Consider the following 57,671-nt stretch of genomic DNA (forward strand, 5'->3'; position numbering starts at 1 on the left):
GCCTTTGATGGCCAGAAAGAGAATGTGCTCGCCCGTGCAGAAACGGCTACCGACTGCCGTCGCGGAGTGTGTTCAGCCGACCAGCTCCGTGGTCCAGTTCAGCTCCTGGATCCGGGTGTCGAGCCGCCGGAACTCGCGGGCCAGCTCATCGGCGGCGCGCCGCACCGCCGCGACGTCGACCGACGGGACGGTGCGGATCTCGGCCGCCCGCATCCGCGGCTGCAGCTGGCTGGCGCCGTCGGCCAGCGCGGAGTGCAGCTGCTGGCGGATCCGCAGCACGTCGCGGCGGGCCAGCGCGTCGGTGAGGGTGCGGCCGTCGCCGAACGGGGTGGCGAGGTTGGTGGCGTTGATGCGCCGGATCAGCGCCTCCAGCTCGTCGGCGAGCCGGCCGAACTCCGCGAGCAGCTCCTCGGGGTCCTCGGCCGGGGCGCCGCCCTCCTGGTAGCGGGCGTTGGCCAGGACGCGCTTGCGCAGCTCGCCCAGGCGCGCGTTGAGGTCGGCCCGGCGGTTCAGCGCCTCCGCCAGTCGCATGCGTGCACCTCCTGCGTGCGGGTCCCTCGGCCGGAACCCGCTGGAGAACACCGAAACCCTAGCCGACCGGCCGGGCGGCGGCATCCGGTTTACGAGGCCCGCGCCCTCAGGCGCACAGCAGCCGCTCGACCCGCCGCGCCGCGAACAGCAGCCCGGCCAGCGCCATGGCCACCAGGTAGGCGGTGTTGAGCAGCAGCCCGGGCCCAGGCGAGCCCAGGGCCAGGCCGCGCACCAGCTCCACCGCGTGGTACAGCGGGGTGAGCTGGATGAGGATCTCGACCCCGAGCGGGTACGCCTGCACCGGCGCGAAGGTGCCGGAGAACAGGAAGAGGGCGAACTGCCCGGTGTTCAGCAGGTCGAAGTCCTGCCAGCCGCGCATCAGGGTGCTCAGCGCCATGCCCACGGCGCCGAAGGCGAAGCCGACCAGCACGGTGGCCGGGAAGGCCGCCAGCGCCCAGCCCAGGCTGACCAGGTCCATCGCGACCATCACGCCGATGAAGACAGCGGTGTAGAAGGAGCCGCGCACGACGGCCCAGCTCAGCTCGCCCAGCGCCACCTCCAGCGGCCCCACCGGGGTGGCCAGGATCGCCTCGAAGGTCTTGGAGTACTTCATCTTGAAGAAGAAGTTGAAGGTGGTCTCGGCGAGCACACCGGTCATCGCCGACACCGCCAGCATGGCCGGCGCCACGAAGACGGCGTAGGACAGCACCCGGCCGTCCTCCAGCCGCAGCTCGCCGATGAGCGCCCCCACGCCCACCCCGATGGACAGCAGGTACAGCAGCGGCTCGAAGAAGCCCGAGACCAGCACGATCCAGTACGACGGCCCCGAGCGCAGCGAGGCGACGTTGCGGCCCATGACCGCGCCCACCCGGGCCCCTGAGACGGCGGGCAGCCGGGCGGCCAGCAGAGTGGTGAGCATGGTCGTCCCCGATCATTTCCGGAGGCGGCGGCCGAAGGCCGCCACCGCCCACGCGCTGCCGAGCAGCGCCCACAGCACCAGGTAGCCCAGGTGCGCCAGGGCCGGCCAGCCGGGGGCGGTGCCCAGGGTGGCGGCCCGGCACAGCTCCACGCCGTGCCACAGCGGCGACAGGTACGCCAGCGGCCGCACCACGTCGGGCAGCTGCTCCACCGGGAAGAAGACCCCGGCGAAGAGGGTGGACGGCACCACTACGAAGCGGAACAGCAGCGCGAAGTAGCTGTCGTGGTCGATGGTGGCGGCGAAGGCGGTGGTCGGCGCGCACACCGCGAGCCCGAGCAGCCCGCACACCAGCGGGGTGGCCAGCGCCCACGGGGAGTGCAGCGCGCCGAACAGCGCGGCGACGCCGAGGAAGACCACGGAGGCGATCAGGACCCGCAGCAGCATGTAGGCCAGCCAGCCGCCGACCATGTCGCGGACCCGCACCGGGGTGGCCTGCATCGCCTGGTAGCCGCGGATCCACTTGAAGTCGCCGAGCACGCCGTAGGTGGACTCCCCGACCGACATCTGGAAGGCGACGGAGGCCAGCACCCCGGGCACGATCCAGGCGAGGTAGTCGACCCCGCCCAGCTCGCCGACGTAGCCGCCGACGCCGATGCCGAAGCTGAGCAGGAAGAGCACCGGCATCACGAAGGACGAGAAGACCGACGCCTGCCAGAGCCGGCGGTAGAGGTGCAGCTGGCGTTCGAGCACCGCCAGGGTGGGGTGGACCTGCCGGCGCTCGGCGGCGGGCGTCTGGGTGGCTGCCATGGCTAGTCGACCAGCGTCCGACCGGTGAGGTGCAGGAACACGTCCTCCAGCGAGGAGCGGCGCACCAGGGTGGTCGACGGCGCCAGGCCCCGGGCGTGGATCGCGGCGACGGCGGCGTCGCCGTCGGCGGCGTAGACCAGCACCCGGTCGGGCAGCGCCTCGACCCGGTCGCCGATCCCGGCCAGCTTCTCGGCGTACTCGGCCGGTTCGGCGTCGCCGAAGCGCGCCTCGACCACCTCGGGGCTGGAGTAGGTCTCGATCAGCGAGCGGGGCGAGCCCTCGGCGGCGATCCGGCCGCCGTCCATGACCACCAGGCGGTCGCACAGCTGCTCCGCCTCGTCCATGTAGTGGGTGGTCAGCACCAGGGTGGCGCCGCGCTGCTTGAGCCGGAACAGCCGCTCCCACAGCAGGTGGCGGGCCTGGGGGTCCAGGCCGGTGGTGGGCTCGTCCAGCAGTACGAGATCGGGCTCGTTCACCATCGCGCGGGCGATGGTCAGCCGCCGCTTCATCCCGCCGGACAGCGGCTCGACCTTGCTGTCGGCGCGGTCGGCCAGCTGCACGAACTCCAGCAGCTCGTCGGCCCGCCGCCGCGCCTCCCGCCGGGACAGCCCGAAGTAGCGCGCGTAGGTGGTGAGGTTCTCGCGCACGGTGAGGTCGACGTCGAGATTGTCCTGCTGCGGGCAGACCCCCAGCCGGGCCCGGATCCTCGCGCCGTCGCGGACGGGGTCCATGCCGAGGATGCTCAGCTCGCCCGCGGTGGGGCTGGACACGCAGCCGATCATCCGCATGGTGGATGATTTTCCGGCGCCGTTGGGGCCGAGGAAGCCGAATGCCTCGCCCGGCGCCACCTCGACGTCGATCCCGTCGACGGCGGTGAAGTCGCCGAAGCGCTTGACCAGGCCGCGGGCGCGGATCAGCGGCTCGGCGGCCGGAGAGGCGGAGAGCGGTGTGGGCACCAGCAGACACTAGCGCCGGGGCCCGACACCGGGGCAAGCGGTTTAGCGCCCGGACGCGCCGGGGCCCGGCGGGCCGCCGTCGGCGGCGCCACCGGGCCCCGGCGCGTCCTCGGGCGCCGGCTAGCCGACGGTCCAGGTGTCGCCGCTGGCCAGCAGGGCGCCCAGGTCGCCGGGGCCCTCGGCGGCGGCCGCGCGCTCCAGCTGCGCGGCCATCAGCTCGTCGTAGCTGGGCCGGGGCACCTTGCGGAACACGCCGACCGGCACGTGCGCGAAGGCCGGCTGGTCCAGCCGCGACAGCGCGAAGGCGTAGGAGGGGTCGGGCACCGCGACGTCGTGCACCAGCAGCTCGTCCTCGCCGACCTCGTCCACGTCGACCACCTCGGCGGTGCCGTAGCGGTTCAGCCGCACGCCCTTGCCGCCGCCGAAGCGGACCGGCTCGCCGTGCTGCAGCCGGATCAGCCCGCCGCTGCCCGGGGTGCCGCGGTCGGCCTCCTTCAGCGGCGCGAACGCGTCGTCGTTGAAGATCGGGCAGTTCTGGTAGATCTCGATGAAGGCCGAGCCCTGGTGGTCGGCGGCCTCCCGCAGCACGCTCTGCAGGTGCTTGCGGTCGGAGTCCACCGAGCGGGCGACGAAGCTCGCCTCGGCGCCCAGGGCCAGCGACACCGGGTTGAACGGGGTGTCCAGCGAGCCCATCGGGGTCGACTTGGTCACCTTGCCCAGCTCGGAGGTGGGGGAGTACTGGCCCTTGGTCAGCCCGTAGATCCGGTTGTTGAACAGCAGGATCTTGATGTTGACATTGCGGCGCAGCGCGTGGATCAGGTGGTTGCCGCCGATCGACAGGCCGTCGCCGTCGCCCGTGACGACCCAGACCGACAGGTCGGGGCGGCTGGCGGCCAGCCCGGTGGCGATCGCCGGGGCGCGGCCGTGGATGGAGTGCATCCCGTAGGTGTCGACGTAGTACGGGAAGCGCGAGGAGCAGCCGATCCCGGAGACCATCACCACGTTCTCCCGCTTCACGCCCAGCTCGGGCAGGAAGCTCTGGAACGCGGCCAGGATCGCGTAGTCACCGCAGCCCGGGCACCAGCGCACCTCCTGGTCGGTCTTGAAGTCCTTCATCTTCAGCGGCTCGTCGGCCCGCGGCACCAGCCGCAGCCCGGCCGGCGGCACCGCGCCGCCGACCGCCCCGTTCACCGTCTCGGTCACTTCTCGATCACATCCTCGGTCCGCCGGCCGTTCAGCACGTCCTGCAGCACGCCCGCCAGCTCCTCCGCCTTGAACGGCAGGCCGCGGACCTTGTTGTAGCCGATCACGTCCACCAGGAAGCGCGCCCGCAGCAGCTGGGAGAGCTGCCCCAGGTTGATCTCGGGCACCACCACGCGCTCGTAGCGGGCCAGCACCTCGCCGATGTTGGCCGGGAAGGGGTTGAGGTGGCGCAGGTGGGCCTGGGCGATCCGCCCGCCGGCCCGCCGCACCCGGCGCACGCCCGCGCCGATCGACCCGTAGGTGCCGCCCCAGCCGAGCACCAGCACCTCGGCGTCGCCGGTGGGGTCGTCGACCCGCAGCGGCTCGATGTCGCGGGCCACGCCGTCGACCTTGGCCTGGCGGGTGCGCACCATCAGGTCGTGGTTGGACGGGCTGTAGGAGATGTTGCCGGTGCCGTCGCTCTTCTCGATGCCGCCGACGCGGTGCTCCAGCCCCGGGGTGCCCGGCACCGCCCACGGCCGCGCCAGGGTCTCGGGGTCGCGCAGGTAGGGCAGGAAGGCGCCGTCGGGGCCGTTGGGCTCGGTGGCGAACTCCACCCGCAGGTCGGGCAGGGCGGCCACGTCGGGCAGCCGCCACGGCTCGGAGCCGTTGGCGATGTAGCCGTCGGAGAGCACGATCACCGGGGTGCGGTACGTGGTGGCGATCCGCACCGCCTCGATCGCGATGTCGAAGCAGTCGGCCGGCGACTGCGGCGCCAGCACCGGCACCGGCGACTCGCCGTTGCGGCCGTACAGGGCCTGCAGCAGGTCGGCCTGCTCGGTCTTGGTCGGCATGCCGGTGCTCGGCCCGGCCCGCTGGATGTTGATCGCCACCAGCGGCAGCTCCATCATCACGCCCAGGCCGATCGTCTCGGCCTTCAGCGCCATGCCCGGGCCCGAGGTGGTGGTGACGCCCAGCGAGCCGCCGAAGGCGGCGCCCAGGGCCGCGCCCACTCCGGCGATCTCGTCCTCGGCCTGGAAGGTGCGCACCCCGAAGCCCTTGTGCCGCGACAGTTCGTGCAGCACGTCGGAGGCGGGGGTGATGGGGTAGGAGCCGAGGAAGAGCGGCAGCCCCGACAGCCGCGAACCCGCGATCAGGCCGTAGGAGAGCGCCAGGTTGCCGGTGATGTTGCGGTAGGTGCCCGGGCGCAGGGTGGCCGGCTTGATCTCGTAGGAGACGGCGAAGTCCTCGGTGGTCTCGCCGAAGTTCCAGCCCGCCTGGAAGGCCGCCGTGTTCGCCGCCATGATCGCGGGCTTGCTGGCGAACTTGGCGCGCAGGAACGCGAGCGTGCCCTCGGTCGGCCGGTTGTACAGCCACGACAGCAGGCCGAGCGCGAACATGTTCTTCGCGCGCTCCGCGTCCTTCTTGGAGACGTCGAACTCTTCGAGCGCCTTGACCGTCATCGAGGTGAGCGGCACCGCGTGCACCCGGTACTCGGCCAGCGAGCCGTCCTCGAGCGGGTTCACCGGGTAGCCGACCTTGGTGAGGTTGCGCTTGGTGAACTCGTCGGTGTTGACGATGATGTCGGCGCCGCGCGGCACGTCCTCGAGGTTGGCCTTCAGCGCCGCCGGGTTCATCGCCACCAGGACGTTCGGGGCGTCGCCCGGCGTCATGATGTCGTGGTCGGCGAAGTGGAGCTGGAAGCTGGAGACCCCGGGGAGGGTGCCGGCCGGGGCGCGGATCTCGGCCGGGAAGTTGGGGAGCGTGGACAGGTCGTTGCCGAAGGACGCGGTCTCCTGGGTGAACCGGTCTCCGGTCAACTGCATGCCGTCACCCGAGTCGCCCGCGAACCGGATGATGACGCGATCGAGCTGCTGGACCTGCTTGGTCACAGGATCGCCGACCTCCTCGACACGGCCGTGCGCCCGCCGGGGCGGCGGCCGAGGGATTTACTGGGGAACTGGGTTTCGGACAGGACGGTCAACATCGACGTGGTCCGGGGGTCGTGCCGTCGCCCCGCTCGTGGGGCGCGGCGGCTGCGGTGGGCGGCTGGTCTCCGGAGTCCGACCCGTTCGGCCCCTGACGCGGCACACCCCGCTCCGCAGCTGCCAGGGTACGTGCTGTACCTGCCCGCATGGGCTGGAGTGGCCGAATCCGGGGGCCTGGCCGCGTGGACCGGCGGGGCCGGCGCCCGCGGCACGGCCGCTACGGGCGCGCCGGGAGGGAGCGACGACACAGCGCGCTGGCGACCCGGCCGAGGTCGACATGGCGCCGCTCGACCAGGATCACGAGATCTGGCGATCCGTTCGTCACAATTAGACTGTACTTGTTACCGGGCCCGGCTCCGCGCCCGGGGCTGTCCACTCCGTCACATCGGATCACCCGGCCCCGCGGGCCCTGCGCGGTCGGGCTCGCGGCTCGCGGCGGCCGGTGCGTGCGGCCGCGTCGCGGATCGACCTCTTGTCTTGCTCGGCTCGTCGCCGACCCGCCCCCGGGCCCGCACTTCGCGGTGGGCGGTGCGTGCGGCCGCCGTGCGGGTCGCCCTCTCGGCTCGCCCGGCACGTCGGGCGCGGACCGGCGGTCGGTGGGTTCTGGGCGGTCCGCACACGGCGAATCCGGGGCCTCGGCCGCGTGGACCGGCCGGCCCGGCGCCCGCGGCACGGCCGCCAGGGGCGCTCCGGGAGGAGCGACGATTCGTCGTGTGGGGGCCGGCCGGTGGGTTCCCGGCGGCCGGGCGCACCTTGCGGCGGACCTCGTGCGGGGAGCACGTCGGCCTGGGCCCACCCGGGCGCACCGAACGCAAGCCCGAGAACCCCGCCTGTGGACGATCCGCGCCCGAACCACCCCGCGGTCCACAGATCCGGGCCGCCCCCTGGCCCAGCCTCTTGACAGCTGCCAGGCTCGGCCCGCGGCCTTACCTTTCCAGGGGTGGTTTGCCCCCTGGTCGGGTGGGGCGGGGGTGGGGTGGGGAACCGCGTCCGCCGCCGCGGTGTTCGGTTGTGGGCGCGGTGTCCGGCCATCGCTGGGCGCGGCGGTCCGGGCGGGGAGGGCGGCGCGGTGTGCTCCGACCCCCGGGGCCGGCGGGGCGGGCGCCGCTCCGGCTCACACGGACCGCGGGGAACGCTTGCGCCGTGGTCAGCCGTTTGTACCGGTGGAGCGCGATGATCCGAGCGGAAGGGGGTGAGCCGTGACCCACGGTAACGGAATGCGCACCGCGGTGCTGCTCGCCGCCCTCGGCGCCGGGCTCGCCCTCGCGGGCGTCTGGAGCGCCGGCCTGCTCGGGCTCGGCTTCGCCCTGGTCGTCGCCGGTGTGCTCGCCGCCGTCGCCTTCTACTTCAGCGACCGCATCGCCCTGCGCACCATGTCGGCCCGCCCTGTCAGCGAGGTCGAGCAGCCGAGGCTTTACCGGATCGTGCGCGAGCTGTCCACCCGCGCCCGGCTGCCGATGCCCCGGGTCTACGTCTCGCCGATGGCCGCCTCCAACGCCTTCGCCACCGGCCGCAACCCGCGCCTGTCCGCCGTGTGCTGCACGCTCGGGCTGCTGAACATCCTGGACGAACGGCAGCTGCGGGCCGTCGTCGCACACGAGCTGGCCCACATCCGGCACCGCGACACCCTGATCTCGTCGGTCACCGCCGCGCTGGCCTCGCTCATCACCGGCCTGGCCAGCCTCGCCTGGCTCCTCCCGCTGGGCGCCGAGGACGATGACGACGACTTCGGCCTGCTCCAGGGCCTGATGTTCATGGTGCTCGGCCCGGTGGCCGCCACCCTCATCCAGCTGGCGGTCACCCGCAACCGCGAGTACCGCGCCGACGCCGCCGCCGCCGAGCTGACCGGAGACCCCGAGGGCCTCGCCAGCGCCCTGCGCGCCATCGAACTCGGCCGGCACGAGCTGCCGATGGAGCCCAGCGGCCGGATGATGAGCACCGCCCACCTCATGATCGTCAACCCGTTCCGCGGCGGCGGCATGTGCTCCCTGTTCTCCACCCACCCGGCCACCCGCGCCCGCGTCCGCCGCCTGGAGCGCATGAGCGACCCGGACGACTGAGCGGCCGCCACCGGTTCCACGGCCGAGCCGACGGCGTTCGGGGCCCGACGAATCGGCCGGGGTAGAGTCCGCGGAATGGCACTGCTATCCGACGCGATCGGCGGCTGGACGGGCACGAACGGCTTCCGGCTGCTGCCCGGCGACCCGTTCGCGGAGTTCCCCGCCACCCTGACGGTGACCTCCGCCGCCGCCGGCCATCTGGCCGCGGTGGCCTACTCCTGGACGCATCCCGACGACGGCCCCCAGGAGGGCCTGCTCGTCATCGGCGCCGGCGAGGGCGAGGGCGCACTGGTCGCCATGTGGGGCGACTCCTGGCACCAGCGGCCGTCGCCCATGACGCTGTCGGGTAGCCGGCAGGACCCGGGAGCCGTCGTCCTGGAGGGCGACTACGGCGGCGGCTGGCTGTGGCGGATCAGCGTCGCGGCCGGCGCGGACGGCCTGCGCCTGCGGATGGACAATGTCATCCCCGCCGACCAGGCGACGGACGAGGTGTCCGCCGGCCCGTACGCGGCGATGCTCATGACCGCGCACCGCGCCTGATCCCCGGCCGCGATCGGGCCGGACCCGCGGGCCCGTCCACTGGTCCGCCGCCGTCCGACGCGGCCACCCGCGCGCCGCGGTGAACGGCCGCGCGGGCACGGCGACGGAGCTTCGGCACGCACGTCTCGCGCGGACGGCTCCGAACCGCCGGACGGTGCCGGATCGCCCGTCCGGGCGCGGATCGCGGACGCGGCCGACGGAGTGCGGGATCGGCCGAGTGCCGGTGGGCGGATTGGGGACCGAGGGCCGGGCCGCCCGGCCGGGCGCGAACCGCCGGGCAGGCGTCGGAACCGCCCTCCGCAGGCCCGAGCGAACGGGGCCGGCGAGCCTGCGAGCCGGGCGCCCGTCCTAGCGGAAGTTGACGAACTGGAGGGCGACGTCGAGGTCCTGGCCCTTGACCAGCGCGATGACCGCCTGGAGGTCGTCCTTCTTCTTCGAGCTGACCCGCAGCTCGTCGCCCTGCACCTGCGCCTTGACGCCCTTGGGGCCCTCGTCGCGGATCAGCTTGGAGATCTTCTTCGCCTGGTCCTGCGCGATGCCCTCCTTCAGGGCGACCGCCAGCCGGTACTCCTTGCCGGACAGCCTCGGCTCGCCGGGGTCCAGCACCTTCATCGAGATCCCGCGCTTGACCAGCTTCTCCTTGAAGACGTCCAGCACGGCGGCGGCGCGCTCCTCGCTGTTGGCGCGGATCTCCACCGCCTGGTCGCCCGACCAGGCGATCGAGGCGCCCACCCCGCGGAAGTCGAAGCGGTGCCCGATCTCCTTAGCGGCCTGGTTCAGCGCGTTGTCGACCTCTTGCCGGTCGATCTTGGACACGATGTCGAACGAAGCATCCATCGAGAAATGACACTCCCACAAGCGACGGCCACAGCCCGCGCCCCGTCGGGCCCGGTGGTCGAGTCTAAGCCGCCTGATCCCGCCCACGCCGGACGCCCGCGTACCCGGCCGGTAATCGGTTCGACCACCCGGGGATGTCCGCTATCCTTCTTCGTGGCGTCACCACAGGCGCCACAAGGCAGGTTGCCCGAGCGGCCAAAGGGAGCGGTCTGTAAAACCGTCGGCTCAGCCTACGTAGGTTCGAACCCTACACCTGCCACCCAGCACAAACGCCCCCTGACCTGGAATTCAGGCCAAGGGGCGTTCGCATGTCCGGTCCGGCTACGTCCGACCGGAACCGGCCTTGTCCGCCGGCGTGCGGGCATTGAGCGCAAGCCATTCCGAGGGGCAGCCGCCGGCATTCGCACGCCGCACGGCGGCGGGGACGGCCGGAAGCCCGTGCGCCCATCGGCGTGTCGGGCGGCGTGGACGGTACCGGCGGATCTCCGCGCCGCCGGACGCGGGCCTTGGCGAATCGCAGGAAGCGGCAATGCCCGCGGTACCGCGTGTTCCTGTCCGGCCCCGCCACCGGAAGGAACGCGGTAGACCGGCCGGTGGCCCCGAACGGCGTACCGGGCCGCTGCCCTGCGATAACGCGGCTTCGGCGGCACGTTTCTGCGGGGCGCCGGCGTGTGGCGCATGTGGCCGGTGTGCACGGATGTGACGACGGTCACCCATATCCGTCCGTGGCCGCCTCTGGTGCGCGGTCCCCTGGCGTGTCACCCGTTGACGCCAGGGCGTGCTGATTCGCGCACGCATCGCCGTCGCCCGGTGGTCATTCGTCGGTCGCGTGCTGATCAGCGGACGATTCCCGTCGCGTCGCACGGAAGGTTCGCGGCGCGGGAACAAGGTTCATTTCCGGACAACGGTGCATGCGCCGGGTGTGTCGGATAAATGGCGGATCGAATTGGTGCCATGTATGCCGATGTCTGTTCTGGGCGCTTTGGTGGTTCAAAACTGCTTGTGCAGTATTGCTGTTGTTTGATGCCTATCGGTGAAGTGAAAAACGCTGGGCGGTTCCCCGTTTGCGATTGACATATGCCTCCGGTTGGAAAGAATGCTGCTGCAAGGTCTTGCGGGGGCGGTCGCTGCTCGCGTCCGCCTCGTTTCCGTGTCATTGGAGTTGTATGTTCAAGAAGCTTGGTGCCATCGGCGCGCTGGCGCTCGGCCTGTCGGCCGCCGCGCTGTCGCCGGCCCACGCCGCCGGAGGTGACGGCGACATCAACCAGGACATCGATGTGGTGACGATCCAGATCTGCAGCACCGACATCGCCATCCTGGGCATCGTCATCCCGATCGCCTCGCCGGAGACCGTCGGCCACTGCGGTAACGCGGAATCGGCCCAGGTCAACGACTAGCTCCACATTCTCGTCAACAGAAATAAGGGGAAAATCAAATGCTGCGTAAGCTCGGTATCTCCGGTCTGGTCGCCGCCGCCGCCCTCGGTGGCGCGCTGGTCGCCTCTCCCGCGCACGCCGGCGGCGGCGACGAGGGCTTCAACCAGAACACGTCCCTCATTCCGGTGAACCTCTGCCAGAACGACATCGCCGCGGTCATCGGCGTCATCATCCCGATCGCCTCGCCCGAGACCCTGGGCGAGTGCAACAACGCGTCGGTCTTCCAGGTCAACGACTGACCTTTCCTTTTCACTGCACTCTAGGAGACTCAGATGCTGCGTAAACTCGGCATTTCCGGCCTGGTGGCCGCGGCGGCCCTCGGTAGCGCGCTGGTCGCGTCTCCGGCGCAGGCTGACGGCTTCAACCAGAACACGTCGCTGATTCCGATCAACGCCTGCCAGAACGACATCGCCGCGGTCATCGGCGTCATCGTTCCGATCGCCTCGCCCGAGACCCTGGGTGAGTGCAACAACGCCTCCGCCGTCCAGGTGAACGTGGATGACCACCACCACGGTCACCACCACCACGGCGACCACCAGCACGGCGAGAACGGCGACTACTAAGTCGCCGGCGACCGACCTGTCGATCTGAAGACCGGTCCGAGCGTCGCACCGCGTACATGAGGGACCTCCGGTCGGCCCGTTCACCGCGCGAACGGGCTGCCGGAGGTCTCTTCGCGTTCCCCCGCCCCCGCTCTCACCGCCCGCTTCCCACCGGCCGCCTCCCGCCGGCGCGGTACTCGTCCGGGCTCCGTCCGGTGCGCGCGACGCGCCCCCTTGTCGGGTGGCGGCCGGCTGCCTAGCGTGACTCCTCAGTGGCCGACGGTGAGGAGAACGGTATGCAGCGAGCACACGCCCGAAGCACCGCCCTGGCGGCCGCCGCCGCCCTGGTCCTGGCCGGCTGCGGAACCGGCGGGCCGGACACCACCGGAGCCCCGCCCAGCGCCCGGCCGGGCCCTTCCGGGGCGGCGCCGCTCTCCGCCGCGCCGGACTCCTCGGCCGCCGCACCCTCGGACTCCCCGTCGCCCTCCGCCTCGCCCTCCGCCGACGTGACCGGCGACACGCAGGTGTGGAACCTGTGGCGGGACGAGAGCGGCCGCCCCCAGCAGGCGCCCGCCGGACTGGTGCTCTCGGAGTTCAGCACCCTCAACGAGCTGGCCTGGCACGGCTGGCAGGCCGACACCGCGTCGGGGACCGGGATGCTCTCGGGCACCTGGTGCCTGCCCGAGTGCACCGAGGACCCCTTCCCGGTGGAGATCGTGCTCGGCGATCCCGCGCCGGTCGAGGGGACGGACTACTTCACCACCTACGAGATCACCTGGCAGGGCGCCCCGCCCCCCGGTATGGAGGACGGCTTCGACGACGGCGCGCATCCCGGCGAACTCCTGCTGCCGCAGTAGCCGCCACCAGGCCCGGCGGCCGCCGGGCCGCCCGCCGCGGACCACGCCGCCGCGAACCGGTGGACCCGCTCCGCCGGCGTCCACCACAATGGAGGCGGGGAGGGGAGTGACCTGAGTCGACTAGGGGGCCGCGCGTGACCGAGATCTCGCCGCCGCCGCCCACCCTCCCGGCAGGCGTACGGCTGGCGCCGTGGCCCGGCGACCAGCGGTGGGGCCCGGCCGCGGGCGCCGGAACGGCACCGCCGGGTGCGCACCGCCGCGAGCAGCCCGATCCGCTGCCCGACACCGGGCTCGGCGAGGACGTCGGCCCGCTCGACGCCTACAGCTACCTCAGCGTCCCCGATCCGCGGTCGCGGGCCGCCTATCTCGCGATCATGCGGGTCTTCACCTCCGCGCTGCTCACCGACCTGTCCGCCCCCGAAGTGGCCGACCGGCTCGCCTCCGGCCCGGTGCCCGTGGTCGTCGACGCCGACGACGTGGCCGACCGGCTGGCGGCGCTGGTGCGCTGGGGCGCGCTCAGCCTCAGCTCCCGCACCGTCCGCGTCGGCAGCATCGGTGAGTACCAGCGCTCCCGCTCGCGCTACCAGCTCACCCCGCTCGGCGAGCGGGTGCAGCGGCAGGCCGACGCCCTGCTCGCCGACGCCGGCTCCGCCCACGAGGTGAGCCTGGAGCTCCTGGCGGTGCTCACCCGCGAGCTGGCCGACCTCGCCGTCCTCGCCGCCCGCGCCGACCGCGCCCCGCACGACGCGCTGCGCCGCACCGCCGCCGTGTTCACCGCCTTCGACGCCTTCGCCGACTCCGCGCGCGGCTTCTACGCCTACCTCGGCCATGTGCTGTTCCGCCCCGATCTCGGCGCCCCGGGGCACAGCGCGCTGCGGAACCTGCTGCTCGACTACGTCGAGGCCATCACCGAGGACGTCGCGCACCACGCGCCGCGCGTGCAGGCCGCCCTGGACGAGCTGTGGCCGAGGCTGCCCGCACTGCTGGAGGCGATCGACTCGGCCGGCCCGCCCGGCCTGTCCGGGGGCGCCGACACGCCGGTGCGGCGCGGCCGGGGGCGCGCCCGCGCCGACTGGGACGAGCTGCGCGGCTGGTTCACCGACACCACCGGCCGCGGCAGCGAGGTGGACCGGCTCAAGGACGCCACCCTGCGCGCCCTGCAGGCGCTGCTCGCCAATGCCAAGCGCCTGGTGCGCACCTCCACCGGCGAGCGCTCCCGGCGGGGCGAGCTGCTGCGGCTCGCCAAGTGGTTCGACGACGCCGATTCCGGAACCGCGCACGACCTCTTCGTCGCCGCGTTCGGCCTGTACGGCGCCCGGCATCTCGGGGTGGCCGGCGAGCCCGACATCGCCGAGCCGGGCGCGGTCAGCTGGTGGGACGCGCCAGGGGTCGATGTGCCCGCCTCGCTGCGCGAGCGCGGTTCGCGGGCCGCCCGCGGCCGCACCGCGGCCGTGGACGACCACACCCGGCAGAAGGAGCGGCTGCGCAGCCTCGCCGAGGCCGAGGCCGAGCACCGCAGGCTCGCCGCCGCCGAACTGCGCGCCGCCCTGCCCGGGCCCACCCGGGGCAGCGTGCGGGTGGAGGTCTCGGCCGCGGCCCGCGCCCTGCTGCTCGACCTGCTGACCGGGGCGATCGGGGTGGCCGGGCACGACTTCACCGCCGCCTCCGCGGGCGAGCTGGACCTCGACATCGCGCTCCACCTCACCCGCGCCCCCGACGCCGCCGTCACCCTCAGCGGACCCGACGGCGAACTGGCCCTGTCCGGCCTCAGCCTCTGCGCCACCTCCTACCACCAGCGCCCCGCCACGACTCCAGGGCTGCTGGAGGACCTGACGTAGCCGCGGCGGCGCGGCCCGGTGCCCGGCCGCGGCGCGCCCACGACCACTCGGCGACGACGCCGGCGCACGGGACGCTTCCGTGCGGCCCGTCCACCAGCGAAAGGCGACATGGCGACCAAGGACGACATCGCGCTCGCGAGCGAGCGGCGGACCGCCGTGCGGCTGCTGCTGGACCGTCCGCTGGTCACGCCGCGCAGCCACCCGGAGGAGTTCCCGCTGCTGCGCAAGCACGCGGAATGGCTCATCCAGCACTTCGACGAACTCCTCGGCTACCGGTTGGTCGTGGAGGCGGGCTTCGCCCGGCTCACCAAGGCGGGACTCGGCCGCGGCACCGGGCACGCGCTCACCCGCGCCAGCGGCGCGCCGTTCACCCCGCGCGCCTACGCCTACCTGGCGCTCGCACTCTCCGTGCTGGTCACCGCTCCCGAGCAGCTGCTGCTCTCGGAACTCGCGCACCGGATCCGGGCGGCCGCCGAGGAGGCGGGGATCGACCTCGGCGAGCCCGACCGCAGCGCGCAGCGCCGCGCCATGGTGGCCGCGCTCCGGCAGCTGGTGGCCTGGGAGGCGCTGACCGAGGACGAGGGCTCGCTGGCCGCCTACGCCGACAGCGAGAGCGCGGAGGTGCTCATCACGGTGGACCGCGAGATCGCCAGGCGGCTGGTCGCCGCCCCGCTCGCGCGGGCCGCCTCGGCTGACGAGCTCATCGAGCGGGCCGCCGCCGCGGGCGAGGCCGGGCCGCGCCACTCGGTGCGGCGTCGGCTGCTGGAGACGCCAGTGGTCTACCTCGACGAACTCTCCGAGGCCGAACGGGCCTGGTGGCGCCGCGAGCAGCGCAGGGAGACCCGCCACCTGCTGGAGACCTACGGGCTCGACGCCGAGGTGCGCACGGAGGGCGTGGCGCTGATCGACCCCAACGACCAGCTCACCGATGTGGAGTTCCCCGGAGTGGGCACGGTGGCGCAGGCGGCCCTGCTGCTGGTGGACCGCCTGGTGCGGGCGCTCGCCCCCGACGGCGGCGAAGCGGCCGGGGCGGGCACCGCCGAGCCGGCGGCGCCCCGCACCCGGGTGGCCGTGCCCGACGACCTGATCGCCGACACCCTCGACGAACTGGTGGCCGAGTACGGCCGCGGCTGGTCGCGCGCGTACGTGGCCGATCCCGAGCTGCTGCGCGACCAGGCGCTCACCCTGCTGGCCCGCATGCGGCTCGTCCGCCGGGAGGGCGACGGCTGGGCGCTGCTCGCCGCGGCCGCCCGCTACGCCGACCGGGACGCGGTGTGACGCGGGGCACGGCATGATGCCGGACGGTGCGGAATCGGCACGAATGGGTGCGTCTCGCGGGACACTGGACGGGCCGTGCCCTGCCGCGCGGGCCGCATCCGCCCCGGCGGGCACCGCCCTGACGCCGGTCGCGCCTCCGGGGCCGACCCGCCCGGACACCACGGACCAGGGCCGCACCGAACCGGACGGTACGCCGCAGCGGCCGTACCGAACGCGAGAGGAGCCGTGTTGAGCGCCGCCACGGACGGAGCCGAGCCCGCTCCCGAGCCGGCCGCCGCGCGGGGCGCGGCCGCCGGCGGGGCGGCGCCGGCGCACCGCAGCCCGCACCGCTACCGGCTGTCGCGGGCCGGCATCCACAACGTGTGGCAGTACGACGACCAGGAGTTCCAGTTCGCCGACGGCCGGCTGCTGCTGCGGGGCAAGAACGGCGCGGGCAAGTCCAAGGCGCTGGAGATGCTGCTGCCCTTCCTGCTGGACGGCGACGCCCGCCGCATCGACGCCACCGGCACCAGCAGGACCTCGCTGCGCTGGCTGATGCTCGACGGCCGCACCTCGCCCAATGTGCTCGGCTACCTGTGGGTGGAGTTCGGCCGCACCGACGAGGAGGGGCGGCGGCACTGGCGCACCCTCGGCGCGGCGATCAAGGCGTCGTCGTCCAGCGGTGAGACCCGCGCCCACTTCTTCGTCACCGAGCGGCGGGTGGGCCAGGACCTCATCCTGGTGGAGCAGCGCAGACCGCTCTCGCTGGACCGGCTGCGGACGACTGTGGGCCAGGAGAACTGCTACGACACCGCCGTCGCCTTCCGGGCGCGGGTGATGCGCGAGCTGTTCGGGCTGGACGACCCCGACCGCTACCGCAATCTGGCCCACCTGCTCTACCGGCTGCGCCGCCCCACGATCGGCGACCGGATCGAGTCGGGCGACCTGGTGGCGGTGCTCACCGAGGCGCTGCCCCCGATCGACGACGAGGTCATCGACAAGGTGGCCCGCAACCTCGACGACCTGGAAGCGGTCCGCGAGAACCTGGCCCGGCTGGAGACCACCGACGCGGCGCTCGGCTCCTTCCTCACCGCCTACCGCGGCTACCTGCGCGGCAGCCTGCGGCGCCGGGTGGGGCTCGTGCGGGAGCAGCTGCGCGGCCTGACGGCGCTGCGCCGGGTGGCCGGCGACGCCGAGCGCGAGGTGGCCCGGTGCGCCGAACTCGAACACGACGCGGCGGAGGCCGTGGCCCAGCTGCGCCGCACCCGCGACACCGCCGAGGCCGACCTCGCCACCCTGCGCGCCAGCGCGGGCTACCGCGAGGCCGAGGAGCTGCGCTCGCACCGAGCGATGGTGGCGGCCCGCGCGCAGAGCGCGGGGGTGGCCTGCGCGGCGGCGGAGCTGGCCCGCACCGCCGAGAACCAGGCCGTCGCCCGGCTGTCGTCTGATGTGGCCGCGGCCGCCGAGCAGCTGGCGGCGGTGCGCAGCACCCTGCGGGACACCCGCCGCGAGCTGAGCGCCGCGCACCTGGCCGACACCCTGCTCGGCCCGGTGCCCGCCGTGCGCGAGCTGATCCTGGCCGAACCCGAATCGGCGCTGGTCTACGACACCGACGGCTGGGAGAGCGAGATCGAACGCTCGGCCGTGCCCGGGATGGACGCCCGCGCGCTCGGCGGCGAGTTGGAGAAGTGGCGCTCGGAGCTGGCGGGCGCCGCCGACACCCTGGACCAGCACGAGCGGGCCGTGGCGGCGCTGCGGAAGTCGCTGGCCGGACTGGCCGGCGCCGAGGAGCGCGCCCGGGGGCTGGAGCACGAGGCCGAGCGGCACGACGCCCAGGCCGAGCACGCCCAGACCCTGCAGCGCCATGCTCTGGAGCGGGTCGGCGAGGCCGGGCACTCCTACGCGCAGTCCGTGCGGGAGTGGGCGCAGGAGGTGCGGATCGAGGCCGACCGGCAGGGAGCGGGCGGGGTGGTGCTGGAGCTGGAGCCGCTGCTCGCGCTGGTCGAACTGCCGCTGGACGGGCCCGGCGGCGAGCAGGCCCTCGACCGGGACGTGCCCGGCGAGGTGGTGCGCACGGTCAGGGAGCTCACGGATCCGGTGCTGGCCGAGCTGACCGCGCGCCGCGACACCGCGGTGGGGGAGCAGCGCGAGCTTACGGCCGAACTGGAGGACCTGCGCCAGCAGAAGGCGCACCTCGCCGAGCGCGCCGACGCCGGGCCGGCGCCGAGCCGCTACACCCAGCCCGCCCGCACACCAGGCACCGGCCTGCCCTTCTGCCACACGATCGAGTTCGCCGACACGGTGGCGGACGCCGACCGCGCCGGCCTGGAGGCGGCCCTGGAGGCGTCGGGCCTGCTGGCCGGCTGGCTCGCCGCCGACGGCGCGGTGGTGGACCCCGACACCCAGGACGTGCTGGTGACGCCGGGCAAGCTCGCCGGCGGCCCCACGCTCCTGGACGTGCTGCGCCCGGTGGAGGTGCCCGGCTCGGGAGTGAGCGTGGGCCAGGTGGCGGCCGTGCTGACCTCGATCGGCCTGGGCCGGGCCGGGCCCGACGCCGCGCCGCACAGCTGGATGGGCACCGACGGCCACTGGCGGCTCGGCGTCGCCTCCGGCCGGTACACCAAGGCCGAGGCCGAGTACATCGGCGCCGACGCGCGCCGGCGCACGCTGCGGCGCCGCGGCGACGAACTGGACCGGCGGATCGAGGTGGCCGAGGCGCTGCTGGCCGAGGCCGACGAGCGGCGGGGTGACATCGAGGCGCGCCAGGAGCAGCTGATGTCGGCGCTGCGGACACTGCCCATCGGGCACGATCTGCTCAGCGCCTACGCGACCCTCGACTCGGCGCGGGGGCTGCTGGTCACCGCCACCCGCCAGGCCGACGACGCCAGGCGCACCGCCGAGGAGGCGCGGCTGCGCGCCACCGACGCCCGCCGCCGGATCGACGCCGAGGCGGGCGGCCTGCCCGCCGACGCCGACGCGCTCACCGAGCTGGGCGGCGCCCTCGCCCGGCTGCGCACGGGTGTGGACACGCTGCGCCGCGACACCGCGCAGGTGGAGAAGCGGCTCGACGCCTACGCCGACGACGTGCAGGCCTGGGAGGGCGCCCGGCGCGCCAGGGTGGAGGCGGAGGACGCGGCGTCGGGCGCGGTGGCGCAGCTCACCGCGGCCCGGCGCGAGCTGGAGCTGCTGGAGCGCGCCCTGGAGGCGGGCGAGCGCGACATCGTGGACGCCGAGGCGGAGTCGCACCGCAGGCGGGAGTCGGCGCTCGTGGAGCTGCCCGCCGCCGAGCGCGGCGCGCAGCAGGCGCGCGACGACCGGATCCGGGCGTCGGTGCGCCGCGACATAGCAGTGGCCGAGCTGGAGGCGCAGGGCGCGCGGACCGTGGAGGTGGGCGCGCAGCTGCGCCGGCCGCTGGGCCTGCCGGGCCTCGCCGCCGCGGCGAGCCTGCCCGACCTGGACGAGATCCTGTCGGCCTACGACTCCGCCGCGCAGGAGTCGGTGCGGGTGCAGCTGCGGGCCCTGGAGACGCTGGCCGACGAGGTGGAGCGGCGGCTGGGCGACGAGGGCGACGACATCGGCGACACCGCGGTGCTGAACCGGTACGAGAAGCTGCGTGAAGGGCTGGCCGGCGGCTTCGACGCCGCGGTCGGCGAAGAGGACGGGATCAAGCGCTTCTCGCTGCACGACGATGCCGGGGGCCACGACGTGGCGGTGGTCGGCGACCGGATCAGGCAGGCCGCGGACCAGGCCCGCGCCACCGTGGCCGCACGGGAGAAGGAGGCCTTCGAGCGCTTCCTCCTCGGCGAGCTGGGCGAGCACCTGTCGCGCCAGGTGGTGGCGGCGCGTGCGCTGATCGCGGCGGTCAACGACACGCTGCGGGAGGTGAAGACCTCGCACGGGCTGGGCGCGCGGCTGTCGTGGCGGCTGGCCCACGACGCCGACGCAGACATCCACGCCGCCGCCGAGCTGCTGGAGCGCCCGGCGAGCGAGCGGAGCAGGCAGGAGTCGGGGCGGCTGCGCGACGCGCTGCGGCGCAGCATCGAGGCCCAGCGCCGACTGGATCCGTCGGCCGGCTACGGGGTGCACCTGCGGGCGGCGCTGGACTACCGGGCCTGGTTCGCGTTCACCGTGTACGTGACCGACGACGCCACCCCCGGCCGGGAGCGCCGGCTGAGCTACCGGACCGCGATGAGCCAGGGCGAGCAGCGGGTGATCGCCTACCTGGTGCTGTTCGCCGCCGCCTCCGCGCACTTCACCTCGCTGGCGCGGCAGTTCCCGTACGCGCCCCGGCTGATCCTGCTGGACGACGCCTTCGCGAAGGTGGACGAGCCCACCCACGGCCGGCTGCTGGGGCTGCTGGTCCGGCTCGACCTGGACTTCGTGCTCACCTCGGAGCGGCTGTGGGGCTGTTTTCCGAGCGTGCCGAGCCTCAACATCTACGAGTGCCTGCGCGATCCGGCGCAGCGCGGCGTGGCGACGCTGCACTTCACCTGGGACGGCGAGCGCAAGCGGCTGGAAGGGGTCTGAGCGCGGTGCGCTCGGCCGGGCGGCGCGGCGGCGGGTTCTGAGCGGGACGCCCGGCACCCGGACGGGTGCGGCGGTGGAGCGGTGGGCCGGCATGGTCTTCTCCTCCCGGGAGATCCGGACGGGCGGCGGTGGCCGCCACGCACGGCAGCCTTCCGCCCCGCCGCTCCGCCCGCCAGCGCGGCTCCGCAGCCTGTGGACGGCCGGCCGCCCAGGGGCCGGTTGTCCACAGATTTCGCTCCGTGTGCATCCATCGCGGGCGCGCGGCCCTACACTCCGCGCCCGCGGGCGGCCGCCCGGGGTCAGCGGACGAAGACCTCGGAGTTCGGGGTGCGGGTGATGGTGCGGATCGTCGCCGGCAGCTGCAGCCGGCGCAGTGCGCTGGTCAGGCGGGTGTCGTGGGTGAACACCACCAGCTGGCGGTGCCGCCCCACCTGGGCCAGCACGTCGGCCAGGCCCTCGACCGTCGGGCCGTCCATCGCCTGCACCGGGTCGTCCACGATCAGGAAGCCGAACGGGTTGCCCTTCGCGAGGGTCCTCGGCAGGCACACGGCGAGCGCGAGAGCGTGCATCTCCCCCTGGCTGAGGACGCCGGGGGAGGTCTCGGCCGACTCCGCCCCGTCGAGCGTCACGTCCACGGCGACCCGGCGCTGGAGGCCGCTGCCGATCAGACGCAGCGCGCCCAGATCGATGTGGCGCTCCTGGCGCAGCCGCCGCCACACCATCTCCGCCTGCGAGGCCAGCGGCCGCAGCCGCTCATTGCGCAGCTCGCGGGCGGCCTGCACCAGCCAGGCCCGCGCCCGCTCGGCCGGACCCCGCACGTCCTGGGCGAACTCGGCGTCGCGCGCCCGCTCCACCCACAGCGCCAGCCGGTCGGCCAGCAGCGCCCACCCTTCGGTCGGCTCGCTGATCTCGGAGAGCCGGTGCGCCGCCTCCACCCGGGCGATCTGCGCCGCCCCCCGCAGCCGCCGCCCCGCACGCACCACGTGGTCGGCGAGTTCGACCAGGTCGGAGCGGGAGGACCCGGCCGACCACTCCGCCCAGGCCCGGCCGAGCTCGCTGTCGCGCGGCACCCACTCCGGCGGCGGCGCCAGCAGCACCCGCGCCTTCTCCCGCGCCTCCTCCGCCCGCGCGTACGCCGCCTCGGCGCCGCTCGCGGTGGACTCCAGCGCGCCGATCTCCGCGACCGCGCGCGCCGCCCAGTCGGGACCCAGCGCGTCGTCCGCGCCGCACACCGGGCAGCGCGCGTCGGCCGAGTGCTGCGCGTGGTGCTCCAGCGCCCGCCGCAGCAGGTCGATGACGCCGTGCGCCCGCGCCGACTTGGTGCCGGCCACCATGGCCAGCTCCAGCGCCGCGCCGCGCAGCTCGTCGATGACGTCGGAGGCGGTGGACTCCTCGGGCACGGCCAGCCGGCGGGTGCGGCGCAGCACGATCAGCTCCTCGGGATCCACCGGATCCGCCTTGGCCAGCCCCGCCACCCGCTCCAGGTCGATGTCGGGCCCCTCCAGCGCCGCGAGCGCCGCCTCGGCGCGCTGGTTGCCCGGCGCCGCCTCCCGCAGCGCCGCCACCAGCTCGGGCAGCTCCTTGCCCGGCCGCCTGGCCCGGCGGGACAGCTCGCGGCAGGCCCGCGCCAGCCGGCGCTCGGCCGAAGCGAGCCCGGTGAGCCCGATCAGCGCGCTGAGCATGTCGTACAGCTCGCTGGCCCGGCCCTCGATCGTGCGCCCCACCTCGGCGTAGGACAGGAACGGGCGGTACCTGCGCAGGTCGTCGTCCCAGCCGAGCGTGCTCAGCGGCTCCGGCGAGCGGCCCGGACGGGTCACCGCGCCCTCCGCCGAGCGCACACTGCTACCGGTCCACACCCGGGTGACCTCGGTGGACTCCCGGTCGCCCGCGAGCACCAGCTCCACCGACGCCTCGGTGCGCTCGCCGTCGTGCAGATTGCGCCAGCCGTCGCGCCAGGCCGTCTGCATGCCCTCCCAGCGCTGGCTGCGCCCGGTCAGCGCCACCTCGGCCGCCTCGGCGAGGCTGGACTTGCCCGAGCCGTTGCGCCCGATCACCACGGTCAGCCCCGGGCCGGGCCGCAGGTCCAGGACCGCCTCGCGCCCGATCCCCCGGAAGCCGCGCACCCGCACCCGCCGCAGGTAGGCGCGGCGCGGCCGGTACTGCGAACGGGGCGGCACGGGCGGCGCCTCCACCGCCGGCTCGCCGCGCAGCGCCGCCTCCAGCTCGGCGTCGCCGTGCAGCGCCGCCACCACGAGCGCGTGCGCCTCCGGATCCAGGTCGGCCGCTGCCAGGCGCAGCCAGATGGGATCGGTGGGGCCGGCGGCTCCGCGCCCGGACTCGTCGGGGCCGTCACGGCCGTCCGGGTCAGCAGCGTCACCAGTCACGTGGGGGCCCTTCGGTGTCGTCTGCGCCTGCCGAACACGACCCTGCCAAATATAGGGAGGAACCGGGTGGCGGGGGTGGTCCGGCCAGGGAATTCCTGCCCTCCCCGAGCGCCGCTTATTCGATTCGCGCCCGGCAGAGCGCGCGTGTATGCTCCAGGAGCAGATGAGGCCGCCGGGCCCCTTCGGGAGCCGGGCGGACACGCGACCGGCCCCTTTAGCTCAGTCGGCAGAGCGTCTCCATGGTAAGGAGAAGGTCTACGGTTCGATTCCGTAAAGGGGCTCCACCGCCGACCAGGCCGACCGCCTTCGGACGGTCTGCGCATCGGCGGAGCCGGATTCACGCAAGCCGAACGGAATCCGGTACTCTCACAGTTGGGTCGTCCACCGACCACCATGGCGGGGTAGCTCAGTCAGGCAGAGCAAGCGGCTCATAATCGCTGTGTCGCGGGTTCAAGTCCCGCCTCCGCTACGAGCTTGGGGTTAGTGTGTTCGCGGGCTTTCGCCCGCTCACGCTAGCTCTTCGCCATGCTAGCCCGGGGGGAGACCCCCCGGACCCCCCCACTGTGGGGGCTTCGCCCCCACACCCCCTCGATCGTGGAGTGGTTGCCTGACTCCGGCTCGGGTGGGTTTGGTGGGGGTAACCATCCGTCACTTTGAGGAGAGAGGCACTCCGCTGTGGCTGCCACCGACGTTAGGCCGAAGATCACGCTGGCCTGCCAGGAGTGCAAGCACCGCAACTACATCACCCGGAAGAACCGGCGCAACGACCCGGACCGGATGACGCTGCGGAAGTACTGCCCCAACTGCAGGCGGCACCAGGAGCACCGCGAGACCCGGTAGCCGCTCCCCGCGCCAGGCGCGGGGCACCGGCCGTGTGGCCCAGCGAGGACCTAGACCCGCTGGGCCATTACGCTGTTAGGCGGTCCGGTCAGACGGGCGCCGCGCGGCGCCGCGAGCGGTGAGGGACGGGATGCCGATCAACCGCGAGTTCCTGGGGCGCAGCTATCCGCCCTCGGAGCCCTACCAGGTCAGCCGCGAGAAGGTGGCGGAGTTCGCCGCCGCCATCGGCGACACCAACCCGCTGTACCTCGACCCCGAGGCCGCCAAGGCCGCGGGGCACCCCGACGTGCTCGCCCCGCCCACCTTCCCCATCGTGGTCGCGATGCGCGACAGCGGCACCGCCGTGGCCGACCCCGAGCTCGGCGTCGACTACTCCATGGTCGTGCACGGCCGCCAGTCCTTCGCCTACAGCCGCCCGCTGTACGCCGGCGACGTCGTCACCTGCACCTCTACCATCGCCGAGATCAAGGCGGCGGGCCGCAACGAGGTGCTGACCATCGACACCGCCATCGGCACCACCCAGGGCGAGCACGTCGTCACCGCGTCCTTCACCATCGTGGTCCGCGGCGGCGCGGACAGCTGAGAGGAGTGCCGATGCCGGGCACGACGGCCGTCCGGGTGCGCTACGACGAGGTCGAGGTCGGCGACCTCCTCCCCGAGGCCACCTATCCGGTCCAGCGGCTGAACCTGGTCATGTACGCCGGCGCCTCCGGCGACTTCAACCCGATCCACTGGAACGAGCGCTTCGCCAAGTCCGTCGGCCTGCCCGACGTCATCGCCCACGGCATGCTCACCATGGCCCTGGCCGGCCGCCTGGTCACCGACTGGGTCGGCGACCCCGGCGCGGTGGTCGACTACCGGGTGCGGTTCTCCGCGCCCGTCGTCGTCCCCGACGACGACAAGGGGGCCGAGGTCACCGTCGGCGGTACGGTCAAGGAGAAGCTCGACGGCGGCCGGGTGCTGGTCAACCTCACCGCGACCAGCGACGGCACCAAGGTGCTGACCCGTGCGGACGTGATCGTCGCGCTCGGCTGAGCCGCCGCTCCGCCCGCTGTCCTTCGAACCGATGCCGCTGGAGGCCCTGAGACGTGTGTGCCGCCGTGCGCTGTGAGCAGGTGACCCTCGCCCCCTACACCACCCTGCGGCTGGGCGGGCCCGCCGCCGGCTTCGTGGAGGTCGACTCCGCCGAGGAGACCGTCGCCGCGGTCGCCGCCGCCGACCGCGCGGGCGAACCGGTCCTGGTGCTCGGCGGCGGCAGCAACCTGGTCATCGCCGACGGCGGCTTCCCCGGCACGGTCGTGCACATCTCCAGCCGCGGCGTGGAGCGCCTGTCGGGCAGCCCGGTCCGGCTGCGGGTGCAGGCCGGCGAGGACTGGGACGCCTTCGTCGCCCGCTGCGTCGGCGAAGGGCTCAGCGGCGTCGAGTGCCTGTCGGGGATCCCGGGCCGGGCCGGCGCCACCCCGATCCAGAACGTCGGCGCCTACGGCCAGGAGGTCAGCCAGACGATCACCGAGGTGCGGGCGCTGGACCGTACCACCGGCCGCACCGTCGTCCTGGACGCCGCCGCGTGCCGCTTCGGCTACCGCAGCAGCCGCTTCAAGGGCCGCGACCGCTTCGTCGTGCTCGACGTCGTCTTCGAACTGGAGCGCTCCGAGCTCTCGCAGCCGATCCGCTACGCCGAACTCGCCCGCACGCTCGACGTCCCGCTCGGCGAGCGGGTGCCGGTGCAGGAGGCCCGCGCCGCCGTGCTGAAGCTGCGGGCCGGCAAGGGCATGGTCCTGGACGCGGGCGACCCCGACACCCGCAGCGCGGGCTCCTTCTTCACCAACCCGCTGCTCGACGCGGCGCAGCTCGCCGAACTGGAGCGCAGGGTCGCCGACCGGCTGGGCCCCGGCGCCGCCTTCCCGCGCTACCCCGAGCCCGACGGCCGCGCCAAGGTCTCGGCGGCCTGGCTCATCGACCGGGCCGGCTTCGCCAAGGGCTACGGCTCGGGCCCTGCCAGGATCTCCAGCAAGCACACCCTCGCGCTCACCAACCCCGGAGCGGGCAGCACCGCCGACCTGCTGGCGCTGGCGCGCGAGGTGCGCGACGGCGTGCGCGCCGCCTTCGGCGTCGAGCTGGTGAACGAGCCCGTCATGGTCGGCGTCGCGCTCTAGCCGCGGCCTAGGCCGCGCCGGCGGGCTCCGGCGGGGCGGCGAGCCAGGCGTCCACTCCGGCGAGGAGCTGCTTGCGCAGGGCCTCCGGCGCGGCCGAGCCGCGGATCGACATCCGGGCCAGCTCGGCCAGTTCGGCGTCGTCGAAGCCGAAGGTGTGCCGGGCGGTCTCGTACTGCTCCAGCAGGCGGGGGCCGAACAGCAGCGGGTCGTCGGTGCCCAGCGCCACCGGCACCCCGGCGTCGAAGAGCCGCCGCACTGGGACGTGCGCCAGCTCGTTGAAGACGCCGAGGCCGACATTGGAGCTGGGGCAGACCTCCAGGGTCACCCCCTGGGTCGCCAGCCGCTCCACCAGGTAGGGGTCCTCGATCGCGCGCACGCCGTGCCCGACGCGGTCGGCCTCTAGGTGGTCCAGGCACTCGCGGACGCTGCGCGGCCCCTGCAGCTCCCCGCCGTGCGGGACCGACAGCAGGCCGGCGCGGCGGGCCAGCCGGAAGGCGTCCTCGAACTCCAGCGCCCGGCCGCGCCGCTCGTCATTGCTGAGGCCGAAGCCGACCACGCCCCGCTCGGCGTACTGCCGGGCCAGCCGGGCGAGGGTGCGGGCGTCCAGCGGGTGGCGGGTGCGGTTGGCCGCCACGATCACGCCGATGCCCACGCCGGTGCGGGCGGAGGCGGCCTCGGCCGCGGCCAGGACGAGTTCGAGCGTGGCGGTCAGGCCGTCGTAGCGCGCGGCGTAGCCGCTGGGGTCGACCTGGATCTCCAGCCAGCCCGAGCCGGCCGCCGCCTCGTCCTCGGCGGCCTCGCCGAGCAGCCGGAACAGGTCCTCGGGGGTGCGCAGCACCGATCTGGCGATGTCGTACAGGCGCTGGAAGCGGAACCAGCCGCGCTCGTCGGTGGCGCGCAGCCGGGGCGGCCAGTTCTGCTCCAGCGACTCGGGGAGGCTCACCCCGTGCCGGCGGGCCAGCTCGACCAGCGTGGTGTGCCGCATCGAACCGGTGAAGTGCAGGTGGAGATGGGCCTTCGGCAGACGCTCCAGGGGGCGGACGGCGGATCGCATACACCCAGCCTGCCGTATCGGGATGATCGCTGTCCCGGCATCGGCGCCGCCGCGCTCGCGCGCCGCCGCGGCGGGCGCGCGCCGCCCGCCGGGTCCCGGCCCCGTCGGCCGCCGTGCCGGTTCGACGCACTCGGCCGGAGCGCCTAGACTGTCGTCTCGGCTCGTGTCCACTATCCGTGCGGTCAGGCGGATTTCCAGATGCGTGTCAGCGCGCCGGGCGTTAGCCTGGAGGCGTGATCCACAATTAAAGGGCAGTGGCTCAATTGGCAGAGCACCGGTCTCCAAAACCGGCGGTTGGGGGTTCGAGTCCCTCCTGCCCTGCGGAATTGGTACGCCGAATGGTCGTACATGATCGTTGCCGGGCGCGCCATCTGCTCAACAGCAGGTCGGCGGCCAGCTGACGGGGACCTCCCGTCGGCCGGCCGTCGGCCTATAGAGCCACTGAGGCGAGGGTCATGGTGACAAAGACGCGCGACGACGATGGCGCGAAGCCGGAGAAGGCGGGAGGAGCGAAGACCGCGGAGAAGAAGTCCCGCACCTCCCCGCTGCTCTTCTACCGCCAGGTCGTCACGGAGCTCCGCAAGGTCAAGTGGCCGACGCGCCGCGAACTCCTCGTCTACACGCTGGTCGTGCTGATCTTCGTGCTGGTGATGGTCGGATTCGTGACGGTCATCGACATCGCCTTCGGTGAGCTCGTCACCATCGTCTTCGGCTGAGCCCGCCCGCCGCCCCCGCAGGGGCGGCCCGTTGTCCGCTAGAGAAAGAGAACGAACCACCGTGTCCGAATCCCCACTGCCCACCGACGAGGTCCCCGACGGGGAGCGGGACCAGCCGTCGGAGGAGTCCGGCCCGACCCCCGCGGAGGAGTCCGCCGGGGAGGCCGCGGCGCCCGAGGGCGCGGCGGAGGCCGAGGTCGGTGCGGCGGACGTGGACGAGGACGGCGACGTTCCGCCCCCGGTCGACACGGTCGAGGAGTTCAAGGACCAGCTGCGCCTGCTGCCCGGCGACTGGTACGTGATCCACTCCTACGCCGGCTACGAGAACCGGGTGAAGACCAACATCGAGACCCGCACCACCTCGCTGAACATGGAGGACTACATCTTCCAGGTGGAGGTCCCCACCCAGGAGGTCACCGAGGTCAAGAGCGGCAAGCGGCAGCAGGTCACCGAGAAGGTGCTCCCCGGCTACATCCTGGTCCGGATGGAGCTCACCGACGAGTCCTGGGCCGCGGTCCGCAACACCCCCGGCGTCACCGGCTTCGTCGGCCTGTCCAACCGTCCCTCTCCGCTCAGCCTGCAGGAGGTCGCCGACCTCCTCGCGCCCGAGCCCGAGGAGGAGACGGTCAAGAAGAAGGAGACGGTGCACAAGACCGTGGACTTCGAGGTAGGCGAGTCCGTCACCGTCATGGACGGCCCCTTCGCGACCCTCCCGGCCACCGTCAACGAGATCAACGCCGACACCCAGAAGCTCAAGGTGCTGGTCTCGATCTTCGGCCGCGAGACCCCGGTGGAGCTCTCCTTCGACCAGGTCTCCAAGATCTAGTCCGCGCGCGGGTCCGCCCGGCCCGGTCCGGGCAGGGCGGCCGCGCACGTAGACTCGTCAGGTGTTCCCCGCGTGGGCGGGGACCCATGCCCGTCTCCCCGCTCCGGCGTCCGCGTCCGAACGCCGCGGCGTGCTCGGGAGCACGGCACCAGGAAACAGCGATCAGGCACAAAGGACCCGAAATGCCTCCGAAGAGGAAACTGGCGGCCGTCGTCAAGGTGCAGCTGCCCGCCGGCCAGGCCACCCCCGCGCCGCCGGTCGGTACGGCGCTCGGCCCGCACGGCGTCAACATCATGGACTTCTGCAAGCAGTACAACGCTGCCACCGAAGCCCAGCGCGGCAACATCATCCCGGTCGAGATCAGCATCTTCGAAGACCGCTCCTTCACCTTCGTCACCAAGACCCCGCCGGCCCCCAAGCTGATCCTCAAGGCCGCCGGGATCGACAAGGGCGCCGCCAACCCCAGCCGCGAGCGGGCCGGCACCATCACCAGCGCGCAGGTGCGCGAGATCGCGCAGACCAAGCTGCCCGACCTCAACACCGCCAGCCTGGACGAGGCCGAGCGCATCATCGCCGGCACCGCCCGCTCCATGGGCATCGCCGTCGACGGCTGACGCCGCCGCGGCACCCACTTCCGATCCCGTCAGTGGCAGGGCCGGCGCTGGCCCTCTCGACCACGAGCTCCTGAACGAGGAGATCCTCATGAAGCGCAGCAAGAACCACCGCAAGGCCGACGAGGCCATCGACCGCTCCCGGGTGTACACCCCGCTGGAGGCGGCGCGGCTGGCCAAGGAGACCGCCACCGTCAAGTTCGACGCCACCGTCGAGGTGGCCCTGCGGCTGGGCGTCGACCCCCGCAAGGCCGACCAGATGGTGCGCGGCACCGTCAACCTGCCCCACGGCACCGGCAAGACCGCCAGGGTCCTGGTCTTCGCCACGGGTGACCGCGCCGCGCAGGCCGAGGCGGCCGGGGCCGACATCGTCGGCGACGACGAGCTGATCCAGCGCGTCCAGGGCGGCTTCCTGGACTTCGACGCCGTGGTGGCCACCCCGGACATGATGGGCAAGGTCGGCCGGCTGGGCCGGGTGCTGGGTCCGCGCGGCCTGATGCCGAACCCGAAGACCGGCACCGTCACCCCCGACGTCGCCCGGGCCGTCACCGAGATCAAGGGCGGCAAGATCGAGTTCCGGGTCGACCGCCACGGCAACCTGCACTTCATCATCGGCAAGACCTCCTTCGACCCCACCCAGCTGGCCGAGAACTACGGTGCGGCGCTGGACGAGGTCATCCGGCTCAAGCCGTCCGCGGCCAAGGGCCGGTACGTCAAGAAGGCGGTGCTCACCACCACCATGGGGCCGAGCATCCCGGTCGACCCCGCCATCACCCGCGACTTCGCGACGGCGACCAGCGTGACGGCCGCCTGAGCCGCGACGCTCCACGACGACCCGGCCGCGTGCTCAGCACGCCGCCGGGTCGTCGCATGTCCGCTGGCCGACAGCGGTCAGCAGGGCGCGATCCGGCCGTCGATCACGCGTTCGGGCGTTTAATTGCCCTGACGCCCGCGCGGCCGCGCCGCGGCGTCGCGCCCCGGCGGCCCCCGCGTCCCCCCGTCCGCCGGCTCCGCTCCGACCCCCTGAGGAATCCCCCAGATGCCAGACAAGCTGTGCGCCGCGCTCGGCGCCGCTTCCCTGCTCGTGCTCACCGGGTGTGCCGCGCAGGCGCAGGACCCCGCGCCGAGCGCCGCCCCCTCCTCGGCCTCCAGCGCCGCCGCCGAGGGCGGCTCCGACCCGCTGCTCGGCGCCATGCTCGACACCACCCAGAGCGTGGAGGGCTTCCGGGCCACGGTCAGCGTGGACGGCGCGGCCGCGCAGGAGGCCGGGGGCGGCCTCGAGATCGAGCTGCTCTACAGCTCCGTCCCCGAACCCACCGTGCAGATGACCATGCCGCTGGGCGAGGCCCTGAGCGAGGTCCTGGGCGACCAGGTGATGCTGATGCGCGGTGAGGAGGTGCTGATGCAGACCTCGCCCGCGCTGGGCACCGACTACGAGTGGCTGCGCGTCGACCTCGGCGCCGAGACCGACGCCGGGCTCGTGCTCCAGGGCTACGACCCCCTCGCCCAGGTGGAGGCGCTGACCGCGGCGGGCGACCTCCAGGAGGCCGGCACCGAGGAGATCGACGGCGTCACCACCACCCGCTACACCGGCACCTTCGAGCTGGACCAGGCCCTGGAGGCCGTCGCGCCCGAGCGGCGCGCCGTGATCGAGAGCATGTATCCGGGCCAGACCGAGCCGGTCGCCTTCGAGCTCTTCCTCGACGAGGAGAACCGGCCGCGGCGGGTGGTCACGGACGAGACCACCACCATGGACTTCACCGAGTACGGACCCGTCGAGATCGCCTACCCCGAACCCGCCCAGATCGGCGACTACGACGAGGTGATGGCCGAACTCCAGGGCGGCTAGCCCCGGACGGCCCATCCAGCGCGAGGACCGGGGCGCGGGGGCGCCCCGGCCCCACGGCGCGTGAGTCCGGGGTCCGGCGGGGAAGTGAACAGCTCGCACGGACGGACCCCGCGCCACCAGGCACGGCCCGATCGACTCCGAGGAAACGAACATGGCTCGTACCCTTGCCGCCGCCCTGCTCGGCGGCGCGGCCGCGATGACGCTCTCGGGATGCATGGGCATCCCGGGCCTTCCAGGCGCCAGCCTGGACGGACTGCTCACCGGCATGGTCTCCAACACCCAGAGCGTGCAGAGCTTCCGGGCCCAGATCGCCCTGGAGGGCGCGGCCGCGGACCAGGCGGGCATGTCCGGCCCGGTCGAGATGGAGTACACCAGCACCCCCGAGGCGCTGATGCGGATGGACTTCACCGACCCCTCCACCGGTGAGGAGGGCTCGATGCTGATGCGCGAGAGCTCCGGCGAGTTCCTGATCGGCGCGCAGGGCGAGTGGCTGCGCTTCGCCGCGCCCGAGGGCGAAGCCGCGTCCGGCGGCGGCGCCGGCGAGCAGCTCAGCCAGGGCCGGCAGCAGGACCCCCTGGCCCAGCTCCAGCTGCTCACCGCCTCCGGCGATGTCGAGGAGGTCGGCCGCGAGGAGGTCAACGGCGTGCCGACCACCCACTACACCGGCACCTACGCGCTGGCCGACGCGCTGGCCGCGGTGGAGGACCCCGCCGAGCGCGACGCCCTGCAGCAGCTGTACGGGGACTCCGTCGAGGCGGTGCCCTACGACGTGTGGATCGACAACGAGCAGCTGCCGCGCCGCGTCTCGATGGAGGCGGCGGGTACCCGGACCACGATCGACTTCCTGGAGTTCAACCAGGCCGTCGACATCCGGTGGCCGTCCGAGGAGGAGATCATCGACTTCGAGGACATGCTGGGCGGGCTGGGCGGCGACACCGGCCAGTGGAGCGGCGCCGAGGACCTGGACCTGGAGGGCGGCGGCACCGGCGGCTTCGGCGGCGACATCGGCGAGTGGGGCGGCTCCCAGCCGCCGGACACCAGCGAGATGGAGGAGTCCCTCCAGGAGCTGGAGGAGTCGCTGGAGAACCTGGAGTCGGCGGGCCCCGGCGCCTGAGGCGGACGGAGAGGGCCGGGCGGCCGCACCGCGGTCGTCCGGCCCTTCGGCCGCCGCCTCCCGTCGGACGGATCGGCACGGCACCTCGGGCGGTTCGCACCGCTCCGATCGGCGAGTACTATTGCAACTGCCGAAGACCGCCGGTCGCCGCCCCTCGGGGTGGCCTAAGGTCCCGTTACACAACGGGCGGCCCGCGCAGGTGCGAAGTGAGTGGTGAACGTTCACGGGTCTCCGCCCGTCTTTCACGCCCTGTGCGCCTGCGCCGGGGCGTTTTCTCGTTGGCGTATCGCGGCCTCCGGCGATCCCATCTGGAAGGAGTCCCATGGCGAGGCCGGACAAGGTAGCCGCGGTCGCCGAGCTCAAGGATGAGTTCACGAGCTCGTCGGGCGCAGTGCTGACCGAGTACCGCGGGCTCTCCGTGGCGCAGGTCACCGAACTGCGCCGCAGCCTCGGCCAGAACGCGCGGTTCCGCATCGTCAAGAACACGCTGACCAAGATCGCCGCCACCGAGGCCGGTCTGGACGACGAGATCCTCGGCCTCTTCGAGGGGCCGTCGGCCATCGCCTTCGTCCGCGGCGACGTGGTCGAGACCGCCAAGGGTCTGCGTGAATTCGCGAAGGCGAACCCGCCGCTGGTCATCAAGGGCGGTGTCATCGACGGGCAGCCGATGACGCCGGACCAGATCAACCAGCTGGCCGACCTCGAGTCCCGTGAGGTTCTGCTCGCGAAGGTCGCGGGCGCGCTGAAGGCCACTCAGTCGCGTGCGGCTGCGGTGTTCAACGCGCTGCCGACCAAGACCGCACAGCTCGCCGAGGCCCTGCGCGCCAAGCGCGCCGAGTCGGAGCCGGCCGAGGCGGAGAGCGCTCCCGCCGAGGAGAGCCCCACCGAGGGCTGACGAGGCCCGCACGACCCCCCAACAGCAGGCGGCCGGTCGCCGACCGGCCCGAAGGTAAGGAACACATCATGGCGAAGCTCAGCACCGACGAGCTGCTGTCGGCGTTCGAGGAGCTGACCCTCCTCGAGCTGTCGGAGTTCGTGAAGGCGTTCGAGGAGAAGTTCGACGTCCAGGCCGCCGCCCCGGTCGCGGTCGCCGCCGCCCCGGGCGCCCCCGGCGCCCCGGCCGAGGCCGCCGAGGAGCAGACCGAGTTCGACGTCATCCTCGAGGCCGCCGGCGACAAGAAGATCCAGGTCATCAAGGAGGTCCGCGGTCTCACCAGCCTCGGCCTCAAGGAGGCCAAGGACCTGGTCGACGGCGCTCCCAAGCCGCTCCTGGAGAACGTCAACAAGGAGACGGCCGACAAGGCCAAGGAGGCCCTGGAGAAGGCCGGCGCCACCGTCACCGTCAAGTAGTGCCGCCGCGGACCCGGTCCGCGCATCCGACAGGCGTCCTTCCGGCTCGGCCGGGAGGGCGCCTGTTCTCGTGCGCGCGCCGTCCGGATCGCCGGAGTGGCGGGGGAGCGGAGGGGGCGAGGGGTGTGCGCGGAAGGTGCCTCGGAAGAACCTTTATGCCCAGCTGTTCCGTCGCTCACACTCCGCGAACCTGTGGGACCTGTCACCTGGGGGAAATGTCTGGTTCCCTCCCCTCTGGGGTTGACGTTTTCGCTTGTTGCGGCGATGCTGCGTTCGACGTGATGCGCATAGAGGCTTGCTTGCGGGCCGGCTGCGGGTGGTCCCTTGGGTGACCTGCGGGCTGGTGCCGGAGTGGATGGTTGGACAGCGGTGTTGCCGTCGGCTACACTGCCCTTTTGCGCTGCCCTTTGACGACCCTCTCGAACCATGCCCTTTTTGCGGCTTTGCGTGGGTCGCCCGGCGTGCGCGCGCCTCAACCGCCACAAGCCTTCGGAAGGACCCCTGTTGGCAGCCTCGCGCAACGCCTCAGCTAACAAACTCGGTCCGAACCGCGTCTCCTTTGGGCGTATCAGGGAGCCGCTCGAAGTCCCGGACCTCCTCGCCCTGCAGACCGAGTCCTTCGACTGGCTGCTCGGGAACGAGAAGTGGAAGACCCGGGTCGAAGCGGCCAAGAACGCCGGTCGCAAGGACATCTCCGAGCAGTCCGGGCTGGAAGAGATCTTCGAGGAGATCAGTCCGATCGAGGACTTCTCCGGCACGATGTCCCTCTCGTTCCGGGACCACCGGTTCGAGCCGCCCAAGTACTCCATGGAGGAGTGCAAGGACAAGGACATGACCTTCTCCGCCCCGATGTTCGTCACGGCGGAGTTCATCAACAACACCACCGGTGAGATCAAGAGCCAGACCGTCTTCATGGGCGACTTCCCCTTGATGACGACCAAGGGCACCTTCATCATCAACGGCACCGAGCGCGTCGTCGTGTCCCAGCTGGTGCGCTCGCCGGGCGTCTACTTCGACCGCCAGGTCGACAAGACCTCCGACAAGGACATCTACGGCTGCAAGGTCATCCCCTCGCGCGGCGCGTGGCTGGAGTTCGAGGTCGACAAGCGCGACTTCGTGGGCGTGCGGATCGACCGCAAGCGCAAGCAGGGCGTCACCGTGCTGCTCAAGGCGCTCGGCTGGACCAGCGACCAGATCCTGGAGCGCTTCGGCCACTACGACTCCATCCGCACCACCCTGGACAAGGACCACACCTCCGGCCAGGACGACGCGCTGCTCGACATCTACCGCAAGCTGCGTCCGGGCGAGCCGCCGACCAAGGAGTCGGCGCAGACCCTGCTGGAGAACCTCTACTTCAACCCCAAGCGGTACGACCTCGCCAAGGTCGGCCGGTACAAGGTGAACAAGAAGCTCGGCCTGGAGTCCGAGATCACCCAGGGCACCCTCACCGAAGAGGACATCGTCGCCACCATCGAGTACATGGTGCGGCTGCACGCCGGCGAGACCGAGGCCGAGCGCCCCACCGGCACCATCCCGATCGAGGTCGACGACATCGACCACTTCGGCAACCGGCGGCTGCGCACGGTCGGCGAGCTGATCCAGAACCAGGTGCGGCTCGGCCTGGCCCGGATGGAGCGGGTGGTGCGCGAGCGCATGACCACCCAGGACGTCGAGGCCATCACGCCGCAGACGCTGATCAACATCCGGCCGGTCGTCGCCTCCATCCGGGAGTTCTTCGGCACCAGCCAGCTGTCGCAGTTCCTGGGCCAGACCAACCCGCTGGAGGGCCTGACCCACAAGCGGCGGCTGTCCGCGCTCGGCCCCGGCGGCCTGTCCCGGGAGCGGGCCGGCATGGAGGTCCGCGACGTCCACCCCTCGCACTACGGCCGCATGTGCCCGATCGAGACCCCTGAGGGCCCCAACATCGGCCTGATCGGCTCGCTCGCCTCCTACGGGCGGGTGAACTCCTTCGGCTTCGTGGAGACCCCGTACCGGAAGGTGGAGAACGGCCGCGTCAGCGACGAGATCGCCTACCTCACCGCCGACGTCGAGGACCGCTACAACATCGCGCAGGCGAACACCCCGCTGAACGACGACGGCACCTTCGCCGACGCGCGGGTGCTGGTGCGGCGCCGCGGCGGCGGCGGCGAGATGGAGCTGGTCACCCCCGACGCCGTCTCGTACATGGACGTGTCCCCGCGCCAGATGGTGTCGCCGGCCACCGCCATGATCCCCTTCCTGGAGCACGACGACGCCAACCGGGCGCTGATGGGCTCCAACATGCAGCGCCAGTCGGTGCCGCTGCTGCGCAGCGAGGCGCCGCTGGTGGGCACCGGCATGGAGTACCGCGCCGCCACCGACGCCGCCGACGTCATCCTGGCCGACAAGGCCGGTGTGGTGGAGGAGGTCACCGCCGACCTCATCACGGTGATGGCCGACGACGGCACCCGCCAGACCTACCGGGTGGCCAAGTTCAAGCGCTCCAACCAGGGCACCTGCTACAACCAGCGTCCGATCGTCGAAGAGGGCGCCCGGGTCGAGGTCGGCCAGGTGCTGGCCGACGGCCCGTGCACCGACAACGGCGAGATGGCGCTGGGCAAGAACCTGCTCGTGGCCTTCATGCCGTGGGAGGGCCACAACTACGAGGACGCGATCATCCTCTCCCAGCGCCTGGTGCAGGACGACGTCCTGTCCTCGATCCACATCGAGGAGCACGAGGTCGACGCCCGCGACACCAAGCTGGGCCCTGAGGAGATCACCCGGGACATCCCCAACGTCTCCGAGGAGGTCCTCTCCGACCTCGACGACCGCGGCATCATCCGGATCGGCGCCGATGTGACCACCGGCGACATCCTGGTCGGCAAGGTCACCCCCAAGGGCGAGACCGAGCTGACCCCCGAGGAGCGGCTGCTGCGCGCGATCTTCGGTGAGAAGGCGCGCGAGGTCCGCGACACCTCGCTGAAGGTGCCGCACGGCGAGTCCGGCAAGGTCATCGGTGTCCGCGTGTTCAGCAGGGACGAAGGCGACGAGCTGCCGCCCGGCGTGAACGAGCTGGTCCGCGTGTACGTGGCCCAGAAGCGCAAGATCACCGACGGCGACAAGCTGGCCGGCCGGCACGGCAACAAGGGCGTGATCTCCAAGATCCTGCCGCAGGAGGACATGCCGTTCCTCGAGGACGGCACCCCGGTCGACATCGTGCTCAACCCGCTGGGCGTGCCCGGCCGGATGAACGTCGGCCAGGTGCTGGAGACCCACCTCGGGTGGATCGCCAGCCGGGGCTGGAAGGTCGAGGGCGACGACGCGGAGTGGAAGCGCCAGCTCAAGGCCATCGGGGCCGACGAGGCGCCGCCCAACTCCAATGTCGCCACCCCCGTGTTCGACGGTGTCCAGGAGAACGAGATCGGCGGCCTGCTCGCCTCCACCACCCCCAACCGCGACGGTGTGCGGATGGTGGGCGAGGACGGCAAGGCGCGGCTGTTCGACGGCCGTACCGGCGAGCCGTTCAAGGACCCGATCGCGGTCGGCTACATCTACATCCTCAAGCTGCTGCACCTGGTCGATGACAAGATCCACGCGCGTTCGACCGGTCCGTACTCGATGATCACCCAGCAGCCGCTGGGCGGTAAGGCGCAGTTCGGCGGTCAGCGGTTCGGCGAGATGGAGGTGTGGGCGCTGGAAGCCTACGGCGCCGCCTACGCGCTGCAGGAGCTGCTCACCATCAAGTCCGACGACGTCGTGGGCCGGGTCAAGGTTTACGAGGCGATCGTCAAGGGCGAGAACATCCCCGAGCCCGGTATTCCGGAGTCCTTCAAGGTCCTCATCAAGGAAATGCAGTCGCTCTGCCTGAACGTCGAGGTGCTGTCCAGCGACGGCATGTCGATCGAGATGCGCGACAGCGACGAGGATGTCTTCCGCGCCGCGGAAGAACTCGGCATCGACCTGTCCCGGCGTGAGCCGAGCAGCGTCGAAGAGGTCTGATCCGCCTACGAACCAGAGGACGAATTAAGTGCTCGACGTCAACTTCTTCGACGAGCTGCGGATTGGCCTCGCCACCGCTGACGACATTCGCCAGTGGTCGCACGGCGAGGTCAAGAAGCCCGAAACGATCAACTACCGGACCCTCAAGCCGGAGAAGGACGGACTCTTCTGCGAGAAGATCTTCGGCCCGACCCGCGACTGGGAGTGCTACTGCGGCAAGTACAAGCGCGTCCGCTTCAAGGGCATCATCTGTGAGCGCTGCGGCGTCGAGGTGACCCGTGCCAAGGTGCGGCGTGAGCGGATGGGCCACATCGAGCTGGCCGCCCCGGTCACCCACATCTGGTACTTCAAGGGCGTGCCGAGCCGGCTCGGCTACCTGCTGGACCTGGCGCCCAAGGACCTCGAGAAGATCATCTACTTCGCGGCCTACATGGTCACGTCGGTCGATGTCGAGGCCCGCGAGCGCGACCTGCCCTCCCTGGAGGCGCGGGTGTCGGTCCGCAAGCAGCACCTGGAGCAGCGGCGCGACTCCGCCGTCGAGGACCGCCACCGCAAGCTGGAGGCGGACCTGGCGGAGCTGGAGGCCCAGGGGGCCAAGGGCGACGCCCGCCGCAAGGTGCGCGAAGGCGCCGAGCGGGAGATGCGGCAGATCCGCGACCGCGCGCAGCGGGAGATCGACCGCCTCGACGAGGTCTGGAACCGGTTCAAGAACCTCAAGGTCCAGGACCTCGAGGGCGACGAGATGCTCTACCGCGAGATGCGGGACGAGTTCGGCCGGTACTTCACCGGCGGCATGGGCGCGCAGGCCATCCAGGAGCGGCTGGCCAACTTCGACCTCGACGCCGAGGCCGAGAAGCTGCGCGAGACCATCCGCTCGGGCAAGGGCCAGAAGAAGGCCCGCGCCCTCAAGCGGCTCAAGGTGGTCTCGGCCTTCCTGAGCACCCGCAACAGCCCCAACGGCATGGTGCTGGACTGCATCCCGGTGATCCCGCCGGACCTGCGTCCGATGGTGCAGCTGGACGGCGGCCGCTTCGCGACCTCCGACCTGAACGACCTCTACCGCCGGGTGATCAACCGCAACAACCGGCTCAAGAGGCTGCTCGACCTGGGCGCGCCCGAGATCATCGTCAACAACGAGAAGCGGATGCTGCAGGAGGCCGTCGACGCGCTGTTCGACAACGGCCGCCGCGGCCGTCCGGTCACCGGCCCGGGCAACCGGCCGCTGAAGTCGCTGTCGGACATGCTCAAGGGCAAGCAGGGCCGCTTCCGGCAGAACCTGCTGGGCAAGCGGGTCGACTACTCCGGCCGCTCCGTCATCGTGGTGGGTCCGCAGCTCAAGCTGCACCAGTGCGGCCTGCCGAAGATGATGGCGATCGAGCTGTTCAAGCCGTTCGTCATGAAGCGGCTGGTCGACCTGAACCACGCCCAGAACATCAAGTCCGCCAAGCGGATGGTGGAGCGCACCCGCCCCGTCGTGTGGGACGTGCTGGAAGAGGTCATCACCGAGCACCCGGTGCTGCTGAACCGGGCGCCCACCCTGCACCGGCTGGGCATCCAGGCCTTCGAGCCGCTGCTGGTCGAGGGCAAGGCCATCCAGATCCACCCGCTGGTCTGCACCGCCTTCAACGCCGACTTCGACGGCGACCAGATGGCGGTCCACCTGCCGCTGTCGGCGGAGGCGCAGGCCGAGGCGCGGATCCTGATGCTGTCCACCAACAACATCCTCAAGCCGTCCGACGGCAAGCCCGTCACCATGCCCACCCAGGACATGGTCATCGGCCTGTACTACCTGACCACGGAGCGCTCCGGGGTCGCCGGCGAGGGCCGCTGGTTCGGCTCGGTGTCCGAGGCGATCATGGCCTACGACCGCCGCGACCTGGACCTCCAGGCCCAGGTGAAGATCCGGGTGGCCGGCGAGGTCGTGCCGCCGCGCGGATGGGAGCAGCCGGAGGGCTACCAGCCGGGCAGCCCGTACGTGCTGGAGACCACCCTCGGGCGGATCCTGTTCAACGAGACGCTGCCCGCGGACTACCCCTTCGTCAACTTCCAGGTCGGCAAGAAGCAGCTGTCCGCCCTGGTCAACGAGTTGGCGGAGACCTACCCCAAGGTCCAGGTGGCCGCCACCCTGGACGCGCTGAAGGACGCCGGGTTCCACTGGGCCACCCGCTCGGGTGTCACCATCGGCATCTCCGACGTCATCAGCCCGCCCAACAAGCCGCAGATCCTGGAGCGGTACGAGGCGATCGCCGAGAAGAAGCAGCGGGAGTACGACCGCGGTCTGATCACCGACGAGGAGCGCCGCCAGGAGCTCGTCGAGATCTGGAACGAGGCCACCGAGGAAGTCGCGAAGGACATGAACGCGGCCTTCCCCGAGCACAACCCGGTCTGGATGATGGTGAACTCCGGGGCGCGCGGCAACCCGATGCAGGTCCGGCAGATCGCCGGTATCCGCGGCCTGGTGTCCAACACCAAGGGCGAGACGATTCCCCGGCCGATCAAGTCCAGCTACCGCGAGGGCCTGTCCGTGCTGGAGTACTTCATCTCCACCCACGGCCAGCGCAAGGGCCTGGCGGACACCGCGCTGCGGACCGCCGACTCCGGGTACCTCACCCGGCGGCTGGTGGACGTCGCGCAGGACGTGATCGTCCGCGAGATCGACTGCGGCACCGACCGCGCCGTGTGGATGCCGATCGGGGAGAAGGGGCCCGACGGCACCGTCCGCAAGCTCTACAACGTGGAGAACACCGGCTACGGCCGCACGGTCGCCGAGGACATCGAGGTGGAGGGGAAGGTGCTGGTCGCGGCCGGTACCGACACCACCGAGAGCGTCATCGACAAGCTGGTCGCGGCGGGCGTCGAGCAGATCCGGGTGCGCAACGCCCTGGTCTGCGAGGCCAAGATCGGTATCTGCGCCACCTGCTACGGCCGTTCGCTGGCCACCGGTGAGCGGGTCGACGTGGGCGAGGCCGCGGGCATCGTGGCCGCCCAGTCGATCGGCGAGCCGGGCACCCAGCTGACGATGCGGACCTTCCACACCGGTGGTGTGGCCGGTCAGGACATCACCCACGGCCTGCCCCGCGTCACCGAGCTGTTCGAGGCCCGCATCCCCAAGGGCGTGGCCCCGATCAGCGAGGTCGACGGCCGGGTCCGGATCGAGGAGACCGACAAGAGCCGCAAGATCGTCGTCATCCCCGACGACGGTTCCGACGAGATCGCCTACCCGGTGCCGATGCGGTCCCGGCTGCAGGTGGTCGACGGCGGTCCGGTGAAGGTCGGCCAGCAGCTCATCGACGGGGCCATCAACCCGCACGAGGTGCTGCGCATCCAGGGGCCGCGTGCGGTGCAGCTGCACCTCGTCGCGGAGGTCCAGGAGGTCTACCGCTCGCAGGGTGTGTCGATCCACGACAAGCACATCGAGGTGATCGTCCGCCAGATGCTCAAGCGGGTGAACATCCTGGAGTCGGGCGACACCGACCTGCTCCCCGGCGACCTGGTCGAGCGGCCGATCTTCGAGGCGCGCAACCGGGCGATCGTGGCCGAGGGCGGGCAGCCCGCCTCCGGCCGGCCGGTGCTGATGGGTATCACCAAGGCGTCGCTGGCCACGGAGTCGTGGCTGTCGGCGGCGTCCTTCCAGGAGACCACCCGGGTGCTGACCGAGAACGCGATCCACGCCAAGAGCGACGCTCTGCTCGGCCTGAAGGAGAACGTCATCATCGGCAAGCTCATCCCGGCCGGTACGGGCCTGGCCCAGTACCGCAACATCCGGGTGGAGCCCACCGAGGAGGCCAAGGCGTCGATGTACTCGGTGTCCTCCTACGAGGAGCCGGCCGAGTACACCTTCGGCCAGGGCTCGGGCGAGGCCGTCCCGCTGGAGGAGTACGACTTCGGCCAGTACAACCGGTAGGAACGGACGGGCTCCCGCCCGCCGACAAGTTCACCGCCTGGCGACAGGCAGCGCATCCGACGGCCGTCCCCTCCGGGGGGCGGCCGTCGGCGTTCTCCGGCGTCCGCGGCGCACCGGCCGGCCGGAGAGATCGCGTCCATGGTGTAATCCGCGGCCGTCCCAGTGGATTCCTGTGCGAAAGGCCGACGGGGCCGACGAGACCGGCACCGCCAACGACCAGGGGACGGGATGTTGTGGAAGAACCAGCCGAGCGGCTGACGGGCCTCTACGACCGGTACCACCGGCGCGTACTGGCCTATGTGCTGCTCAGAGCCGAGCCCGCAGTGGCCGAGGACATCGCGGGGGAGACCTTCGCGATCGCCTGGCAGCGGATCGGCCGGATACCCGAGGCCGAACTGCCCTGGCTGCTAGGTGTGGCCAGGAACCTGCTGATGCGGCACTACGACGCCGACCGCAGGCGCCGGATGCTGTCCGAGCGGGTGGCCGCGATGAGCGATGAGCGCGACCGGGTCGGCTGGGACGTCGCCGACCTGGTTGTCGAGCGGGAAGAGGCGATGGCGGCCCTTGCCGCACTGCCGGAGCACTACGCCGAGGCGCTGACCCTCGTCGCCTGGCACGGCCTCACCCCCGCCGAGGCGGGCCGGGTCGTCGGAACGGGAGCCGCGACCTTCTCGGTCCGGCTGTTCCGGGCCCGCCGTGCCCTCGCCTCCCGGCTGCGCGGCGGCGCGTCGTCCACGACCGAGAAGGACAGGAAGGAAGACCCATGGCACGCCGAGTCGACCCGATGAAGACGCTCTCCGCGCTGCGGCCGAAGGCGCTGGACGAGCGGGCCGAAGAGGCGCACAGCCGCGACCGGGAGCGCGGTATCGCCCGCGCGCTGGCCGGCCCGCGGCAGCGCGCGGGGGCCGCGGCCCCCCGCCGCCGGATGGCCACCACCGGGTGGCGGACCGGGCTGCTTGGTGGACTGGCCGGCGCGGCGGTGCTGGCCGTGGCCGCGGTGGTGGTGACTGCGGAAGGGGCGGAGCCCGCCGCGACCGTACCGCCGGTGCCCGAGGAGAGCGGGCCCGCCTATGCGGACGCCTCGGAGTTCATGCTGGCCAGCGCGGATCGGCTGAGCGTGCCCGAACCGACCGAGGGCGACTTCTGGCACCTGCGGACCCGCAGCTCCAGTCCGACCTTCGCGGTGGATTCCGAGGTCGACATCGCCGCATCGGTGGAGTACTCCACCGAGAGCTGGACGGAACTCGGTGGTGAGTACCGGATCCTGAACAATCTGAACCTGGACGCCGAGGTCTCCTTCGCATCCGAGGAGGACCGCCGGGCGTGGGAGGAGGCCGGCTCGCCCGAGCTGAGCTACACCGAGCCCGCCAGCACCTACTACGAGGGCGTCGGGCAGCACGTGTCGAGCCCGATTAGCTACACCGACGACGAACTGCGGGAGCTGCCCGGCACCGCCGAGGAGCTGCGGGCGGAGCTGGAGCGGAAGTGGGACGGGGTGGGCGAGGACGACTACCTGGAAGGGCGTCCCGACTTCACCTCCTTCGTGCAGACCCTGGCGGACCGCCTGCTCGTCGGCCCGGTCGCGCCCGACACCCGGGCCGCCGCCTACCAGGTCATCGCCGAACTGCCGAATGTCCGGCTCCTGGGTGAGGTCACCGACCAGCTCGGCCGCGAAGGAGTGGGCGTCGCCATAGGCGAGGCCGACGACGAGGTCGCGTTCACCTCCGACGGCGGACCCTACGAGCAGCGCTGGGTCTTCGACGAAGAGACCGGCCTGCTGCTCGCCTCGGAGTTGCGCACCTTCGACGACTCCGGCGAGGTCCGCGCCGTGCCCGGTTCGTGGACGGCGTACGAGGCGATCGCCGTCACCGAGGAGATGGGCGAGCCGGTCGTGGAGCCGGTCCGGCAGTAAGAAGGGGATTCCGGGCGCGCTCTTCGGCCGGTTCCGGTCGGGGGCGCGCCCCAGGTGCGGATGGGGTCAGCGAATTGGGATGGGTTCTGTAAAGTGGCCGTGACACATGCTTAATGTCGGCTACGTGCGCGCATACGGCAGGTGGCCGGCGAGCGTCGACATGGAGTGACGGCACAGCCGTTCCGCGGTGGGTGGGGACTTCGTCCGCGGGGCGCGTTCGCCGGACGGGTGCGTGGCGCGGGGCTACCGAGGAGACCCCGTGTTGAGCGCGTACTGAGGACGGCGTCGGCAGTCGGGGGGAGATTCCGACGATGAGCAGGCATGACGGCGGAGCACGCCCGGAGCGCGGCCCCGGTGGCGACTACGATCCGAGCGCGGCGCCCCGGCGCCGCCCCGTGTCGCCCCGGCTCAGCGGCTGGCGGCCCGGCACCGGGCTGACCGATCCCGGCGGCCCCGGCGAGGTGGTGTGGCCCGAGCCGCCGCGCCGGCCGCTCCGGCTGCCGCTGGGCCAGCCGCCCGCCGAGCACGACGGCGCCGAGCGCTTCGGCGAGTCCACCGACCGGCGCTCCGGCGCGGACGGCCCTGAGCCCCCGGCGTACCGCCCCGAGGCGCCGCGCACGCCCTTCGGCCGGCCGGACGCCGCCTGGGCGGCGCCGACCGCCGCGCCGCGCCCGCCCGGCGAGGACGAGCACGGCGACCGTGCAACGGCCGGTGCCTGGACCGCGCCCCCCGGGGGCGAGTACGGCCCCGACGCGTCGATGACTCCACCGCACCCCGACCGGCCGGAGGCCGGGGCGGGCGGCGGTGCCGCGGTTCCCGCGCCGGACGCCGAAGGCCAGGGCGGACCGGGCGGCAGCGCGGTCAGCGCGTCCTCTCTCGACGCAGATCGCCACGGCGGAGCCGGCGCCCGCGCGGACGGTCGCGGATCCGGCGCGATGCCCCCCGGCAAGGGCACCGCCTGGGGCGACCCGCCCGCCGCCCATGGGGCCGAACCTTCCGCCGCGCCGACCGGATCGGCGCCCCGGCCCTGGACCGCCGACGGCACCGTGACCGCGTCCGGCCTCCCGGCCGACTTCGACCGCGCGGCGTGGAGGCCCGAGCGCACGTCCGGCCGGGGAGCGCCCTCCCGGGCCGGTTTCGGTGCGGAGCCGGGCGCCGCCGCAGGCTTCGATTCCGCGGGCGCGGCGGCGCCGCCGTCCTGGTCGGCCGAGTCCGGGTCCGATCCGGACCGGTCGACTTCGGCGGCCGCCCCGGGGCCAGGCGCCGATCCCGAGCGGTCCGGTGCCGGTGATGGCGGCGAGCGACCGGAGTCGGCGGCTCCAGCCGAGCCGGAGCCGATGCCCCGGGGCGCCGAGCGCCGGCTGGGCGAGACCCGCCCGGGCGGCGCCTCGGCCACCGATGGCGGCGATGAGGGGACCGATGCCCCGGCACCCGCCGGCTCGGCGACCGGCGGGGAAACGCTGTCGGGCGCGGACTCCGGATCCGAGCGGTCCGGCGGCGACGGCGGCGCCGCGAGGTCCGGCTCCCCGGCGGCCGGTGCACCAGGTCGACGTCCGCGGCCCGAACCGGACGGCGGCGATCCGGCGGGGTCCGCGAGCGAGGAGGCACCCTCGTCCTGGTCGTCCTCGACCGGCAGGGCGGAAGAAGGGTCCGCAGGCGTGAACGCGTCCGGTCGCGAGCCGTGGACGGCGGATTCCGAACCGGAGCGGTTCGACGACGGCGCCGAGGGGACTGACACGCGGTCCGCGTCGCCGAGCGAGTCCGGGCGGCCGTCTCGGGCGGAAGGGCCGGAGCCGGTTCGGCGGCCGCGGTCGGCCGGGAGCGAGCCGGTCTTCGGCTCCGAGTCGGAGCGGGCCGAGATCGAGGGTACTGACGAGAGGGCCGCGTCGTATGCCGCGTCCGGGGGGCGGTCTTCGATGAACAGGACTGAGTCGGACGAGTTCGCGGCTGAAGGCGCCGACGCCCGGCCGGGGTCTTCGGCCGCGTCCGGGCCGTCGCCCTGGGGTGAGGGGGCGGAGTCGGCTGGACGGCCGTGGACGGCCGAGGTCGGATCCGGATCGGAGCGCTTCGGCGGTGCGGGCCCTGCGCGGTCCGCGTCCTCGGCCGGGTCGGACGGCTCGGCAGGCGAGCTTGTCGACACGGGGTCCGCGCCGTTGGCGGCGTCCGGGCGCCCGTCCTGGTCGGCAGGGGCCGGGCCGGGCTTCGGCTCCGAGCCGGAGCGGAACGGCGCTGAGGGCGCCCAGGGGCGGACCGGGTCCCTGGTCGCGTCCGGGGTGCCGTCATGGGGTGAAGGGGCGGAACCGGTTCGGCCGTGGGCGGCAGAGGCCGGGCCGGGTGCCGGCGCGCGGGAGTCCGGTCGGGAGCCGTGGTCGGCTGAGGCGGGCGCGGCACCGGGGGGTTCGGAGCCTCGGGCGCGGTCCGCTGAGAGTGGCGGGCCGGGCGATTCGGCGCCGTGGACGGCTGGGCCGGGGGCTGGGTCGCCAGGCACTCCGGAGGAGGCGGCGGCCGGGGGCGGCCCGTCCCCGTGGGCTGCCGGATCAGGATCCCAGGGCGGTCCGGCGCCGTGGAGCGGATCCGACGCCGGGGCGCGTTCCGCTGGAACCGGGCCCTGGGCTGAGGGGGCGGAGCCGCTGGCGTCGTCGGCCGGAGGCGGGCGGCCGGGTGATCCGGAATCGCCGTGGACCGGGTCCGGGCGCGGTTCGGAGCCGCGGTCGGACGCCTCCGGCCGGGAGTCGGACGAGCGGGGCGGAGCCGAGGGCGAGGGCGCCGACGGCGCGGCCGGGCGGTCCGGGTCCGGGGAGGCGCCGCCCGCGTGGCACGGTCCGGAGGGCGAGCGCGATTTCTGGGCGCGCCGGGCCGAGCGGCCGGCGGATGACGCTGACGCGCCGCTGGATCTCTCCGTCGACCCCGGGCCGGCCGTGGCGGGCGGTCCGGAGGATGAGCGTGACGTCTGGGCGCGCCGGGCCGAGCGGTCCGCGGATGACGCTGACGCGCCGCTGGACTTCTCTGTCGACCCCGGGCCGGCCGTGGCCGGCGGCTCGGAGAGTGAGCGCGACGACGCGCTGTTCGGCGAGGACGAGCGGCCGGAGGCGCGTCGCGGGAAGCCGGACTCCGAGAAGACCACCACGGTGATCCGCCGTGACGAGCACGGCGTGCCGATCGTTCCTGCCGGTTCCGGCGACGAGCCGTCGGACGGCGGCGGGGAGGCGGCAGGCGCCGTGCCCGGACGTGGCGGCGACTCCGCCGTCTCCGACCGGACCGGCGGACCGGGCGAGGCCGTGCCCGGTCACGGGGATGACTCCGCTGTCTCCGGCTGGGCCGATGAACCGGGCGGGACCGTGCCTGAGCGCGGCGGCGACCGGGCCTCCGGCGGCCGGGCCGGTGCAGCCGGCGGGAACGTGTCCGGGCATGGGGACGACTCCGCGACCTCGGGCCGGGCCGACGAACCGGGTGGGATCGCGTCCGGACACGGCTATGACTCCGCCCCCGACGGCGCGGACGTGCCAGCGGAACCCGCGCCGCGCGATCCGCTCGATCCGGCCTGGCGGCCGCCGCGGGAGGAGCTCGCGCCCGATCCCGGGGCCGAGTCCGAGCACGGTGCGGGCGGGCCCGCGGACGGGGGGCCGCGGACGCCGTTCGGCGGCTCGGCCGAGGGGCGGCCGATCCGGGCTCCCCGCCACGGTCGGCACAGCGCGCCGCAGACTCCGGCGGAGCCGATCGACCCGGCGCTGTGGGAGGAGCGCTCAGTGGGGCGCCGGGCGCGGCCGTCGCACGGCGGCGTCACCCGGGCGGCCGGTTCGGTGAGCGGCAGCTTCGAGCAGCTGAGCAGGCTGGAGCGGCAGGACAGGGAACTGGACTACCCCGGTTACAGCGGTGTGCACCAGCTGCCCGAGACCGCGCCGCTCGCCACCTGGACGCTGGTCCTCGGCATTCTCGGCCTGCTGCCCGTTCCCGGGCTGATCGCGGCCGTCGCCGCGCTGGTGGTGGCCGGGCGGGCGCGTGCGCAGATCGACGGCTCCGCCGGACAGCTGACCGGCACGGGCCGGGTCCGGGCGGGCCGGATCCTCGGCTGGGTCTCGATCGGGCTCTGGGCGCTCGGACTGCTCGTCTCGGTCGGCCTGCTGGCCTTGGGGCTGCTCGCGGTGTGACCTCGGGCCGCGCCGCCGTCCCGGCGAGGGCCGGTCCCTGATCGGGGCGCGGCGGCGGGCCGCGGGCGCCCGGTGGGAGATCCGGCCCCTCCCCGGGGCGTGGGGCCGGGTGAGGAAAAAGTCTCGACCACTCCTGGCGGGGAGTAGACTGGACTTCGTCTGACTGGCTATGCGGAGTACGTGCGGAGTCCGGGCGACCGCTCATTTTGACCCTGGGCGGAGCCGTTCGGTACTCTTTTCGTTCGTGCCCGCGTTCCAGTGGGCCACATGCCTGCGTCATTCAGATGATCTGAGTAATCCGTTGGTTACGGATTGCGGCGAGCTGTCTGTCGCGGCGTCCCGGTCGCCCTGATCCGGTGGTCGGTGACTGCAACCCATGACTATCCACCCTCATGCGGGTCGGTGCCGTGCGCGTTCCGATCGGGGCGGCGACACGCCCGACCGCGTGGGTCGAATAACGGAAAAACCAGCAGGTCAGAGCGAGTAGTGACACGGCTATAAGCCAGCTCGGCACGAGGAAGACGGAGACGCGGTGCCCACCATTCAGCAGCTGGTCCGCAAGGGCCGCCAGGCGAAGGTCGCCAAGAACAAGACTCCGGCGCTCAAGGGGAGCCCGCAGCGTCGTGGGGTGTGCACGCGTGTCTACACCACCACCCCCAAGAAGCCGAACTCGGCGCTGCGCAAGGTCGCCCGTGTGAAGCTCACCAGCGGGATCGAGGTCACCGCCTACATCCCCGGTGTGGGCCACAACCTCCAGGAGCACTCCATCGTGCTGGTGCGCGGCGGCCGTGTGAAGGACCTGCCCGGCGTCCGGTACAAGATCGTCCGCGGTTCGCTGGACACGCAGGGCGTCCGTAACCGCAAGCAGGCACGCAGCCGTTACGGCGCGAAGAAGGAGAAGAGCTGACATGCCGCGCAAGGGTCCCGCACCGAAGCGCCAGCTGATCACCGACCCGGTCTACGGCTCGCCGCTGGTGACCGCGCTGATCAACAAGGTGCTGCTCGACGGCAAGCGCTCCATCGCGCAGGGCATCGTCTACGGCGCCCTCGAAGGCTCCAGGGAGAAGACCGGGCAGGACCCGGTCGTCACGCTCAAGCGCGCGCTGGACAACGTGAAGCCCACCCTGGAGGTCCGCAGCCGCCGTGTCGGTGGCGCGACCTACCAGGTGCCGGTCGAGGTCCGCGCGTCCCGCAGCACCACGCTGGCGCTGCGCTGGCTCGTGGTGTACGCGCGCCAGCGCCGTGAGAAGACCATGACCGAGCGGCTGATGAACGAGCTGCTCGACGCGAGCAACGGCCTCGGGGCCAGCGTCAAGCGCCGCGAGGACACCCACAAGATGGCCGAGTCCAACAAGGCCTTCGCGCACTACCGCTGGTAGACGAGCCGCACGAGTATCGAGAGACCGAGAGAAGACGAGCCACATGGCTACCACTGCTCTTGACCTGGCCAAGGTCCGCAACATCGGGATCATGGCCCACATCGACGCGGGCAAGACCACCACCACCGAGCGGATCCTGTTCTACACCGGCGTGAACTACAAGATCGGTGAAGTCCACGAGGGCGCTGCCACCATGGACTGGATGGAGCAGGAGCAGGAGCGCGGCATCACGATCACGTCCGCCGCGACGACCTGCCACTGGAACGACCACACCATCAACATCATCGACACCCCCGGCCACGTCGACTTCACCGTCGAGGTGGAGCGCTCGCTGCGCGTGCTGGACGGTGCCGTGGCGGTGTTCGACGGTGTCGCCGGCGTCGAGCCGCAGTCGGAGACCGTGTGGCGGCAGGCCGACCGCTACGGCGTCCCGCGCATCTGCTTCGTCAACAAGCTGGACCGCGTGGGTGCGGAGTTCCACCGCTGCGTCGACATGATCGTCGACCGGCTGGGCGCCACCCCGCTGCCGGTGCAGATCCCGATCGGCGCGGAGGCCGACTTCCGCGGCGTCGTCGACCTGGTCCGGATGAAGGCCCTGGTCTGGTCCGAAGAGGCCGCCAAGGGCGAGATGTACGACACCGTCGACATCCCGGACTCCCACGTCGACGCCGCCCGCGAGTGGCACGACAAGCTGATCGAGACGCTGGCCGAGGCCGACGACGACATCATGGAGCTGTACCTGGAGGGCCAGGAGCCCACCGTGGAGCAGCTCGTGCCCGCGATCCGGCGTGCCACGCTGGCCGGCAAGCTCACTCCGGTGCTGTGCGGTACCGCGTTCAAGAACAAGGGCGTGCAGCCGCTGCTGGACGCGATCGTCGACTACCTCCCCGCCCCCCTGGACGTCGAGGCCATCGAGGGCCACGACCCCAAGGACGAGGAGAAGGTGCTGCGGCGCAAGCCCAGCAACGACGAGCCGTTCTCCGCGCTGGCGTTCAAGATCATGAGCGACCCGCACCTCGGCAAGCTGACCTACATCCGCGTCTACTCCGGCACGCTGGACTCCGGCACCCAGGTGCTCAACAGCGTGAAGGGGCGCAAGGAGCGGGTCGGCAAGATCTACCGGATGCACGCGAACAAGCGCGAGGAGATCCCGAGCGTCGGCGCCGGCGACATCGTCGCGGTGATGGGCCTCAAGGACACCACCACCGGTGAGACGCTGAGCGACTCCAACCAGCAGGTGATCCTGGAGTCGATGAACTTCCCGGCGCCGGTCATCCAGGTCGCCATCGAGCCCAAGACCAAGGGCGACCAGGAGAAGCTGGGCACCGCGATCCAGCGGCTGGCCGAGGAGGACCCCTCCTTCCAGGTCCGCACGGACGAGGAGACCGGGCAGACCATCATCGCCGGCATGGGCGAGCTGCACCTGGAGGTGCTGGTCGACCGGATGAAGCGCGAGTTCCGCGTCGAGGCGAACGTCGGGCGGCCCCAGGTCGCCTACCGGGAGACCATCCGGCGGAAGGTCGACAAGGTCGAGTACACCCACAAGAAGCAGACGGGCGGCTCGGGCCAGTTCGGCCGCGTGATCATCAGCCTGGAGCCCACCGGCGGCGACGGCGGCGGGTACGAGTTCGTCAACAAGGTCACCGGTGGCCGCATCCCGCGGGAGTACATCCCGTCGGTGGACGCCGGCTGCCAGGAGGCCGCCGAGTTCGGCGTGCTGGCCGGGTACCCGATGGTGGACGTCAAGGTGACGCTGCTGGACGGTGCCTACCACGAGGTGGACTCCTCCGAGCTCGCCTTCAAGATCGCCGGTTCGATGGCGTTCAAGGAGGCGGCGCGGAAGGCCGACCCGACCATCCTCGAACCGATGATGGCCGTGGAGGTGACCACGCCCGAGGACTACATGGGCGACGTCATCGGCGACCTGAACAGCCGTCGGGGTCAGATCCAGTCCATGGAGGACCGCTCCGGGGCGAAGGTCATCAGCGCCCTCGTCCCGCTGTCGGAGATGTTCGGCTACGTGGGCGACCTGCGCAGCAAGACCTCTGGCCGCGCGGTCTACACGATGCAGTTCGACTCCTACGCGGAGGTTCCGCCCAACATCGCCAAGGAGATCGTCGCCAAGGTCAACGGCGAGTGATCCGAGGCGAGCGCCTTTCCGGGAGCAGCCGGCCCGGGAGTGACCGACCAGCAAGCAATCTGTACGTCTAGGAGAAATCCAGTGGCGAAGGCCAAGTTCGAGCGGACCAAGCCGCACGTCAACATCGGGACCATCGGTCACGTCGACCATGGCAAGACGACGCTGACCGCTGCGATCACCAAGGTCCTGCACGACAAGTACCCCGACCTCAACGCCGCCTCTGCCTTCGAGGACATCGACAAGGCGCCTGAGGAGCGCGAGCGCGGTATCACGATCAACATCTCGCACGTCGAGTACCAGACCGAGAAGCGCCACTACGCCCACGTGGACGCCCCCGGTCACGCGGACTACATCAAGAACATGATCACCGGTGCCGCGCAGATGGACGGCGCGATCCTGGTGGTCGCCGCGACCGACGGCCCGATGCCGCAGACCCGCGAGCACGTCCTGCTCGCCCGCCAGGTCGGCGTGCCCTACATCGTGGTGGCGCTGAACAAGGCCGACATGGTGGACGACGAGGAGATCCTGGAGCTGGTCGAGCTCGAGGTACGCGAGCTGCTCAGCGAGCAGGAGTTCCCCGGCGACGACGCCCCCGTGGTGCGCGTCTCCGGCCTCAAGGCCCTGGAGGGCGACCCCAAGTGGGTCGAGTCCGTGGTCGAGCTGCTGGAGGCCGTCGACGAGAACGTGCCCGACCCGGTGCGCGCCCTCGACAAGCCCTTCCTGATGCCGATCGAGGACGTCTTCTCGATCACCGGCCGCGGCACCGTGGTGACCGGCCGGATCGAGCGCGGTGTCGTCAACGTCAACGAGACCGTTGACATCGTGGGCATCAAGGACGCCAAGCAGACCACCACGGTCACCGGTGTCGAGATGTTCCGCAAGCTGCTCGACCAGGGCCAGGCGGGCGACAACGTCGGCCTGCTGCTGCGCGGCATCAAGCGCGAGGAGGTGGAGCGCGGCCAGGTCGTCATCAAGCCGGGCACCACCACCCCGCACACCGAGTTCGAGGCGCAGGTCTACATCCTGTCCAAGGACGAGGGCGGCCGCCACACCCCGTTCTTCAACAGCTACCGGCCCCAGTTCTACTTCCGCACCACGGACGTCACCGGCGTCGTCACGCTGCCCGAGGGCACCGAGATGGTCATGCCCGGTGACCGCACCGAGATGACGGTCGCGCTGATCCAGCCGGTCGCCATGGAGGAGGGCCTGCGGTTCGCCATCCGCGAGGGTGGCCGCACCGTCGGGGCCGGCCAGGTCACCAAGGTCATCAAGTAGTACGACCGTGGCGGCGGTCGATCCGCAGCAGCGGGTCGGCCGCCCCGTCACGAGAAGACCACGAGGTCTTCGCCCAGACCAAAAGCGGCAGCGGTTAGGGGAGAGCTTCCGGCTCGACCTAAACGGACAGCGCCTCTAAGACTCACCAAGCGAAGGACAGAAGGCCACCATGGCGGGACAGAAGATCCGCATCCGGCTCAAGGCCTATGACCACGAGGTCATCGACAGCTCGGCGCGGAAGATCGTCGAGACGGTGACGCGTACCGGTGCACAGGTCGCTGGCCCGGTGCCGCTGCCGACCGAGAAGAACGTGTACTGCGTCATCCGCTCGCCGCACAAGTACAAGGACTCGCGCGAGCACTTCGAGATGCGTACGCACAAGCGGCTGATCGACATCATCGACCCCACGCCGAAGACCGTCGACTCGCTGATGCGTCTCGACCTCCCGGCCGGTGTCGACATCGAGATCAAGCTCTGAGGGACTACTGATGGCGATCAAGCAGATCAAGGGTGTACTGGGCGAGAAGCTCGGCATGACCCAGGTCTTCGACGACCAGGGTCGAATCGTGCCGGTCACGGTGCTCAAGGCCGGTCCCAACGTGGTGACCCGCGTGCGTACGCCGGAGGCCGACGGCTACTCCGCCGTCCAGCTGGGCTTCGGCCAGGTGAACCCGCGCAAGGTCAACAAGCCGCTCGGCGACTACCTGCGCAAGCACAAGATCACCCCCCGGCGCTACTTCGTCGAGCTGCGCACCGACGACGCGGGCGAGTACAGCATCGGCCAGGAGATCAACGCCGACGTGTTCGAGGCCGGCCAGCTGGTCGACGTGACCGGCAAGACCAAGGGCAAGGGCTTCGCCGGTGTGATGAAGCGCCACGGCTTCGGCGGCCTCGGCGCCTCGCACGGCACCCAGGCCAAGCACCGCGCCCCCGGCTCCATTGGCGGCTGCGCCACCCCCGGACGGGTCTTCAAGGGCCTGCGGATGGCCGGTCGGATGGGCAACGCGCGCAAGACCGTGCAGAACCTCAAGGTGCACGCGGTCGACGCCGAGAAGGGGCTCATCCTCATCAAGGGGGCCGTCCCCGGCCCCAACGGCGGCCTGATCCTGGTCCGCTCGGCAGTGAAGGGAGGCAAGTAGGCATGGCGAACAAGGGAACCTCCATCGAGGTCGTCGGACCGGAGGGAGCCGCCGGCCGTACGGTCGACCTCCCGGAGCGGATCTTCGACGTCGAGGTCAACGTGCCGCTGATCCACCAGGTGGTCATCGCGCAGCGCGCGGCCGCCCGGCAGGGCACGCACAAGACCAAGACCCGCGGCGAGGTGCGCGGCGGCGGCCGCAAGCCGTACCGGCAGAAGGGCACCGGCCGGGCCCGCCAGGGCTCGACCCGCGCGCCGCAGTTCACCGGCGGCGGCACGGTGCACGGCCCGGTGCCGCGCGACTACAGCCAGCGCACGCCCAAGAAGATGAAGGCGGCCGCGCTGCGCGGCGCCCTGTCCGACCGCGCCCGCGGCGGCCGGGTGCACGTGGTCAGCGCCTTCCTGGCCGACGACGTCACCAGCAAGCTGACCCAGACCGCCGTGCGCACCCTGCGCGAGGTGGTCCCGGGCTTCGGCACCGACTCCAGGCACGTCCTGGTGGTCGTGGACCGCGACGACGAGCGCACCCGCCTGGGCCTGCGCAACCTGCCCGAGGTGCACATCCTCACCGCGGACCAGCTCAACACGTACGACGTGCTGATCTCCGACGACGTGGTGTTCACCGAGGCGGGCTACGAGGCCTTCCTGGCGCACGCCAACGGCAGCCACATCGGCGCCGAGCCCGGTGCGAGGGGAGCCGAGAAGTGAACAAGATCGCCGATCCGCGGGACATCATCCTCGCGCCCGTGATCTCCGAGAAGAGCTACGGCCTGATCGACCAGAACAAGTACACGTTCGTGGTCCGGCCCGACGCCAACAAGACCCAGATCAAGATCGCGGTCGAGCAGATCTTCAATGTGAAGGTCACCGGTGTGAACACGCTCAACCGCTCCGGCAAGCGCAAGCGCACCCGGTTCGGCTACGGCCAGCGCCCGGGCTCCAAGCGCGCGATCGTGAGCCTGAAGGAAGGCGACCGGATCGACATCTTCGGGACGTAGTCCCGAAGCCGATGGGCACTGCGGTACCTGATTAAGAAGCAGTGCGCATTGGAGTCCGACCCCTCTCGCCGAGACGACCAAAAGGATGCACGAAAAAGATGGGCATTCGTAAGTACAAGCCGACGACGCCGGGACGTCGCGGCTCCAGCGTGTCCGACTTCGTCGAGATCACGCGCAGCGAGCCGGAGAAGTCCCTGGTCCGTCCGCTGCACTCCAAGGGCGGCCGCAACGGCCACGGCCGGATCACCGCCCGCCACCAGGGCGGCGGCCACAAGCGGGCCTACCGGCTGATCGACTTCCGCCGCCGCGACAAGGACGGCGTGCCGGCCAAGGTCGCGCACATCGAGTACGACCCCAACCGCACCGCCCGCATCGCGCTGCTGCACTACGCCGACGGCGAGAAGCGCTACATCCTGGCCCCCGCCGGGCTGGAGCAGGGCGCCCGGGTCGAGAACGGCCCGCAGGCCGACATCAAGCCGGGCAACTGCCTGCCGCTGCGCAACATCCCGACGGGCACCTTCGTGCACGCCGTGGAGCTGAAGCCGGGCGCGGGCGCCAAGCTCGGCCGCTCGGCCGGCGCGCAGATCCAGCTGCTGGCCAAGGAGGGCATCTACGCCACCCTGCGGATGCCGTCCGGTGAGATGCGCCAGGTCGAGCTGGCCTGCCGCGCCACGGTCGGCCAGGTCGGCAACGCCGAGCAGTCAAACATCAACTGGGGCAAGGCGGGCCGGATGCGCTGGAAGGGCAAGCGCCCGACCGTCCGCGGTGTCGCGATGAACCCGATCGACCACCCGCACGGCGGTGGTGAGGGCAAGACCTCCGGTGGTCGGCACCCCTCCAGCCCGTGGGGCAAGCCCGAGGGCCGCACCCGCAAGCCGAACAAGCCCAGTGACCGGCTCATCGTGCGTCGGCGTAGCAAGAAGAAGCGGTAAGGAGCACGTCTGATGCCACGTAGCCTGAAGAAGGGCCCGTTCATCGACCACCACCTTCTCAAGAAGGTGGAGGACGCCAATGAAAAGGGCAGCAAGAGCGTCATCAAGACGTGGTCGCGCCGCTCGATGATCATCCCCGAGATGATCGGTCACACCATCGCGGTGCACGACGGCCGGAAGCACGTTCCGGTGTTCGTCTCGGAGTCGATGGTCGGTCACAAGCTCGGTGAGTTCGCTCCCACGCGTACTTTCCGCAGCCACGTGAAGGAAGACCGGCGTAGCCGCCGGTAACGAGCCAGATTGATGGACGATCGTCCCCGTCCCCGCGGGGAAGGATCCACAGTGAGCGAGGGAAGAGCGATGGAAGCGAGGGCTCAGGCGCGGTTCATCCGCGTCACGCCCCGGAAGGCCCGCCGTGTGGTGGACCTTATTCGCGGGTTGCCCGCTGACGAGGCTCAGGCGGTTCTCCGGTTCGCACCCCAGGCGGCGAGTGAGCCAGTGGGCAAGGTGCTCGCGAGCGCCATCGCCAACGCCGAGCACAACAACAAGCTCGACCGCGAGACCCTGGTCGTCAGCACCGCGTTCGTGGACGAGGGCCCCACCCTGAAGCGGTTCCGTCCGCGTGCGATGGGCCGGGCCGCCCGCATCAACAAGCGCACGAGCCACATCACCGTGATCGTCAGCCCGCGTGAGGACGCCGGCGGCGGCAAGCAGGGCAAGCCGAAGAGGAGGACCCGATAGTGGGGCAGAAGGTCAACCCGCACGGGTTCCGGCTGGGTGTCACCACCGACTTCAAGAGCCGGTGGTACGCCGACAAGCTGTACAAGGACTACGTCAAGGAAGACGTCGCCATCCGCCGGATGCTGAAGCGGGGCATGGAGCGCGCCGGGATCTCGAAGGTGGAGATCGAGCGCACCCGCGACCGCGTCCGGGTGGACATCCACACCGCGCGTCCCGGCATCGTGATCGGCCGCCGCGGAGTGGAGGCCGACCGCATCCGCGGCGACCTGGAGAAGCTGACCAGCAAGCAGGTCCAGCTGAACGTCCTCGAGGTGAAGAACCCCGAGGTCGACGCCCAGCTCGTCGCCCAGGGCGTGGCCGAGCAGCTGTCCAGCCGGGTCTCGTTCCGGCGGGCCATGCGCAAGGCGATGCAGAGCGCGCTCAAGAGCGGTGCCAAGGGCATCCGGGTGCAGTGCGGCGGCCGCCTCGGCGGCGCCGAGATGTCGCGCTCGGAGTTCTACCGCGAGGGCCGGGTGCCGCTGCACACGCTGCGCGCCGACATCGACTACGGCTTCTTCGAGGCCCGCACCACCTTCGGCCGCATCGGCGTGAAGGTCTGGATCTACAAGGGCGACGCCCCGGCCACCCGTGCCGAGCGCGAGGCCCAGCAGGCCCAGCAGCGCGTGGCCGGCGGCGGTGGCGGCGGGGGCGGCGGCCAGCGCCGCGAGCGCCCGCAGCGGCGCCGCCGCGGGGCCGGCGGCCCCGGCCAGGGCGGCCAGCAGCAGAACACGAACCAGGCGTCGGAGGCGGCCGAGTCCGCGTCCGCGAGCGGTGCGTCGCCCGCGGCGGCGCCCGCGAACGAGGGGAGCTGACCGTGCTGATTCCGCGCAGGGTCAAGCACCGCAAGCAGCACCGGCCGGACCGCTCCGGCCGTGCCAAGGGCGGGACGAAGGTCAACTTCGGCGAGTACGGGATCCAGGCCCTGGAGCACGCGTACGTGACGAACCGGCAGATCGAGTCGGCGCGTATCGCGATGACCCGGCACATCCGCCGAGGCGGCAAGGTGTGGATCAACATCTTCCCCGACGTCCCGCTGACGAAGAAGCCCGCCGAGACCCGGATGGGTTCCGGCAAGGGCTCGCCGGAGTGGTGGGTCGCCAATGTCAAGCCGGGCCGGGTCATGTTCGAGCTGGCCGGTGTGAACGAGGGCGTGGCGCGCGAGGCGCTGCGGCGGGCGATCCACAAGTTGCCGATGAAGTGCCGCGTCGTGAAGCGTGAAGTGGGTGAAGCCTGATGGCGAAGAGTGCGACCGCCGCGGAGCTGCATCTGCTGCTGAACGAGGAGGGGCAGCAGGCGCTGCACGCCAAGCTCCGCGAGGCGAAGCAGGAGCTGTTCAACCTCCGCTTCCAGGCGGCCACCGGCCAGCTGGAGAGCCACGGGCGGCTCCGTGAGGTCCGGCGGGAGATCGCCCGGATCTACACGGTGCTCCGCGAGCACGAGCTGGGCCGGGTCAGGGTCGTGGCCGCTCCCTCGGGCGACGACGCCGGGTCGGCTGAGAAGACGAAGGAAGCAGCCGAATGAGCGAGACGAACGCGCCTGCCACCGAGCAGCGCAACTACCGCAAGACCCGTGAGGGCCTCGTCGTCAGCGACAAGATGGACAAGACCGTCGTCGTCGAGGTCGAGGACCGGGTCAAGCACGCGCTGTACGGCAAGGTCATCCGCCGCACCAAGAAGTACAAGGCCCACGACGAGGCGAACTCCGCCGGCATCGGCGACCGCGTCCTCCTGATGGAGACCCGGCCGCTGTCCGCCACCAAGCGGTGGCGTGTCGTGGAGATCCTCGAGAAGGCCAAGTAGGCCCCACGCAGGGCAGACAACGACTCGTAAGTACCGCCGGCGGGCACATCGCGCGCCCGCCGGCGTGAGCGCGAGAACTCGCGCGACATTCCAGGAGTAGACGTGATCCAG

Annotated in this window: 52 protein-coding genes and 4 tRNA genes (1 of these 56 running past the window's edge); 46 read left to right on the forward strand and 10 right to left on the reverse strand. The window is 72.0% G+C overall.

What is annotated here, in order from left to right; all coding sequences use genetic code 11:
• Window positions 1-72: 72 nt before the first annotated feature.
• From CLV72_RS12700 to CLV72_RS33805, 7 genes are all read right to left on the reverse strand, one after another.
• Entirely contained in the window at window positions 73-531 is a 459-nt protein-coding gene (locus CLV72_RS12700; protein ID WP_106245001.1) for a DIP1984 family protein, read from the reverse strand.
• Window positions 532-637: 106 nt separating this feature from the next.
• Window positions 638-1,450: an ABC transporter permease gene (locus CLV72_RS12705; protein WP_106245003.1), complete on the reverse strand. Its 813-nt coding sequence runs from the start codon at window positions 1,448-1,450 to the stop codon at window positions 638-640.
• A gap of 12 nt (window positions 1,451-1,462) precedes the next feature.
• Window positions 1,463-2,257: an ABC transporter permease gene (locus CLV72_RS12710; RefSeq protein WP_106245006.1), complete on the reverse strand. Its 795-nt coding sequence runs from the start codon at window positions 2,255-2,257 to the stop codon at window positions 1,463-1,465.
• A gap of 2 nt (window positions 2,258-2,259) precedes the next feature.
• Window positions 2,260-3,213, reverse strand: coding sequence for an ABC transporter ATP-binding protein (locus CLV72_RS12715; RefSeq protein ID WP_106245009.1), 954 nt, complete (start codon window positions 3,211-3,213; stop codon window positions 2,260-2,262).
• Window positions 3,214-3,333: 120 nt separating this feature from the next.
• Window positions 3,334-4,416 (reverse strand): 2-oxoacid:ferredoxin oxidoreductase subunit beta, encoded by a 1,083-nt coding sequence (locus tag CLV72_RS12720; RefSeq protein ID WP_245930133.1) that lies wholly within the window; start codon window positions 4,414-4,416, stop codon window positions 3,334-3,336.
• Window positions 4,413-6,287 carry a 2-oxoacid:acceptor oxidoreductase subunit alpha gene (locus CLV72_RS12725; protein ID WP_106245011.1) on the reverse strand — a complete coding sequence of 625 codons (1,875 nt, stop codon included), beginning with the start codon at window positions 6,285-6,287 and terminating at the stop codon, window positions 4,413-4,415. Before CLV72_RS12725 ends, CLV72_RS12720 begins: the two co-directional genes overlap by 4 nt.
• Before the next feature lie 313 nt (window positions 6,288-6,600).
• The gene (locus CLV72_RS33805; RefSeq protein WP_342755665.1) at window positions 6,601-6,708 is read right to left on the reverse strand and encodes a putative leader peptide; all 108 of its coding nucleotides are present in this window, start codon (window positions 6,706-6,708) and stop codon (window positions 6,601-6,603) included.
• Between the two features lie 892 nt (window positions 6,709-7,600).
• Here CLV72_RS33805 and CLV72_RS12730 point away from each other — a divergent pair.
• A complete protein-coding gene (locus CLV72_RS12730) occupies window positions 7,601-8,443 on the forward strand; it encodes a M48 family metalloprotease (RefSeq protein ID WP_106245014.1) in 843 nt (280 codons plus the stop codon).
• 75 nt (window positions 8,444-8,518) lie between these two features.
• Window positions 8,519-8,983: a hypothetical protein gene (locus CLV72_RS12735; protein ID WP_106245017.1), complete on the forward strand. Its 465-nt coding sequence runs from the start codon at window positions 8,519-8,521 to the stop codon at window positions 8,981-8,983.
• Window positions 8,984-9,331: 348 nt separating this feature from the next.
• Here CLV72_RS12735 and CLV72_RS12740 read toward each other — a convergent pair whose 3' ends face one another.
• Entirely contained in the window at window positions 9,332-9,820 is a 489-nt protein-coding gene (locus tag CLV72_RS12740; RefSeq protein WP_106245020.1) for a YajQ family cyclic di-GMP-binding protein, read from the reverse strand.
• Between the two features lie 177 nt (window positions 9,821-9,997).
• On the opposite strand from CLV72_RS12740, the gene CLV72_RS12745 reads away from it, so the two are divergent.
• From CLV72_RS12745 to CLV72_RS12785, 8 genes are all read left to right on the forward strand, one after another.
• A tRNA-Tyr gene (locus tag CLV72_RS12745) sits at window positions 9,998-10,079 on the forward strand.
• Window positions 10,080-10,986: 907 nt separating this feature from the next.
• Window positions 10,987-11,217 (forward strand): hypothetical protein, encoded by a 231-nt coding sequence (locus tag CLV72_RS12750; protein ID WP_106245023.1) that lies wholly within the window; start codon window positions 10,987-10,989, stop codon window positions 11,215-11,217.
• A 38-nt stretch (window positions 11,218-11,255) separates the two neighbouring features.
• Entirely contained in the window at window positions 11,256-11,495 is a 240-nt protein-coding gene (locus CLV72_RS12755; RefSeq protein WP_106245025.1) for a hypothetical protein, read from the forward strand.
• A 33-nt stretch (window positions 11,496-11,528) separates the two neighbouring features.
• Entirely contained in the window at window positions 11,529-11,819 is a 291-nt protein-coding gene (locus tag CLV72_RS12760; RefSeq protein ID WP_106245028.1) for a hypothetical protein, read from the forward strand.
• Window positions 11,820-12,094: 275 nt separating this feature from the next.
• Complete coding sequence (locus CLV72_RS32190; RefSeq protein WP_170140965.1) at window positions 12,095-12,655, forward strand: hypothetical protein; 561 nt, start codon at window positions 12,095-12,097, stop codon at window positions 12,653-12,655.
• Between the two features lie 134 nt (window positions 12,656-12,789).
• A complete protein-coding gene (locus CLV72_RS12775; protein ID WP_106245036.1) occupies window positions 12,790-14,493 on the forward strand; it encodes a TIGR02677 family protein in 1,704 nt (567 codons plus the stop codon).
• Window positions 14,494-14,601: 108 nt separating this feature from the next.
• Entirely contained in the window at window positions 14,602-15,771 is a 1,170-nt protein-coding gene (locus CLV72_RS12780; RefSeq protein WP_106245039.1) for a TIGR02678 family protein, read from the forward strand.
• 228 nt (window positions 15,772-15,999) lie between these two features.
• Window positions 16,000-20,277, forward strand: a complete 4,278-nt coding sequence (locus CLV72_RS12785) for a TIGR02680 family protein (protein ID WP_106245042.1) — start codon at window positions 16,000-16,002, stop codon at window positions 20,275-20,277.
• A 299-nt stretch (window positions 20,278-20,576) separates the two neighbouring features.
• Here CLV72_RS12785 and CLV72_RS12790 read toward each other — a convergent pair whose 3' ends face one another.
• On the reverse strand, window positions 20,577-22,661 hold the full coding sequence (locus CLV72_RS12790) for an AAA family ATPase (protein ID WP_245930134.1): 2,085 nt from the start codon (window positions 22,659-22,661) through the stop codon (window positions 20,577-20,579).
• Between the two features lie 208 nt (window positions 22,662-22,869).
• On the opposite strand from CLV72_RS12790, the gene CLV72_RS12795 reads away from it, so the two are divergent.
• From CLV72_RS12795 to CLV72_RS12820, 6 genes are all read left to right on the forward strand, one after another.
• Window positions 22,870-22,945, forward strand: a tRNA-Thr gene (locus CLV72_RS12795).
• A gap of 111 nt (window positions 22,946-23,056) precedes the next feature.
• Window positions 23,057-23,130: transfer RNA gene (locus tag CLV72_RS12800), tRNA-Met, on the forward strand.
• A gap of 206 nt (window positions 23,131-23,336) precedes the next feature.
• On the forward strand, window positions 23,337-23,501 hold the full coding sequence (gene rpmG / locus CLV72_RS12805) for a 50S ribosomal protein L33 (RefSeq protein WP_106245045.1): 165 nt from the start codon (window positions 23,337-23,339) through the stop codon (window positions 23,499-23,501).
• Window positions 23,502-23,631: 130 nt separating this feature from the next.
• Window positions 23,632-24,084 carry a MaoC family dehydratase N-terminal domain-containing protein gene (locus CLV72_RS12810; protein WP_106245048.1) on the forward strand — a complete coding sequence of 151 codons (453 nt, stop codon included), beginning with the start codon at window positions 23,632-23,634 and terminating at the stop codon, window positions 24,082-24,084.
• An 11-nt stretch (window positions 24,085-24,095) separates the two neighbouring features.
• Window positions 24,096-24,536, forward strand: a complete 441-nt coding sequence (locus CLV72_RS12815) for a MaoC family dehydratase (protein WP_106245050.1) — start codon at window positions 24,096-24,098, stop codon at window positions 24,534-24,536.
• A gap of 80 nt (window positions 24,537-24,616) precedes the next feature.
• On the forward strand, window positions 24,617-25,657 hold the full coding sequence (locus CLV72_RS12820) for a UDP-N-acetylmuramate dehydrogenase (protein ID WP_245930136.1): 1,041 nt from the start codon (window positions 24,617-24,619) through the stop codon (window positions 25,655-25,657).
• Window positions 25,658-25,664: 7 nt separating this feature from the next.
• On the opposite strand, the gene CLV72_RS12825 is transcribed toward CLV72_RS12820, so the two are convergent.
• Complete coding sequence (locus CLV72_RS12825; RefSeq protein WP_106245054.1) at window positions 25,665-26,711, reverse strand: adenosine deaminase; 1,047 nt, start codon at window positions 26,709-26,711, stop codon at window positions 25,665-25,667.
• 248 nt (window positions 26,712-26,959) lie between these two features.
• On the opposite strand from CLV72_RS12825, the gene CLV72_RS12830 reads away from it, so the two are divergent.
• The 30 genes from CLV72_RS12830 to rplN all read left to right on the forward strand — a co-directional run.
• Window positions 26,960-27,032: transfer RNA gene (locus CLV72_RS12830), tRNA-Trp, on the forward strand.
• 134 nt (window positions 27,033-27,166) lie between these two features.
• Entirely contained in the window at window positions 27,167-27,427 is a 261-nt protein-coding gene (gene secE, locus CLV72_RS12835; protein WP_106245056.1) for a preprotein translocase subunit SecE, read from the forward strand.
• A 61-nt stretch (window positions 27,428-27,488) separates the two neighbouring features.
• On the forward strand, window positions 27,489-28,253 hold the full coding sequence (nusG, locus tag CLV72_RS12840; protein WP_106245058.1) for a transcription termination/antitermination protein NusG: 765 nt from the start codon (window positions 27,489-27,491) through the stop codon (window positions 28,251-28,253).
• Window positions 28,254-28,435: 182 nt separating this feature from the next.
• Window positions 28,436-28,867 (forward strand): 50S ribosomal protein L11, encoded by a 432-nt coding sequence (gene rplK, locus CLV72_RS12845; RefSeq protein ID WP_106245061.1) that lies wholly within the window; start codon window positions 28,436-28,438, stop codon window positions 28,865-28,867.
• Window positions 28,868-28,955: 88 nt separating this feature from the next.
• Window positions 28,956-29,678, forward strand: coding sequence for a 50S ribosomal protein L1 (rplA, locus tag CLV72_RS12850; RefSeq protein WP_106245064.1), 723 nt, complete (start codon window positions 28,956-28,958; stop codon window positions 29,676-29,678).
• A gap of 225 nt (window positions 29,679-29,903) precedes the next feature.
• Window positions 29,904-30,713: an SCO4651 family lipoprotein gene (locus CLV72_RS12855; protein WP_106245066.1), complete on the forward strand. Its 810-nt coding sequence runs from the start codon at window positions 29,904-29,906 to the stop codon at window positions 30,711-30,713.
• 151 nt (window positions 30,714-30,864) lie between these two features.
• Window positions 30,865-31,827: an SCO4651 family lipoprotein gene (locus tag CLV72_RS12860; RefSeq protein WP_146159442.1), complete on the forward strand. Its 963-nt coding sequence runs from the start codon at window positions 30,865-30,867 to the stop codon at window positions 31,825-31,827.
• A 322-nt stretch (window positions 31,828-32,149) separates the two neighbouring features.
• Entirely contained in the window at window positions 32,150-32,722 is a 573-nt protein-coding gene (rplJ, locus tag CLV72_RS12865) for a 50S ribosomal protein L10 (protein WP_106245071.1), read from the forward strand.
• A 68-nt stretch (window positions 32,723-32,790) separates the two neighbouring features.
• The gene (gene rplL, locus CLV72_RS12870; protein WP_106245073.1) at window positions 32,791-33,177 is read left to right on the forward strand and encodes a 50S ribosomal protein L7/L12; all 387 of its coding nucleotides are present in this window, start codon (window positions 32,791-32,793) and stop codon (window positions 33,175-33,177) included.
• A gap of 504 nt (window positions 33,178-33,681) precedes the next feature.
• Entirely contained in the window at window positions 33,682-37,155 is a 3,474-nt protein-coding gene (gene rpoB, locus CLV72_RS12875) for a DNA-directed RNA polymerase subunit beta (RefSeq protein ID WP_211302837.1), read from the forward strand.
• Window positions 37,156-37,183: 28 nt separating this feature from the next.
• The gene (locus tag CLV72_RS12880) at window positions 37,184-41,059 is read left to right on the forward strand and encodes a DNA-directed RNA polymerase subunit beta' (RefSeq protein WP_106245079.1); all 3,876 of its coding nucleotides are present in this window, start codon (window positions 37,184-37,186) and stop codon (window positions 41,057-41,059) included.
• 233 nt (window positions 41,060-41,292) lie between these two features.
• On the forward strand, window positions 41,293-41,847 hold the full coding sequence (locus tag CLV72_RS32195; protein ID WP_106245082.1) for an RNA polymerase sigma factor: 555 nt from the start codon (window positions 41,293-41,295) through the stop codon (window positions 41,845-41,847).
• A complete protein-coding gene (locus CLV72_RS12890) occupies window positions 41,823-42,971 on the forward strand; it encodes a CU044_5270 family protein (protein ID WP_146159444.1) in 1,149 nt (382 codons plus the stop codon). The genes CLV72_RS32195 and CLV72_RS12890 overlap by 25 nt, the downstream gene beginning before the upstream one ends.
• A 3,500-nt stretch (window positions 42,972-46,471) precedes the next feature.
• Window positions 46,472-47,119 carry a DUF4190 domain-containing protein gene (locus CLV72_RS31760; protein ID WP_146159445.1) on the forward strand — a complete coding sequence of 216 codons (648 nt, stop codon included), beginning with the start codon at window positions 46,472-46,474 and terminating at the stop codon, window positions 47,117-47,119.
• 532 nt (window positions 47,120-47,651) lie between these two features.
• The gene (gene rpsL, locus CLV72_RS12905; protein WP_106245092.1) at window positions 47,652-48,026 is read left to right on the forward strand and encodes a 30S ribosomal protein S12; all 375 of its coding nucleotides are present in this window, start codon (window positions 47,652-47,654) and stop codon (window positions 48,024-48,026) included.
• A gap of 1 nt (window position 48,027) precedes the next feature.
• On the forward strand, window positions 48,028-48,498 hold the full coding sequence (gene rpsG, locus CLV72_RS12910; protein ID WP_106245095.1) for a 30S ribosomal protein S7: 471 nt from the start codon (window positions 48,028-48,030) through the stop codon (window positions 48,496-48,498).
• Window positions 48,499-48,541: 43 nt separating this feature from the next.
• Complete coding sequence (gene fusA, locus CLV72_RS12915) at window positions 48,542-50,638, forward strand: elongation factor G (protein ID WP_106245098.1); 2,097 nt, start codon at window positions 48,542-48,544, stop codon at window positions 50,636-50,638.
• Window positions 50,639-50,719: 81 nt separating this feature from the next.
• Window positions 50,720-51,913 (forward strand): elongation factor Tu, encoded by a 1,194-nt coding sequence (tuf, locus tag CLV72_RS12920; RefSeq protein WP_106245100.1) that lies wholly within the window; start codon window positions 50,720-50,722, stop codon window positions 51,911-51,913.
• Between the two features lie 169 nt (window positions 51,914-52,082).
• Window positions 52,083-52,391 carry a 30S ribosomal protein S10 gene (rpsJ, locus tag CLV72_RS12925; RefSeq protein ID WP_013156110.1) on the forward strand — a complete coding sequence of 103 codons (309 nt, stop codon included), beginning with the start codon at window positions 52,083-52,085 and terminating at the stop codon, window positions 52,389-52,391.
• 10 nt (window positions 52,392-52,401) lie between these two features.
• Window positions 52,402-53,052: a 50S ribosomal protein L3 gene (gene rplC, locus CLV72_RS12930; RefSeq protein ID WP_106245102.1), complete on the forward strand. Its 651-nt coding sequence runs from the start codon at window positions 52,402-52,404 to the stop codon at window positions 53,050-53,052.
• A gap of 2 nt (window positions 53,053-53,054) precedes the next feature.
• Window positions 53,055-53,759, forward strand: coding sequence for a 50S ribosomal protein L4 (gene rplD / locus CLV72_RS12935; RefSeq protein ID WP_106245104.1), 705 nt, complete (start codon window positions 53,055-53,057; stop codon window positions 53,757-53,759).
• On the forward strand, window positions 53,756-54,049 hold the full coding sequence (rplW, locus tag CLV72_RS12940) for a 50S ribosomal protein L23 (RefSeq protein WP_106245106.1): 294 nt from the start codon (window positions 53,756-53,758) through the stop codon (window positions 54,047-54,049). The genes rplD and rplW overlap by 4 nt, the downstream gene beginning before the upstream one ends.
• 98 nt (window positions 54,050-54,147) lie before the next feature.
• Window positions 54,148-54,981: a 50S ribosomal protein L2 gene (gene rplB / locus CLV72_RS12945; protein ID WP_106245108.1), complete on the forward strand. Its 834-nt coding sequence runs from the start codon at window positions 54,148-54,150 to the stop codon at window positions 54,979-54,981.
• 12 nt (window positions 54,982-54,993) lie between these two features.
• Window positions 54,994-55,272 (forward strand): 30S ribosomal protein S19, encoded by a 279-nt coding sequence (gene rpsS / locus CLV72_RS12950; RefSeq protein WP_106245112.1) that lies wholly within the window; start codon window positions 54,994-54,996, stop codon window positions 55,270-55,272.
• A 69-nt stretch (window positions 55,273-55,341) separates the two neighbouring features.
• A complete protein-coding gene (rplV, locus tag CLV72_RS12955) occupies window positions 55,342-55,722 on the forward strand; it encodes a 50S ribosomal protein L22 (protein WP_106245115.1) in 381 nt (126 codons plus the stop codon).
• Window positions 55,722-56,573: a 30S ribosomal protein S3 gene (rpsC, locus tag CLV72_RS12960; RefSeq protein ID WP_106245117.1), complete on the forward strand. Its 852-nt coding sequence runs from the start codon at window positions 55,722-55,724 to the stop codon at window positions 56,571-56,573. The genes rplV and rpsC overlap by 1 nt, the downstream gene beginning before the upstream one ends.
• A 2-nt stretch (window positions 56,574-56,575) precedes the next feature.
• Window positions 56,576-56,995, forward strand: coding sequence for a 50S ribosomal protein L16 (gene rplP, locus CLV72_RS12965; RefSeq protein WP_106245119.1), 420 nt, complete (start codon window positions 56,576-56,578; stop codon window positions 56,993-56,995).
• Window positions 56,995-57,282, forward strand: a complete 288-nt coding sequence (gene rpmC, locus CLV72_RS12970; RefSeq protein ID WP_106245121.1) for a 50S ribosomal protein L29 — start codon at window positions 56,995-56,997, stop codon at window positions 57,280-57,282. Before rplP ends, rpmC begins: the two co-directional genes overlap by 1 nt.
• A complete protein-coding gene (rpsQ, locus tag CLV72_RS12975) occupies window positions 57,279-57,560 on the forward strand; it encodes a 30S ribosomal protein S17 (protein ID WP_106245124.1) in 282 nt (93 codons plus the stop codon). Before rpmC ends, rpsQ begins: the two co-directional genes overlap by 4 nt.
• A gap of 102 nt (window positions 57,561-57,662) precedes the next feature.
• Window positions 57,663-57,671 carry the beginning of a 50S ribosomal protein L14 gene (gene rplN, locus CLV72_RS12980; RefSeq protein ID WP_106245128.1) on the forward strand. It continues 360 nt past the right edge of the window, so 9 of the gene's 369 nt are visible here — the first part of the coding sequence; it begins with the start codon at window positions 57,663-57,665; its stop codon lies off the right edge, out of view.

This window comes from Allonocardiopsis opalescens, from assembly GCF_003002095.1.
GTDB lineage: Bacteria > Actinomycetota > Actinomycetes > Streptosporangiales > Streptosporangiaceae > Allonocardiopsis > Allonocardiopsis opalescens.

Coding starts and splice junctions, on each gene's coding strand:
- CLV72_RS12740 (WP_106245020.1), bottom strand. CDS start 9,820: ATGGATGCTTCGTTCGACATCGTGTCCAAGATCGACCGGCAAGAGGTC.
- rpsJ (WP_013156110.1), top strand. CDS start 52,083: ATGGCGGGACAGAAGATCCGCATCCGGCTCAAGGCCTATGACCACGAG.
- rplV (WP_106245115.1), top strand. CDS start 55,342: ATGGAAGCGAGGGCTCAGGCGCGGTTCATCCGCGTCACGCCCCGGAAG.
- CLV72_RS12750 (WP_106245023.1), top strand. CDS start 10,987: ATGTTCAAGAAGCTTGGTGCCATCGGCGCGCTGGCGCTCGGCCTGTCG.
- rpsQ (WP_106245124.1), top strand. CDS start 57,279: ATGAGCGAGACGAACGCGCCTGCCACCGAGCAGCGCAACTACCGCAAG.
- rplD (WP_106245104.1), top strand. CDS start 53,055: ATGGCGAACAAGGGAACCTCCATCGAGGTCGTCGGACCGGAGGGAGCC.
- CLV72_RS12780 (WP_106245039.1), top strand. CDS start 14,602: ATGGCGACCAAGGACGACATCGCGCTCGCGAGCGAGCGGCGGACCGCC.
- rplB (WP_106245108.1), top strand. CDS start 54,148: ATGGGCATTCGTAAGTACAAGCCGACGACGCCGGGACGTCGCGGCTCC.
- CLV72_RS12710 (WP_106245006.1), bottom strand. CDS start 2,257: ATGGCAGCCACCCAGACGCCCGCCGCCGAGCGCCGGCAGGTCCACCCC.
- CLV72_RS12810 (WP_106245048.1), top strand. CDS start 23,632: ATGCCGATCAACCGCGAGTTCCTGGGGCGCAGCTATCCGCCCTCGGAG.
- rplC (WP_106245102.1), top strand. CDS start 52,402: ATGGCGATCAAGCAGATCAAGGGTGTACTGGGCGAGAAGCTCGGCATG.
- CLV72_RS12855 (WP_106245066.1), top strand. CDS start 29,904: ATGCCAGACAAGCTGTGCGCCGCGCTCGGCGCCGCTTCCCTGCTCGTG.
- CLV72_RS32190 (WP_170140965.1), top strand. CDS start 12,095: ATGCAGCGAGCACACGCCCGAAGCACCGCCCTGGCGGCCGCCGCCGCC.
- rplA (WP_106245064.1), top strand. CDS start 28,956: ATGAAGCGCAGCAAGAACCACCGCAAGGCCGACGAGGCCATCGACCGC.
- rpmC (WP_106245121.1), top strand. CDS start 56,995: ATGGCGAAGAGTGCGACCGCCGCGGAGCTGCATCTGCTGCTGAACGAG.
- CLV72_RS12755 (WP_106245025.1), top strand. CDS start 11,256: ATGCTGCGTAAGCTCGGTATCTCCGGTCTGGTCGCCGCCGCCGCCCTC.
- CLV72_RS12700 (WP_106245001.1), bottom strand. CDS start 531: ATGCGACTGGCGGAGGCGCTGAACCGCCGGGCCGACCTCAACGCGCGC.
- CLV72_RS12730 (WP_106245014.1), top strand. CDS start 7,601: ATGCGCACCGCGGTGCTGCTCGCCGCCCTCGGCGCCGGGCTCGCCCTC.
- CLV72_RS12825 (WP_106245054.1), bottom strand. CDS start 26,711: ATGCGATCCGCCGTCCGCCCCCTGGAGCGTCTGCCGAAGGCCCATCTC.
- CLV72_RS12735 (WP_106245017.1), top strand. CDS start 8,519: ATGGCACTGCTATCCGACGCGATCGGCGGCTGGACGGGCACGAACGGC.
- CLV72_RS12860 (WP_146159442.1), top strand. CDS start 30,865: ATGGCTCGTACCCTTGCCGCCGCCCTGCTCGGCGGCGCGGCCGCGATG.
- CLV72_RS12890 (WP_146159444.1), top strand. CDS start 41,823: ATGGCACGCCGAGTCGACCCGATGAAGACGCTCTCCGCGCTGCGGCCG.
- secE (WP_106245056.1), top strand. CDS start 27,167: ATGGTGACAAAGACGCGCGACGACGATGGCGCGAAGCCGGAGAAGGCG.
- CLV72_RS12760 (WP_106245028.1), top strand. CDS start 11,529: ATGCTGCGTAAACTCGGCATTTCCGGCCTGGTGGCCGCGGCGGCCCTC.
- rplL (WP_106245073.1), top strand. CDS start 32,791: ATGGCGAAGCTCAGCACCGACGAGCTGCTGTCGGCGTTCGAGGAGCTG.
- fusA (WP_106245098.1), top strand. CDS start 48,542: ATGGCTACCACTGCTCTTGACCTGGCCAAGGTCCGCAACATCGGGATC.
- rplJ (WP_106245071.1), top strand. CDS start 32,150: ATGGCGAGGCCGGACAAGGTAGCCGCGGTCGCCGAGCTCAAGGATGAG.
- rpsG (WP_106245095.1), top strand. CDS start 48,028: ATGCCGCGCAAGGGTCCCGCACCGAAGCGCCAGCTGATCACCGACCCG.
- CLV72_RS12815 (WP_106245050.1), top strand. CDS start 24,096: ATGCCGGGCACGACGGCCGTCCGGGTGCGCTACGACGAGGTCGAGGTC.
- CLV72_RS12705 (WP_106245003.1), bottom strand. CDS start 1,450: ATGCTCACCACTCTGCTGGCCGCCCGGCTGCCCGCCGTCTCAGGGGCC.
- rplK (WP_106245061.1), top strand. CDS start 28,436: ATGCCTCCGAAGAGGAAACTGGCGGCCGTCGTCAAGGTGCAGCTGCCC.
- rpsS (WP_106245112.1), top strand. CDS start 54,994: ATGCCACGTAGCCTGAAGAAGGGCCCGTTCATCGACCACCACCTTCTC.